This is a genomic window from Microcoleus sp. S1D4 (genome assembly GCF_036700765.1).
Lineage (GTDB): Bacteria > Cyanobacteriota > Cyanobacteriia > Cyanobacteriales > Microcoleaceae > Microcoleus.
In genome coordinates this window covers 1-57,671 of sequence record NZ_JAUBPP010000022.1, presented here as the reverse complement: position 1 = coordinate 57,671, position 57,671 = coordinate 1, and the positions used below count along the sequence as shown (strand labels likewise).

The window sequence follows — 57,671 nt, the reverse complement described above, 5'->3', positions numbered from 1 at the left end:
GGTAAATCAAATGATTCAGCGCACCAGCACGCCGACAGCTCCCTGGACGCTAATTGCGGCCGATAACAAGTATTATGCTCGTGTTAAAGTAATTCAAACGGTAACGCAGGCAATTCGGAATCAACTGAAACGCCTATAAATTGGGATTGGTAAATGGGTAACAGATAATGGGAAAATAGCAGGCAGCAGAAAGCAGGCTGGAATTACCAATTTTACAGGCTGCTGGCTCGCTCCATTAGCAATTACCAATCAACCATTACCAATTATCAATTACCAATTAACTCTCAGCAATCTGTAACCCGCCCCAAAACGGGTACCGTGTCCCGACTATCTTGTTTGGAGATTCTAACATTTTAGAGCGAAGTGCCAGCTCCCAGATTTATCTGTGGAGTCAATCTAAAATCTAAAATTATTCAATTCTTCAATCGATTGACTGGAAGTAGCGGGCTTGCAGCCTGCAACCCATAGTTGAGAGCTGAGGGGAATCGAACCTTTCTGAGAAATGCGATCGGACTGGGTTATTGGCAAAAATTAAAAACCACCGATACCAGTATTTCCTCGCGCAGCTAAATGCGCGATCGTTTCCAGACTTCCGTACTAATTTATGAAGACACAGAATATTGCAAGATGCCAGAACTTTTAGCTCGCATTCTATTTCTATTCCTCCTCTTCTCACTGATCAAATCGTGGTGGGATCAATCAGGAGGCAAAGACAATCCGTTAATAGACAGGCTGCGCGTTTTGCTGCTGATCAGCCTTTTGTTCCTGGCTTTTTTCGCGCCAGACACGCCAGTCGGAGCAGCGATTTTCGGCCTCATAGCCTTCTTCTTTAAGCCGCTTGGTTTTTCGATCACCCTGCTGGTGATTGCATCGGCGCTGATTACTAACGGGGGCATCCGCAACCCGGCACCGAGAATGATCCTGGCAGCACTGCTAGTTTTGATCCTTTCGAGTATGCCAGTTGTCGCTTACTGGTTCGCCGATCAAGCTGAACGGGATGCGGCTGCTCGCACAGTTTGCTGCGACGAAACAGCAGCGGCGATCGTCCTCCTCGGTAAGGGAACGACTAACGGCCACACCGCCAACCAAGAAGCGATTCAAATGGCAGAGACAGGCAATCGCCTGCCCTACGCTGCCGTTTTGTACAAAAAACAATTAGCACCTTTGGTGATTGTTACCGCCGCGCCCAGAGCAGATTTACAGAATTCTACTGGCGAAGCTAAGGATATCAAGACTTTGCTGGCCACCAACATGGGCGTGCCGCGCACCAGTATCGTTCTTGACGATAACGGCCGCAACATACGCACCAGCGCCGAGGAAGTGAGAAAAATCCTCGATAGCCGCGGCGTTGGGCGTAAAGTAATCCTGGTAACATCTGCGATTCAGATGCGCCGTGCCAGCCTAGCTTTTGCAAATATGGGTATCCAGGTGATTCCCAGGGCTACCGACTTCTACACTTACCAGCCCGTGTCAGGAGGGAAATCGAGACTGCGCTTAGACGCGGCAGATTTTCTGCCTAATGCAGAAGCTTTGGTAACTACGACGCGAGTATTCGATGAATATTTCGGGTCTTTTTATTACTATATGCGCGGCTGGCAGGCTCCCAGAGCCTAAATTGGCAAGTTGCTGGTGTTTTTCTTAGGCAACAGCGACTGCTCCCCAGATTGGTTTAACATCTCGTGAGAATGAGGCCTTTGTGGGGAGCTGTAATTTCTGAGTCCTGCGGGGTCGCCGACGGCAAAGTTGGCAGTTAATAAGAACACCGCCCAAAATATAGGTGCCTCCCACTCGGATTTTTTTGGGGGTGGCGCTTCTTTAGCTTTGGCGGAGGTGACGATGACTTTGAGGTCTAGTTTGCCTTCAATTTCTTTGCCTTTGAGAATTCCTTCGCTGCATACACCCTTAAAAGCTAGCGGATCTGGTTTTGGTGCTTCTGCTGTGGCTTCATCTGGCATTGTTTTGTCCTGATTTTGGTAGATATGGTTGGATACTAAGTTCTCAGAAGTTCGGGGGTTTTCCGGGCCGGATTCCGCGAACTCTTTCAGAGTTAAGTTGAATATGCACCCCGCCCCTGGCTGGGGATTAAACAGAAGAACCTGAACGCCTTTCAAGTTACTGCTGGTGGGTTGTGGGTCGCAGCGCTGTCAGCCAAGCTGCTATTTATATATCTGGTCGAAACAGAGGTTTTTATGCAAAGACAGATTTTTTCTCAAAAATTGTCAATAAACTTATTATCTCCGCGCCGATGAAAATGTCAATGGGTTTAAAGCAGAGTTTGCTTAGGATCGCGTAAGTAACCGTGTTTCTGGCAATACCTCAAGTGGCGTAATTATTTTAAGAAACTGATTTCTGGCTGAGATAATTTTTATTTTTATAGTTTCAATATAAGATTGGAAATGACAAACTGCATAAGGGTTTAAAGTTGGCCTGCTGTTGCATTGTTTTTTTGAAAATAGTATCGAAAGCGCGATCGGACTGTTAATATAAAATCTCAAACGATCCAAATGTATGCGATCAAGTTTGACAATACATAGGTCTTTCCCGATCGAGCGCAACGGATTTTTGGCTGGCTGCTGTGATAGCTTTACACTCTGTGACACCGCATCGGTATCGGTTGATTTGCGCCTACGGACTAATCGACAGTGAAAAAATCCACTAGCAAACTATCTTCCCTGCAACCAGAACAACTGGCAGCTTGGGCAAAAGAGGCAATTAATCGCAGTAAATCCGGTCAAGTCCCCGCATACGTACCTCTGCTTGCGGAAGCCGAAAAAGAATGGTTGGCCGTGCAAATTCGGGCAATTGACGGTAACATTTTGAGCTGGGGCAGCATTGCTCAAACATTCCCGCTGATGAGCGCAGTCAAGCCCTTGGTGCTGCTTTATTTGCTGTGCGAATTGGGCGAAAAAACGGTTTTTGACTGCGTGGGGTGCGATCCTTCGGAAATGCCTTTCAATTCGCTGACTCAACTGGAAATAGATGGAGGAAAGCCGAGAAATCCGATGATTAATAGCGGGGCGATCGCCCTAGCGTCTCTGATTCCCGGTAACAATGCTGTGGCGCGCTGTCAAAACTTGCAAACTTGGCTGAACCAACAAGCAAACAGTCAGTTATTTGTTGACGAGTTAATGCTGGATTCAGTCAATCAAAAGCGGAATCAAAATAATCGGGATCTCGCCTTAGCAATGCTCAAATTTGGTTATCTACAAAACGCCGAAATTGCCTTAGAAACCTACAATCGAGTTTGTTGTTTGTCGGGAAATGTGGAGGATTTGGCTAAGCTGGGAATGGTGCTGGTAAAGAGTGACGAAGCACTTTGGGAAAACTGCCGCACTGTCAAAGCACTGATGGCTACTTGCGGTTTGTATGAAGCATCCGGTCGTTTTGCGCTGCGGGTGGGACTGCCGGCCAAGTCGGGAGTTAGCGGGGCAATGCTTTCGGTAATTCCGGGCGAGGGTGCGATCGGCTGTTACAGTCCGCCCCTAGATCGAGAGGGAAATTCTGTCGGTGGCTTATTTCTATTGGAACAAATAGCTAAAGCTTTGCGACTGAGCGTATTTGATTAAATAAGATTGCTGTTGAATTGCTCTTAATTTCCTTGAGTTATGGCGGGGAAATGTTTGGCTGTCTGGATTTGGGATTTGCAAGGTCGATCGACCTTTTCATATCATATCCGATCGATTACCATCACAAAAACAGTTCGCAGTGCGGCGGGCAAATTACCCGCCCCACAACAAGATTGAGCTTAATATTGAGGAACAGACGAATCTACTTCTTGACTCCAAGCATTAATCCCGCCCTTAACATTAATCCCCTCAATTCCGGCTTCCTTCAAAATGCCCAAGGCCTTCGCAGAACGCCCGCCCATTTTGCAATGTGCAATCAAGCGATGCCCGTTCAACAATTCCTTGACTTTTGCAACACCTTCGCCGTGTTCGATATCCGGTAAAGGCACCAAAACTGACCCAGGAATTTGACCAATTTGATACTCGTTAGGATTGCGAACATCTAACAGTACAAAATCCTTCGCACCGCTATCGATTAACTTTTTAAGTTCGGTGACAGTCATCTCAGGAATTTGCTGTTGTTCTTGCGCTTCCTGGTCTTTAGCTTGAGGAATGCCGCAGAATTGTTCGTAATCGATTAACTTTTCAATTACGGGGCGCACTGGATTCGGCCGCAGTTTCAATTCGCGGAATGTCATTTCTAGGGCATTGTAAAGCAACAATCTGCCGCTCAAGGTTGTGCCTTGACCCAAGATAATTTTGATAGCTTCCGTTGCTTGGATAGAACCGATAATGCCGCACAAAACGCCTAAAACGCCACCTTCGGCACAGGAAGGAACCATCCCTGGAGGGGGGGGTTCAGGGTACAAATCGCGGTAATTCGGGCCACCTTGGTAGTTAAAAACTGTGGCTTGTCCTTCAAATCGGAAGATGGAACCGTAGATGTTGGGTTTGTTTAACAGGACTGCAACGTCGTTCATCAAATAGCGAGTCGGGAAGTTGTCCGTGCCGTCGATGATGATATCGTAGGGAGTGGCAATGCCGATCGCATTTTCGGAACTAACGTGAGTATTGTACAAATCAACTTGACAAAAAGGATTAATTTCTAAAATCCGATTTTTTGCCGAATCAATCTTCGGCTTCCCAACCCAAGAAGTGCCGTGGATTACTTGGCGCTGCAAGTTGGAATGGTCTACAACATCAAAGTCTACAATCCCAATGCGGCCAACACCGGCTGCTGCTAAATACAGCAACAGCGGCGAACCGAGTCCTCCCGTACCGATGCAGAGTACGCTGGCTGCTTTGAGGCGCTTCTGCCCTTCCAATCCAACTTCTGGGAGGATGAGGTGGCGAGAGTAGCGTTCGTATTCTTGTTTGTTGAGCTGGATCTCGTCCAGATTAGGATTTAGCATGATATTCTGTTATAGGCCGATTTTGAATTATATCCTATCTAAATTTTTCGCATTTTTGCGTGTTTGTTATTTTTACTAACTATTTCTTAATCTGAGTCGGTTCGACTGCGACAATTTCCTCTGCTTGAAAGTAGCCCTCGGAGTCGAGAACCCAACTGCGGAGGTCTTGTGAACTGCCTTGTCGGACGGACACTATGATGTATGAGTATTGGGCCCATGCCAATGTGCGATCGCACTCCGAGGGCACTGCCGGACAATCTGTGTGAGAATGGTATATGCCGATGATGTCTAAATTGCGATCGCGCGCGTGTTTCATAGCCCGCAACATATCTTCAGGTCTAATAGCATATCTGCGTTGTTCTGTCAATTCTTTTTGTTCTGGCCGATTCTCTTCAGCTTCGGCACTCCAAGCGTTGTCAGTCGGCACAACTTCTACTACAGTTTTCACACTTTCTGCGATCGTACCTAACAATAAACCGCAGCATTCTTCTGGATAAGCGCTTTTGCCGTGGGTGCGGATTGATAACAGGTGTGCGGGGGTAAGTGCGATTTTTTGCATTTTATTTTAGGCTTTTTTTAAATGAACCGCGAAGACGCTAAGGACGCGAAGGAAGAGAGGAGAAGGGAAGAGAAGAAGTTGATGTAAGTGTGTGTATAATTCGTGAATCTATGGTGGACCGCGCACACCCTACTGGTTGATCTATGTGTACAATGTACGCATAATTTGTAACTGTAGGGTGTGCAATCCACGCCTTATATCAAATCCGGTAGCATCGGAATTATTCATATCTCTATTCTCTCTCTCTCTGTCCTCTGTGTTCTAGCGCCGGTTAAATCATTCCGATGCAACCGGAAACGACATTACGGGTGATTGGTATCAAGTTGGTGTTTGCTGCAATTCGGGCCGTTCGTCTGGGACGATCGCATTTTCGACTGGACAGACTTGCAGACAAATGCCGCAGTCTATGCAGGTATCAAAATCAATCCAATACCAATCGGTGCCTTTGACGTTTTTGCCAGGGCCTGGGTGAATGCAAGCCACCGGACAAGCGCCGACACAATCAGCAACTCCTTCGCAGATATTTGTAACGATAGTGTGCGCCATGTTTCTATTTTAGTTTTTAGTTTTTAGTTTTTAGATTTGACATTATATCATGTCTGTCTAATTACAACAATACAATTGGTTCGTTGTGATGACTTTGGTCAAGATGGTTTTTGGCTGACTAAAGTCCTCACTACGAACCAATTTTTTGCGGATTTAATTCCGCACTATGAACCTGTTTTTTGCGGACTTAATTCCGCCCTACGAACCGTCTTTGTTATAACTAATTGGGGGGACGTGATGTTAGGAGTTAGCTTGACAATCGAGCTTAATTTACTGTTTCAATTGTTGCAGCGCCTTCGGCATTTACCCAGGCAATTTGACCAATTCTACGATCGCGCGCATATTCCCGCGCCGCCTCTTCGTTTTCCCTATTCTCTAAATCTATCTCTACCCGGACTGGGGGACTGGACTCTCTGAGTTTGCGGGCATAATCAAAGGCTGCTGCGGCTGCTTCAGGAGTTTGAGGCACAACCAACCATTCGCTGGCTGCCGTCTCTGCGGGCAATTGACCTTCTGTCAACAAAACTTGGTGCAAATCTTCGATATTTAGACAAAACCCGATGCCGGGGGAGTTTTGGCCTTGGGGGTCGAACAGTCCCAACAGTCGATCGTACCGCCCGCCTTGTCCTAAAACTCGCTGTCCGCTTTTGCTGCTGCTGACAACTTCAAACACTATTCCAGTGTAGTAGTCAAAGGTTTGAATTAAACTCAAATCGAGGTGGATGTGAGATTTTAAATTGGGGATTTTTGCTTGACATTTTTCCAGCAGTTCGATCGCACTTTTGAGTTCATTTAATGCGGCTTGCTGTGGTACATCCAAATCCAGCTTCGCCACAATCTCTAATACATCTTCTGGGCGGCCGCGCAAGTCAAATAACAGCAGAGCTCTTTCTCGCAATTCGTCAGAAAGCGGCAAGGTTTCCAAGGCTATTCGATCGAGATTGGCGATCGCGTGGCGCACTTTTTGCCGCACGTTTGGCGCAAACGGTTCTAGCAATGTTGCTGTCAAGCCCGCTTCTCCCAGCACCAAATGCCAGTCATCAATTTCTAGGTTTTGCAAGCACTCAGACAGCAGCAGCAGCACTTCTGCATCCGCAACGCTTCCCCCCGCGCCGAGGAGTTCTACCCCGGCTTGATAGAACTCCTGTTGCCCGCCGGAACCCGTATCTGTTCCTTTGCGGAAGACGTTGGCGTTGTAGTAGAGGCGCTGGGGCTGCCAGCGCGTCCCGGACATCCGCATCGCAGCCGCCCTGGCGATGGATGCTGTCAATTCTGGCCGCAAGCCGAGTTCTCCATCTTCGGCATCTTGGAGTTGAATTAAGGTCGATCGGTCGATCGCGCCCCCAGCCATCAATGTCTCCAGCCTTTCTAGAGTAGAGGTAATAATCCGGTGATAGCCCCAGCGGTGAAACACCTGCTGCAAGCGCCGTTCGATCGAAATTTTTTGAGCAACGTCAAGGGGCAATAAATCTCTTGCACCCGATGGGGGTTGGTGAACCATATCAATTTTAGAGTTTAGACTTTAGATTTTAGATTGGGCTTAGAAGCTTAGCTTGAGGGACGGTGTTAAAGTCGAACGTGGCAAGCCTAACATTCGACTTTAACAAATTAAGGTGTCATATCGATTTTAGATTTTAGATTTTAGATTGGGCTTAGAAGCTTAGCTTGAGGGACGGTGTTAAAGTCGAAGCAGGCAAGCTTAACCTTCGACTTTAACAAATTAAGGCGTGATCGCGTTTTGGTTTGCATGGGAATAATCATTTTCCCCGTCAGTGCGATCGGATGTGATATCACCAACTCTTGATGCTTTTGAGCAAGATCGCTTCACTGCTGAGCAGTTTACCAATTTCTAAATATTCCTGACTCACAACTCACAACTTCTCACTTCTTCTTCCCGCTAAACAAACTTGCAAAAAATCCTGGTTTCTCTTCACCTTTTTTGGCTTTTGAGGCAGCTTGTTCGAGCTTTTTCTTAACCTCCAAAGCCGTCGGTTCTTCAGGATTTGATGCCAAAGCTTTGTTCATCTCAAGTTTCGCCATTGTCGCTTGATTTTGCTCAAAGTAACACATTGCTAACATAGCGTGAGCCTTGCTGTGTTTTGGAGCGCGCTTCAGGGCTTCCCTCAACTCCAAACTTGCTTTAGCGTAATTTTTGCTGTCCATAAATCCTTGAGCTCGGCGGCAATAGGGCTCGATATGCGTGTCTATTACTGGAGTTGGGGTTGGAGTTGGGGTTGGGGTTGGAGTTGGGGTTGGGGTTGGGGTTGGGGTTGGGGTTGGGGTTGGGGTTGTGACTTTTTCAGATGAACCGGTTCCAACCGCACCGCCCAAGCGCTCTTTTCGCAGCAAATAAACCATGTTTAGTTCGCTAATTTGAGCGATCGCATCTTGCGTTTCCTCAACAGATTCGTACTGCTTGAGAGCGAGTTTGCTAACTGCTGTTTTGTAAGCTTCTTCCAAATTTTTAGCGGTAGTTAACTCTTTAGCTGCTGCACTTTCGATGTGCATTTTTCCTTGTTCTTTAAGGACACGCTTACTAATGGCTGCTAACAGCAAGCTGTATTCTTTGCGATCGCTTTCTTTGGAGAATTTATTGTAGGCCGGATTGACCACTTTTGACAAAAATTGGTTGGCCCAATCTTTATCGGCTTGGCTTTCAAAAGAGCAAGTATCCGAATGCAAGCGTCGGGCAATTTTCATGTAGCGCTTGCGGATGTCGTTAAACTCGGCGTCTAAAGGAACTCCCAAAATTGCGTGCTGATCCGTAAAATCGTACTTGAACAACCCTTTTGTCATTTCAAAAGACATAACTTTTACTCTCGCTTTCCTGGCTTTTCACTATCCTTTAATGTAGCTTGACTTAAGGGGTTGTGACCCCCGTATTACCCCCGATCCCTTGCTGTCGAAACGCTACTTCCATGAAGATAAGGGAGGAACTGACAGCAGTGCACCGCTTAGTTCGGCGTGTATTTTGCCGTTGGTGGCCAAAACTCGACCAGAGTTCATCTCAAAGGCACCGCCATCATAGGCTGTAACTTGACCTCCGGCTTCGGAGACGATGAGTACGCCGGCTGCTACGTCCCAAGGGGAGAGTCCCCGTTCCCAGTATCCGTCCAATCGCCCGCAGGCTGTATGTGCTAGGTCTAGGGCTGCGGAACCGCTGCGCCGCACGCCTTGGGTGAGGTGGGTGAGGTGACAGAATTCGGCATAGTTATTATCTGCTGTGGAGCGCCGATCGTAGGCAAAGCCGGTCACTAGCAAGCTATTTCTCAATTCTGAGCTTTGCGAAACTGCGATCGCCGAACGGTTACAGGTTGCGCCCAATCCTTTAGCTGCGCGAAACAATTCGTTATGAGAAGGGTCGTAAATTACGCCAATTTGTGGTATACCGTCGATTAAAAGTCCGATCGACACGGCGTAAAAAGGATATTGGTGAGCATAATTGGTTGTACCGTCCAAAGGGTCGATCGCCCACAGGTATTTGCTAGCTGCATTCCCTAATGAACCCGATTCTTCCGCGAGGATGGCGTGTTCGGGTACGTGGCGGCCGAGAATTTCTAAGATGACGGCTTCTGAGGCTTTGTCGGCTTCTGTGACTAAATCGCCCGATCGACCTTTTTCTTGAATATTTTCTAATTTACCGCAGAAAGATTGCAGGACGGCACCGGCGGCCAGGGCTGCTTCGGTTGCTATTTCTAAGTAGTTTTGCAGTTGATTGTCTGTCATTGGGAAGAAGGAAGAAGGAAGAGGGAAGAAGGAAGAGGAAAGAAGGAAGAGGAAAGAAGGAAGAGGGAAGAACGAACCGCGAAGACGCGAAGGACGCTAAGAAAGAGGGAAGAATAATCCTAATGCCAACTGTCAACTGTCAACTGTCAACTGTCAACTGTCAACTGACTATTTCTGCTGATTTTGTTGGCGAAATTCTGCGGGTGTTTGGCGCAAAGCTCGTTCTGGATTCCACAGGCCTTTACCCATGAGTCTCGCCCATTCTTGAGCGTTTAGGAGTCGCTGTTGATATTTCGTGTTGCGCGATCGCCCTGATGCCAAAACATAACCTTCTTTGACTAGCTGTTCGTTGAGCAAAATTCCATCTTGCCACAAATAAGCTAATTTGCGATCGAACTGGTCTTTTTCTGCGATGTCGGATTCTAACAATACTTGTTTCCCCCCAATTAGTTGTTCTAATCTTTGTTTGGCTGCTTCTCCCCAAGGTTGCTGTTGAAAATCTGGTGCATCAATACCAATCAGTCTGATTTGTTCTAATAAGGCGATTTTGTCGGCTGTGCTGATAACTTCGATTGTTTGCCCGCTGAGGATTCTTTCTACTTTGGCGATCGTACCTTGGGGCATTTCTGGTTTTTGGCAGCTAGCTAACAACACGCAAAGGGCGATCGCAAATAACCGATAAAGCAGCATTATTAATTGGGAATGGGGAATTGGCAATTGGCAATTGAGGGAAGCTATACTTTGGCAGGGAAAATAAAAGTTTTCTGTTTCGTAATAAATTTTCCCTTGTAGTGATGTCTCGCCCGCGATCGGCTCGCTCTGGTATAATTCCGCTACCGGATTTGAGATCATTCTTCATCCAAGGGCAAACCAACTCTAACCTTACCTTTACCGAAATAGCGACCAAATTGCAATTCATAAACTTCGTCTTCGTCTTGCGTCTCTACCTCAATGTTAGAACGGGGATAGCAGACGCACAGCAAAGCATAACCTTCTTTTTGCAGTTCCACAGAAAGCCCCATTGCTTCAGGCTGGTGCAGTTCCCCCGACTTGACGCGCACCGCACAGGCGGTACAAGCGCCGTTGCGACAGGAAAAAGGCAATTCTACTCCTTGGTTTTCCGCGCTTTGGAGGATGTAGCGGTCTTCGGGTACTCGCACTGTGTGGCGATCGCCTGTCTGTCTGTTATGAATTTTAATGGTGTAAGAACGAGTCATGGAATTTTAGATTTTAGATTTTAGATTTTAGATTCGGGTTTGGCAGGCAAAATCCTTGATATCAATGGGTTTGCGCTACGGCGAGGAGAATTCTATCCGCCCCGCGTGACACCCTACCCACATTAAACAACAAATTTATGCCCTTACCCCTTCCCAAATCTGATTTGTTCTGCTAATATAGTTTAGCTGTGGCTAAATGAATAAATTTAGTCCTGGAGAGGTGGCCGAGCGGTTGAAGGCGCACGCCTGGAAAGTGTGTTTAGGGCAACTTAACGAGGGTTCGAATCCCTCCCTCTCCGTTTATAGCCTTTGTCAAAAAGGTAAGTTACAAGTTGAAATTACAGATTGGGGGATTGATGGATTGAGCGATCGATCGGTCAATCCCTTATCTTTTGCCAGAAATGTTATAAACCCGCCCCTCGAAAAAGCTTAAAAGTTAAGCCAGAGACCTAAAATCCCTGGCTTAACTCAACCTGAAATATCAACCATTCTACTGCTTCATATCGGCCGGAAAAGCACCAGCTTTCACCGCCACAGTCACCGGTTGCCCGCCGCGACTCAACTCAAGCTGCATATCAGTGCCTACTTTACTTTTTTCGACAATTTGCTGTACGCTGCCAGCATCAGTTACTTCTGAACCGTTAATTTTCTTAATCACGTCGGCAACGCGAACTCCCGCTTGTGAGGCCGGAGAATCTTTCGCAACTCCCAGAACTAACACGCCTTTATCGTCAGTCAGCTTCAATTTAGGGTTGGGATTTTTATTGAATTCTGCCTTGATTTGGGGGGTAATGCTCAACATCCGAACGCCGAGATAAGGATGTTCGGCTTTTCCGGTGCTTACTAATTGGTCGGCAATTTGTTGCGCCCGATCGATCGGAATCGCAAAACCCAATCCTTGGGCACCTTGAATAATCGCCGTATTCATGCCAATAACTTGACCGCGCTGGTTCAGCAACGGGCCACCCGAGTTACCGGGATTGATGGCGGCATCGGTTTGAATAAAGCTGACGCGCTTGTCGGGAACGCCGACATCGGCGCTAGAACGGCCTGTAGCGCTAATAATCCCCACAGTCACGGTATTGTCCAAACCGAGGGGATTGCCGATCGCGATCGCCCATTCTCCCGGCAGTAACTCTTCAGATTTGCCCAAACTCACCACAGGCAAATTGTTAGCTTCAATTTTCACAACAGCCACATCAGTAACTGTATCTACCCCTAAAACTTTGCCCACAAATTCGCGACCGTCCTTCAGTTTTACCGTCACCGTATCGGCACCGTCAACAACGTGAGCATTAGTCAAAATGCGACCGTCGGAACCAAAAACAAAACCCGAACCGGAGCCTCGTTCTACCCGATTTCCCTGCGGTACCTGAGAGTCCGGCCCGAAAAAGCGGCGGAAAAACGGATCGTTCAAAACATCAGGCTGTTGGGTTTTCACCGTGCGAGAAGAATCGATTCGCACCACTGCAGGCCCGACCTCCTGCACCACTTTACTCACAAAATTTGAGTCTTGAGAAGGCAGTATATTTGCCGGGAATCCTGAGATTGGCGATGCAGCATTTGCAGGTTCAGCTTTGATGGCGTTAGAAGAGCCGGGAAGTGAAGAAGTTAGGGCATTGCAGCCGACAGTTGCGGTGGAGCCGATCAAAATTAGAGATAAAAAAGCAAGTTTTTTGGGCATAGAAAACTTGCGAGAAAGCTGAGTTTGATTAGGCATATTTTTGCTTGACATAGTATTGATATGGTTGGAAAATGGGCGAGACTTATAATTATCGTTTTGCATTTTTAGCACTACCGTGTAACTAACTTACAACTCAATGCTCTATAATTTTAATTCAAGCATTTGTTAGATCTACTTGCCTGGTAGGGTTTACCCTACAGGGTGGGGTAGAAACCGGACTGTACCCGGCTAATGGCTGATTGCTGTTTGCAAGGGCGATCTTTTGTCAGCACTGGCCAATTGCCACCTAAATGCGATAATACATACTACGGTAGCCGACCCGCATATTCCGTATTTTCTCGGAAGAAATCTTCATCGAATCAGTTTTGTCAACTTAGCGGTCGCGACTGCAATTAAATTAGTTTGCAGTCAAAACCTGAGTCTTGACTGCAAAGGCGATCGGGGTTATTTTACGGGCTGCGAGATCGTTCCCAATTTTAAAATCTCAAATCTAAAATAGTATTATTGCTCCATAGGTTCAATAGCATTAACCTCATCAATTTCCATCGATTTGTGCCTAGAAATTTCCCAAGCATCAACAGCATTCTTAATAAAACCGGCCATCGGCACCGCAACTATCAAACCTGCTAATCCCGCAACTTTCACCCCTATTAGCAGCGACACTAAAATCCACACGGGATTCAAGCCGATAAAACCGCCTAATAACCGAGGAGCTACCCCGCTTTCAATGACTTGATCGATTATGGTAGCAACAGCTAAAACTGTGACACCAAGCCAAAAGTTGTTTAATGTAATCAGCAAACTGACAACGCAAATACTAAAAGGTGCCCCGAAGGGAATCATCGTCATTACACCCACACCCAAACCGAACAGCAAGCCGAAGGGAACTCGTAAAATTAAAAAAGCCACAGTCATCGATAGTCCCATCAAACCCGCCAAAGTTGCTTGGCCGACGAAGTAGTTGTGGAAACTTCGCGCCAGCAACAGTCGCAATTGCAAGCTCAGTTTGGAAGGTAGCCACTTAAATAATCCTTCCCACAGGCGATCGCCGTGCAAGAGCAAGTAAAATGTCAGGACTATTGTCAGGAGAAAATTCACGGCACTGTCTGCCGCACCCAAACCAAATTTGAGGATTTCGCCCGTGAGAAACTGCAATTGAGCTGAAAGTCGATCGTTCAATTGAGCAGTTAAACTGGTAATATCAATGCGGAGATTTCGATTTTCCACCCACTTGTTAAATGCTTCAATCTGTTGCGTCCCAGAAACTATCCAAGTTGGCAGCCTCGTGGCGAGTTCAGTGACTTGATTGAGCAAAATAGGAGCCAGAGTGATAGTTAAAACCACTAATATCAGTAAAGTCAAAAACAATACCGACAAAACTGCCCGATCGCGCTTCAAACCATATCTGCGGAGAAAGCGCACCGGATAATCTAGCAAAAAAGAGAACACTGTAGCGACTACCAAAACGGTAATCAGGGCCCGAAAATATTCAAAAACCAGCAGCGCTAACCAGCAGTTGAGTACCGTTAGCGGAAAGAACAATCCGTAAGTCCACCAATGCGACAGTTGAGTGAAACGTCTCATCTAAGTTAACCCAGTTAAAATTGGAGATGCCTGATGCGAGATTGACACTGCTATTCGCGGTTCTGGGTCAACCATTTTATGTTGAATTTATTTATACCAGCCTGCAGAAAATCATCAGTTGCTCGACCAGCCGCAGAAATTGAGCTGCTGGCAGGCATTGCCTGCCAGAACCATCTTATATCGTTTCCGCCAGTATAAATATATTACCTGCGGAATAACTTACTTTTTGCTGTTGCTACCAAAACAGGATAGCGACTCGCGATTCAACCTTTTTTCCCGTGCCGTTCGAGAGCTAATTGAATTAAACAATCTACTAATTCTGGAAAAGGAATGCCGTCCGCCGCCCACATTTGAGGATACATACTGGTAGCTGTAAAACCTGGGAAAGTATTAATTTCATTAATCAAAACTTCTCCCGTCGATTCAATGTAGAAAAAATCTACTCGCGCTAAACCGGCTGCGTCTACAGCCAAAAACGCTTGAACTGCCATTTCTTGAATTTGCGAGGCGATCGCATCGCTAACTTTTGCCGGGATTGAGCAATCGGATTGTCCCTCAGCATATTTAGTTTCATAGTCGTAGAAATCGCTTTTAAAAGTAATTTCTCCCACCGTAGAAGCTTTTGGGTTGTCATTGCCCAAAACCGCACATTCTAACTCTCTAGCCACCACACCCGCTTCCACAATTATCCGCCTGTCGTAGCTAGCAGCGCTGTCGAGGGCCGCTTCTAATTCAGCGCGCGATCGAGCCTTAGAAATTCCCACAGACGAACCCAAATTCGCGGGTTTTACAAAGCAAGGATAACCCAAACTTTCCTCAATTTTGTCGCACAGTTTGGGGAAAACGCAAGGATTAGACCAAATATCGGAACGGTTGACAGCGACATATTTTACCTGCGGCAAACCAACTTGAGCAAAAGCCATTTTCATCGCAATTTTATCCATTCCCAGCGCCGATCCCAAAACCCCGGAACCGACAAAAGGAATTTGCAATAATTTAAGCAACCCTTGCACCGTACCGTCTTCGCCGTTGGGCCCGTGCAAAACCGGGAACCAAACATCTACGGAATTAAAATTAGGAAATTGCGGCAGTGGAGAAGACAAAGTAGAGTTTTCGGGTTCTCCTTGTGCTGTTTGCGACTCTATTTCCAGAGATTTTCCTGTTTCTAAAACTTGTTGTGGTGTCGCGCCCGACAGCCAGCGGCCGTCTTTTTGGATGTAAAAGGGCAGAACTTCGTATTTAGAGGCATTTGCATCAGCAGCGAGGGCACGGGCGATCGCCCGCGCCGAACTAATCGAAACTTCATGTTCGCCCGATCGCCCGCCGAAGAGTAACCCGATCCGCATCTTCGTCATTTTTCAATACTCCCGGTACTTTTTGACAAATATACACGCACTTAGCGCAGCTAGGCCAGGAAGTACGAGACAGCAAGTGAGAATCGAGGGTAAGGAAACTTGGGCTATTATCAGCTATAGCTACTCCGGCTGTATAGGTTTCACAAAACTGCTGCGAGCCCGAACAAAACAATTACTCGGCCCGCCGACGCCCTCACTTTTTGCCACAAAAAACCAAGGTTTATGTCGATCGTCATACAAAACCCCCAATCCGCTAGGGCCGAGATAGATTTCAAAATTCTGCCCTTGTTTCAAAGTACCAACAACAGGCCAACTGCCAATATTTAAATCTATCTTGCTCCCCGGATCTTCAATTTCCCGAATCGAATGAGTTCCCATGCGACAGTTGAGACCGTTCGGGTCAGAATCTACCACTTCCCAATATTGGTGCGAAGTTCTTGTATATTCTCCGTCTTCGTTTGGCTGCGGCAAATCAGCTTGGGAAGCAGACTGTTGTTCGTCAAATTCTGAACTTTGTGTCATGAACTTAAACCCTCTTTTCTTAATATAAATTAACTCAATTTAACCCTCCGCCACCAAACAAGGTTCGTAGTGAGGACTTTAGTCTGCATCCATAACAAGGACTCGCATTCCGAGCGATCGAACTAATCTTTCTGTAAGGTGCTTGCGGGCGCACCCTACAACATAATAGAGGTTTTTGGGAAGTTTTGTCAAAGCCCTTATAACATTTCCCCAGTCAAACTAAAAGCGCGAATATCTGTAATTTTAACCCCCACAATTTTACCAGCCAACTGTGCAATATCGCCTTTAAAAAAAGTGAGGCGATTGCCGCGAGTGCGTCCCATCACCTGACTTGAATCCTTAAGATTCTGAACTTCCACCAAAACCTCCTCAGTGCGTCCGAAATAGCGCTGCGATCGTTCCATCGCCGTTGTTGTGACTACATGATTGATCCGTTGCAGGCGATCGGCCTTCACCTCCTCACTCAACTGATTTTCCCACAAAGCAGCAGGCGTTCCCGGGCGAGGCGAATAAGCCGCCGTATTCACCAAATCAAAACCAACATCTTCGATCAACTTCAGAGTCTTCTCAAACTGCGCCTCCGTCTCCCCCGGAAAACCCACAATCGCATCAGCAGTAATCGAAGCATCCGGCATATAACCGCGAATCATATCAACAATCCGGCGGTACTTCTCCTGAGTATAACCCCGCGACATCGCCTTCAAAATATCATTATCTCCCGACTGAAAAGGCACATGAAAATGTTCGCAAACCTGCGGCAACTCCGCACAAGCCTTAATCAATCTTTCATTAAAATAGCGCGGGTGGCTAGTAGCAAATCTGAGGCGATCGACCCCAGGAACATCCTGCACAAAATAAAGCAAATCCGTCAAAGTATGCTGGTTGCTACCGTCCGGTTTCGTCCCAGGCAAATCGCGCCCGTAAGCATCAATATTCTGCCCCAATAAAGTCACCTCCTTGTAACCTTGACGGCCCAACTCCTCCATTTCTGCCCGAATAGCCTCCGGCATTCGCGACTGTTCAACCCCGCGAACATTCGGCACAACACAATAAGTGCAGCGTTCATTACAGCCATAAATTACATTCACCCAAGCAGTCACCTTACTATCGCGGCGAGGCTTAGTAATATCCTCCATAATCTCAACAGCTTCAGTCGCCACAACTTGATTTCCCTGAAAAACTTCTTCCAGCAAATCTTCGAGTCGGTTAGCGTGTTGCGGCCCCATTACTAAATCCAATTCCGGCACTCTGCGAAGCAGCGCTTCACCTTCCTGCTGCGCCACGCATCCAGCCACAACTAAAGTCAAACCAGGTTCTTTGCGCTTGCGATGAGCCTGCCTTCCCAGGTTAGAATAAACTCTTTGTTCGGCATTGTCGCGAATCGTGCAAGTATTGTAGAGAATCAAGCTAGCTTCGTTCGGGTCTTCCGAGAACTCAAAGCCCATATTTTCCAGAATGCCGGCCATCCGTTCCGAGTCGGCTTTATTCATCTGGCATCCGAAAGTAGTGATGTGATAGCGGCGGGGTTTAACAGTCATGGCGAATTGCAGGCAAATAAAAAATCTAGGTTTTCAAGCTTAACCAACTATTATATAACAAGTCTCGACGCTTTGTGAAATTTGATTTTTTTTAATTCATTAAAAAACAACTTTCACAAACCTGTAGGGTGTGTGAGACGCGGCGATTAACTTGCGCCACCAATCAATAAATCTTAAACCGCGCCTCACGCACCAAAATCTAGTTATCGCGGTGCGTGAGGGTGAAAAATCTCACAATTTGAATTAAAAAATTACTCGCCCTCACACACCCTACAGCTAAAATATCTATTTAATTTAAAAACTGATAAATTGTTTGAGCAATTCCCCGCGCCGCCAAATAAGGAACTCCATTTCCCACAGTTTTAAACATATTAGTTAATGTCATATTTTCTGGTAGCGCGAACTCTTTTGGTAGCGACTGAATCGCCAGTGTTTCTGCAACAGAAAGCCTGCGAACTTTGTAAGGGTGCAAGTGAACTTCGTTATTGCCGTAACAAGCAGTCGGGGAATAACGCCACCGGTGCAAACGCTTGTAAGATTTTTTAGAATCATCTCCCTCATCGACAGTAGCAAATCTTTTAATTCCCGCTCTTGGTTGAAAATAATGTTGGGCATTAGGATGGTTGGCAACATCATTTTTTTGGAACCAGAACTGTACTGTTAACTCTTTCGGAACGCTATCAGGACAAGGCAAAAAACTATCGCTGACAAAGGCATTTATTTCAGGCCAAAGACAAGCAAAAACTTCAGATTTTGGATATAATATCTGATTCGACCAAGGAAATAAATTTTCAGGCAACATCGGGCTATTTTTATCTAAATAAATACCCATATTTTTAACAATATCTTTTTGGAAACCGATTAAAATAATCCTGTCTCTATCTTGCGGGACACCGTATTCGATCGCATTTATTAACCTTTCCACAAAAACATATCCCGAATCAGCCAACTTAAGCTTGAGTTCATCGTAAAAAGCTTTATGCTTTTTAGTTCTCCACAACCCTTTGACATTTTCAAACAAAAAGAAATCCGGCTGCTGCTGACAAATCAATTCAATGTACGAAGCTGAAAGTTGACCTTTATCTCCTTCCCCACCTCGGTTTTTGCCACCAATAGAAAAATCAGGACAAGGTGGCCCAGCAATAAATCCAATAATATCGTGATGCTTGCGGGCATCCTGCATCAATTCCCGCAAATGAAGTGCTGGTTTTCCCTCTACAAGTCGAGTCACATCTGCTTCCTCTCCTTCGCAGTGTCCGTATTCTGGCTGCGGCAAATTTAGACACTGGCGAGAGTAGCGGTATGCTTGCATAAAAGGTGGGAAAATTTCATTGACATACACTACATTAAAGCCGCTTAATTCAAAACCGAGGTCAAGGAATCCCGAACCGGAAAAAAAAGAAAATACACAAGGAAGAGAGTGCATTAAATCATCCCATTTATTTAATAAAAAGCTTACTATAAATTCGGGTTTGTTATCCCTTTTATCGCTCGGCGGTTGAAACCGCTACTACACACACAAAGTCGGCCTGCGCCGACTCAAAAATAAACAGTGTCTCAAACCCTGATTTCGGATTACTATAAATTCAGTTGAGCGTGTACCTTCGGCTGGCCCAAAATAGACTTTTCCTTGCCGGTATGCGCTACCAAATTCTGCCTGATATGGAAAAGTTAATCTGCCTGATATCTGCGGTTTTACTTCAAATCAAAAAAATACGCAACTCAAATCTATGCTTAAAACCACTGGCCGCCTCGAAAACGCCAGGAGGGAAAAAAAATCCGCATCAGTGTTTGCGATGCCAGATAAATAGCCAGCCACACTAAACTATAATGCAGTGCAAAAGCTCGCAAGTCAAAATCTTGGGCAGGTATTCCCGGCAAACCAATAATCTTGATTAAAAATAACACAAAAAGCGCTTCCCAAATCCCGGCAAGCAATTGAAATACACCGGGCCAATCTCGATCCCAGCGAAACTGCTGGATATAGATATATAAGGCATCCCAGCCGAGGCCAAAAATTGCTAGATAGCCTAAAATCAAGAAAAAGATTGAGCCGGATTTGGTTGTCATTAACCCCATAAAAAAGGGCAGTGTTACTAAAACGCCTACGGTTGCAAATAGCAGTAAGCGAGTTTGCCAGCGGCCGAATAAGGTGGGAGTCATGCGATTTTAGATTTTAGATTGGGAATTGGGCATAGGGCATAGGGCATAGGGCATTGGGAATTGGGAATTGGGAATTGGGAATGGGGAATTGGGAATTGGGCATTGGAGCTAACAAATAACAAATAACAAATAACAAATAACAAACAACAAACAACAAACAACAAATAACAAATAACAAACAACAAACAACAAACAACAAACAACAAATAACAAATAACCAATAACCAATAACCAATGACTTCTTCAAATTAGTCTGGAGATTTATTTAAAATCCATTTTAACCATTGCATGAACGATCGCCAAACGTTCAATTTGCCGACACCCGGAACTCTGTCAACCGCGAGACTTTCAACAGAACGCAGGGCGGCGTATTGCAAGCCCAAAAAGCTGTCCACAGGCGCGTAAGCCCCGCCCAAAGTAATCGCGCCCGCTGCGTACACTCGCCCTTCTCCGTGGGTGGGGGAAGTGTTACGCAATTCGGGGACTTCAAAATTTTTGTGCACACTCAGCCGCCCCAAATTGTTGAGGGGAAGATTGTATTGAACTACCAAATCGTTTAACAGGGGACTGGTTTTTACTTTAGCGTCCAAACCCGTAGCATCAATTATAAAATCAGCTTCTAACTTAATTTGCCCCTTGAGTTCTTTTTCCTGAATGTACGTCACGGTGCGGTTTTGACTGTCGCGCTCGACTCGCTCGACTTCGCCGAAGGTAATTTGATACCATCCTTGACTTAAACCTTCTTTGACTATCCGCCGCCAGTCGCTGCGGTTGGCTGTAGTGGTGCCGCCCCAGTCTGCAAGCAACTGCGGGCGCAATTCTGGTTGAGCTTTTTCTAAAAGTACGCGGAGTTCCCCGCCCCAGGAGGCTTTGGGCCAGTTGAAAGGTTGAAATTCGTAGTGATTTTCGACTTGTCGCACGGCGAGGTTAAATTTGTTGCCTTGGGGTTTGGCCGATCGCATCAAATGCAATACTTGAATGTTGCGGTTGCGCTGTCTGGCTTCGTAAATTCGCTGCACAACGCGAGAAGCTACAATCCCTCGGCCTCTAATTAAGACGCTGCCGCCCTTAGCCTCCAATTTTTGGTAAACGCTGTCGTGGTTTTCATAGGCGTTGACAACAGAGTTAAAATCCTGGGTTTTTTCGCGGTATTCCTGCAAGTCTGGCAAAAATTGAATCGCGGGATAGCCGGTGGCTAAGTGTACGTATTTGGCGATTAAAAAAGCACGATCGCGACGATCGGCATTCGATCGAGAATAAGCGATCGCGTACCTGCCGTCATCTGTTTTGCGAATGGCCCGCACTCTCCCGTAGCGAAACATCTGACTCCACCCAATTCGCAGAGTTTCCCTGTCAATCGCATCAAACACATTTCCGGCGCGAGGCGTATAAGTTTCGGCAAAAGTCGGTTCGGCAAACACCCGCCACATCAACTTCAGCGATACAATCAACCGCCCTTTGAGCAATTCCTGCCAAGCTTCCCGCAAAGCATAGGGAGGCCAGCCCCAAATGTTGTCTGGGCAAGCGTCAGAATTCGATCGCAGCCTTTCCTGCAGCGGAATTTGAGAATTTAGGCATAACCGGCGGTAGCGAGCGTAAGGCTGCTCTTCCATGCCCAAAACCGCAATTCGATCAACTTTCACGCCGCAAATTCTCAGCAAATCCACCCAAATAAAGCTGCCCAAGCCGCCCCCAACGGCGGCCCAATCAACTTCGACTAGAGGGAGTCCCATCGATTGGAGCGATCGCACGGTTATTTGATTCGCCTGCAAAAATGCGATCGGCGGAAATTCTCCGCTACTAGCTGTTTGAGGATGTGGCGAAACCATTGGCGGCGCGATCGACGGGTCTGGCCGATTGGTCTGCGGGTTAAAGAAAATGTGAGAATTGACAGAGTGGATTTCTGCGGAATTCACAGCAAAGGAAATGCCGATCGCGTAGGGCCCGATTTGCAACATATCCCCGTTGGCCAGCACGCACCGGTTTTGGCGGGTACCGTTGACAAAAGTACCGTTGCGGCTGCCGGTGTCAGTAATTACGATACTGTCGCCTTCGGTAGCAATGACTCCGTGAAAGCGAGAAATTTGACTGCTGCTGAGGGCAATTCGAGAAACTCGTTTCCCGTTGATTGTGGCGGGCATAGCTTCAAAAATTCGTCCCAAGGCGATCGGCAAGTCGAGTATCGGAGAGTGACAATCCCCGGTAGTTGTGTCTTTCCAAGTCAGTCGCAGGCGCAAGGGTTGAGGATTCATTATGATGATTTTTTAAACATTAGCCGTCGGCTTTGAGCTTTCTTTGACCAAATATTTTTGAATTTGAGGGTTATGGTTTGATATCAAATCCTCTCTTCATCGGAATAGTAAATTCACTCTTGACTGTTGACTGTTGACTGTTAACCGTTAACAGTTAACATCATGTATGAGTGCAACCGGAATTGATTTGAGATGAGAGCTGATATCACAAACTTTAGTATTTTTAGGCGCACGGGGAGTTAGAAACTACGCAGTTCGGTAGACTTATGCAGGAATTACGCATTAAAACCAAAGAAACCTGGTTTTTTGCCCTTACTCTGGGTGAAAACGCGCTTTTTGGTAAAAAAAACCTGGTTTATGACCCCCCGTCCGTCTAGAAATATTCTGGTTGCTGGGCCCGACATTTCCCTAGAAACCGGGTTTATACCATTTATAAAAAATGTTGCAACAATAAAATTGTTGGACGCAGTGAAACGGAGGGTTGTTTAGTTCACCCAATGTATTAAGGTGCGTCGCTATTAGATTGTCACTTTTTTTTAGAGATTGTCGATGTATCCATACCCTACATATACTGTTGCATTAATTTGGAAAATTGGTATGAGTAAGGTAAATGCGCGGATATATTTAAGTGTGGGCGGCTTCGGTTCACTTTACCCGCGAGATTTTGAAGGGAAAATGAGCTGGGGGAAACGCTAGGATTTTAGCGAGAGCATCTGGGACATGGCAAAAAGGATGTTTTTTTGAGAGCGATCGCACCTCAAATGCAAAGCACAGATGTACCAGATCCTAGCATCGGCGATCGCCCTAGCCTCTGTCTCAAATCAAAAATTAAAAATCTAGCTACAATCAAAAATCAAAAATCATCAAGGAGAAAGCACCACACTCATCGCCGCAGCCAGAGAAGTACCGCACCACGGACACCCCGCACTCAACTGCGCGTAAGGCGAAACGCGGCTGCACTTGGGACACTGCAAACCATATTTTGAAGGCCCTGTCGGCGGGGAAGAACTTGGAACCGCCGGGCCGAGTAAAACTGTCTGCGGCGCGGCTACTTGTACCGCAGGCGCAGACACCACATCGATTTGCACTTGGCCTAAATGGATCCGGCTGTCGGATCTCAATGTTGCTTCGCCGGAGGCGAGAATTTTTCCGTCTACCAGCGGGGGATTGGTGGGGCGCAAATTCCGCACTGCATATTCTTGCAATTCTCGATCAAAAAATATTTCGATGTGGAGTCCCGATACGCTGCGATCGTCCAATACTAGATCGCATTTTGCCCGATCGCGCCCCAGTCTTACGGTTCCCGGATTTTTGCTCGGCTGTCCGTGTTGAATCGTGTGAGTTTGACGCACCCCAGCCTCTATCCATGTTAAAGTTAGCTGGTTTATCATAATTTTATTGTTCCCTGAACATATAAAATATTTTACCTATTTATATCAAGACTTCGGCTTGTTTTTGGGCTTGCGCGATCGGGCATAAAAGCCAGGTTTCTACGACGAGTTTTGGGTTTTGTAATCAGAATGTCTGCAAAGAAACCGGGTTTCTGACGTCACAAGGGTGATCGCCCAAGCTATACCTCTGATATCATTTTCGGCAGATTAACCGCAATTAGTAAGGTTCGTAGTACGGTTTTTGTTATGGTAATAGATCGGACTTGATGTGAAAAAATATTTTGTTAACTTCAACAAAAAAGCCCCTACTTTGGGGCTTTTCGTATTCCTATCGGCTTTGTTTGAGAAATCGAATCGCGCAGTTTGCAAGCTTTTTTTTCCTGAAAAATTCTGCACCCGACTTGCGCTTTGTTATTGATTTGCCGGCGATTGCTTGCTAATCACTAATGGCTGCGGGGTTTTTGCAGTTGTCAAGCGGGGCGCTGTTTGCGATTTTTTGATGTGGCGATCAAACTCGCTGATTGCGGGAATTCGATCGCCCTACTTCCTCAAACGCGAGCGTTTGCTCGTTTCGTTGCAGCCAAAGGTTTAAGAGAATTAACTTTCGCTCTTGCGGCTTTTCTTACCACCTTCTCGACCAATTTGAGCCATGTGTTCCCGATTTCTACTGACAGCTTCACCACCTTTTTGACCAGCTTGTCTGGCTTCTTCCGAAGTAAATTCGTGGGCTGTTCCTTTCGCGTGTGCAGCTTTTCCACCTTTGCTAGCAATTGCGCGCTGTTTTTCGGCATCCATAGAAGCGAATCCGCGTTTGCTTTTCTCAGCCATGACTGTCTCCTTGTGTTTTTTCTGATTTTTTAGCTCGATCGCGCCTTCGCCTCCCACTGTAATTGGTATTTCCAGTCAGTGGTGAGATATCAGACGGTAAATTATCAAACACCATCGCGCGAATTTAAACTGTTGGTTTAAGTCGCAGAATGACTGTTTTGTAATTTACAAATGTGAACTAAAAATAGTTCACGCCCGGGCACTGTAATTAGAGCCGCCCATGTTTAAGCAGTTTACCGTCTTTCAATCATTCTATAAATTCCTCAACTTTTATACCTCTTTCTCAGGTATAGTCATTCTTTAGTTCGCTAGAAGGATGGAACCGAAAGCCTATTGGCGGTAAACTCAGAGGATTTTTCGACAAGGGGGCGACACTTCAAAAATTTCAAGTCTAAAGACGGATACTTTTTTGGTCTTTTTACTTTTCTTTTTTTGTGTTCCCACCCAAAAATCGATACTTGCTTTCCGACTTCACCCCGGTCGAGATCGAAATTTTAGACAAGAGTTCAATCTCCGGTGATTCACGGCGCTGCAAGTCAAATCCCCAATCGAAAATGCTAGAAATGCGAAAATTCACCTAGTCCTTCCGGGCTTGTCAGTTATTCCGCTGTTAGTCGATCGGCCGATCGAGTTGTTTCAGGCAAGCGATATCTTGGGGTGCAGCGCAGGACGTACTCGATCGCACTTATCAAGTTTATTCTGTGACCGATCGATACATAAATCGGTTTTACCCCTGTTTGCGTCCTCAGCGCTGCCCCTACGATCGATCCATCCTCCAGCAAGGGCTGCCAACTGCCCCGTTCGAGTCCTACTTCTGAATGTTCTCCAATAAATCGAGTTTTGGCAACTCCGATCGTCGCAATTCCCGTCAAAACTCCCAAATGGCAGGCAAGACCGAACCTGCGGGGGTGAGCGAGTCCTTGACCATCGCACAATATCAAATCTGGTTTCAAACTGATATTTTCTAAAGCGTCCAGGACTGCAGGCACTTCTCGAAAAGACAGGAAACCGGGAATGTAAGGAAAAGCTGTAGGACTGCGAACCACAGACTGCTGCTGCAATTGCAAGTCGGGAAAGCTCAGAACTGTGACAGCGGCTAGCGATACGCTGTCTGCACTGTTGTAGCCGACATCTACGCCTGCGACATACCGAACTGTCTCAAGTTGATTTTCGGTAATTACCAATGGCCGGAGGTGTTCTTGAATGGCGATCGCCTCTTCAATTGTTTCGGGCCAAGGGTGTCGCTGCCACATTAGATATCTTGATTCAACCGTTCTCATCTAAGTTTAACTTATTTTCTGCCATTTTTCATCTCGGATTTTGATCCTTGGTCGCTATAAATTCACTACTGATATACGGAGTCTTTTTTATACCCGTAAGGCTTGAGTAAGGCGGGCCCAGACCCATTCTACAAATAGAGTCCGATATTCACAAAAATTACCTGTTCGAGCCGGATTTTTGAGCTTTCTCAAAAGCTTTTGAGCTTCCAGCGCCCTTTGATAGCTTGCTAAAGAGCGATCGAGCTATCTATTCAATTCTGGATCTAAAATCATCACCATTGTCAAGATATTGAAACATTTATTTATCAATAAATTCAACCTGGCACAAGTCCCATAATTAATATCACAACATTAAGCTAACGGAAATATTATGCTTTTGCATTTTAGAGGCTCTCCGATCGGAAAATTCCTATGACTTTTATGAATCAAATAAATTAATTTATGAGTTGTTGCATCATTAATATAAAGTTATCATCTTAGATAGCGAAGAGAAAACTAACATCCAGTAAAACAACCTAGCTGAATTAACCTATGAAAACCGTGCCAAGTGTTAAGTACAACCTAGCTCTCTACATCGTCGGTGGCATCGTCTTCATCATCGCCGCCTTAATTTTAAAACCTTTTACCATCGTCGGCCCAGGGGAACGGGGCGTAATGATGCGCTTCGGCAAAGTTCAAGACGCGATTTTAGATGAAGGCATCCACCCGATTTTACCGATATTCACCTCTGTAAAAACTCTCAGCGTACGGGTACAAAAAACTGATTTGAAAGCAGATGCAGCCTCCAAAGATTTGCAAAGCATTACTACAGATTTGGCAGTTAACTGGAATGTTGACCCTGCCAAAGTTAATCAAGTTTTCCAACAAGTGGGAGACGAAGAAAAAATTGTTACCAGCATTCTGAGTCCGGCAATTTCGGAAGTTCTCAAAGCAGCAACTTCTAAAAAAACAGCCGAAGAAATTATCACTAAACGGACGGAACTAAAAACAGAAATCGACAACAGCCTCAAAAAGCGTTTGGAACCTTACGGTGTCATCGTCAGAGATGTTTCGTTAATAAATTTTGGCTTTTCGCCAGAATTTAGCAAGGCCATCGAAGCCAAACAGATAGCAGAACAAGAAGCCAAACAAGCAGAATTTACAGTTAAAAAAGCAACCCAAGATGCTCAAGCCCAAATTAACCGCGCTAAGGGGCAAGCCGAAGCTCAACGCTTGCAGCGGCAAACTTTAACTTCAGAAATTTTGCAGCAGCAAGCGATTGAAAAGTGGAACGGCCAGTTTCCGACAGTAATGGGAGGAGGCGGAACTTTGCCGTTAATTAATATTGCGCCGCCGAGTTCTCAAGCTGCAACTAATGTTAAATAAACTGCTGCAGATTGTGATAGCCGGGGCGCGGGGAGAAGGAGAGAAGAGAAAAGGGGGAGAAGGAGTGAGGGTCTGAGGGCATGAGGGGGGAGGAATTCAGGGTTATTTGCTGCGTTCGCGAAAATGTGCTTTTTTTTAAAGGCGCAACACCAATAGTAGAAAATACAGCGAACAACGCTGGGTGAAATCCTGCGTATTTTAACGCCAAGATACAATTTACGTGGCGGACACCCAGAAAAACGCTAAAGTAAGAAACAACTCGGAAATTGTAAAGGTTTGCTTGAAAGTTCGGCTGATGGGAGATCGGGAGAACCAGTCAATTTCTAATTTAGATGAAGTCGGGGATGTCGGCGATCGCCATACGGCCTCAGATCCTCTGTGGCTGCGCGATCGAGCTTTGGCAGTTACTAGCAACGCTATTATCATTGCTGATGCCATTGCACCAGACTGTCCCATACTTTATTGCAATCCTGCCTTTGAGCGGATCACGGGTTACTGCGCCGATGAAGTGTTGGGGCGCAACTGCCGATTTTTGCAAGGTTCCGATACGGATCGCACTACGGTAGCTAAGATCCGCGAAGCCTTGCGCCAAGGTCGAGAAATCCAGACAACAATCAAAAATTATCGCAAAGACGGCACTCCTTTTTGGAGCAAATTGTCTCTATATCCCCTGCGAGACGACAGCGGTAAATTGACTCACTTCGTAGGCGTTCAGTCGGACTTGTCGGAACGCATAGAAGTACAGGAAGCTTTGCAGCAAGCTAACGACCAACTGCAAACGATTTTGGAAGCAGTTCCGGGAACAGTGTCTTGGATTAGCTCGGATTTTCGCTATTTGGGGGTTAACCAGCACTTAGCCAAACTGCACGGTTTGCCGCCGTCGGCTTTTGTCGGTCAAGATATCGGTTTTCTGGGCGCGAGCGAGGATTTTCATTCTTTTGTGGTGGAGTTTTTTGCCGGCGACGCTACGGAAGCGATTAAAGAACTCAGTGCTAAGGTGAAAAATGAGGGCGGACAGTCGGCGGGACATTATTTGATTGTGGCTCAAAAGTACGATCGGGGGAACGCCGCTTGTCTGGTAGGGATTGACATTACCGAACGCAAGCGGGCAGAAGAAGCTTTGGTGCTGACTCGCAAGGCGGTGGAAAGTTCGAGCGACGCGATCGGCATGAGTGATGCCAACGGCACTCACATTTATCAAAATCAAGCGTTTTCTCAGCTATTTGAATGGGACACCGCAGAGGAATTGAAACTCGCTGGAGGTATACCGACAGTTTTTGCAGACTCCGCCGTCGCTACGGAGGTACTGGACACGATCGCCCTAGGCTATTCTTGGTCTGGTGAAGTTACCAACCGCACAAAAAGTGGCGAAATTGTGCAAGTGCTGCTGCGGGCCGATGCTATTAAAGACCCCACCGGGAAAATTGTCGGTCTGATTTACATGAATACCGACATTACCGATCGCAAGCGCACGGAACAAGAACTGCGACAAAGCGAGAAGCGTTTTCGATCGCTGATTGAAAATGCTAGAGACATTATTGTAATTCTGGATGAGAAAGGCTTTTGCCGCTATGTCTCTCCTTCCGCCGAGCGGATTTTGGGCTACCCGACGGCGGAAGTGCTCGGCCGCTCTGTATTTGATTTGATTCACCCTGACGAATTGCCGATGGTGGCTCAAGTTTTCCAAGGTGTCATGGAAATGCCGAAAGTTGGCATAGGATTGGCGGAATACCGAGTGCGGCACAAGGACGGTTTCTGGTGCGTTTTGGAAGCGGTGGCGACGAATTTGCTCGCGGAACCTTCGGTGCGGGGAATTGTCGTCAACTGTCACGACGTGACTGAGCGCAAGGTGGCTGAAGACCAATTGTTGCACGATGCTTTTCACGACGCGCTGACAGAGTTGCCGAACCGCGCTTTGTTGACTGACAGGTTGGGGCAAGCTTTTGCCCGCGTCAAACGGCATCCGAGCTATCAGTTTGCGGTGCTGTTTCTGGATTTGGACAGGTTTAAGGTGATTAATGACAGCCAGGGGCACGGGACTGGCGATCGGCTGTTGGTGGCTGTGGCCCGCCGTCTCTTGACTTGTTTGCGGCCTGGGGATACGGCGGCTCGTCTGGGGGGAGATGAGTTTGTGATTTTGCTGGAAGAAATTCAAGGTGTTGATGAAGCCATCACCCAAGCAAAGGGAATTCTTAAGGCGATCGAACGACCGCTCTATTTGGAAGGTCATAAAGTTTTAATTACTGCTAGTATCGGCATTGCTTTGAGTACCGACAAATATCAGTTACCTGGAGATATTTTGCGCGATGCTGATATTGCGATGTACCGGGCAAAAGCTCTCGGTAAAGCTCGCTACGAAGTGTTTACCAGTGCGATGCACGCTCAGGCTGTGGCTTTGATGCACTTGGAACACGATTTGCGGGAGTCGGTTGAAGAACTGAATTTGACATATTCAATTGTGAATTTCGGAGGTGGGCTGGTGGGGGAAAACTCTCCTTTATCCGAAATAGATCGCCTGCGGGAGCGTCTGAAATCACAATTGGCTACTCCTCTTAAATTGGAATGTCCTTTTACTGTTTATTATCAGCCGATCGTTTGTTTAAAAAGCGGTTCAGTTATTGGATTTGAGGCGCTGGTGCGCTGGCTGCACCCGGAAAGGGGTTTGGTTTCCCCGATGGAATTTATTGCGATGGCTGAGGAAACAGGCTTAATTATGCCTTTGGGTTTGTGGGTTTTGAATGAAAGCTGCCACCAAATTATTCAGTGGCAAAGTTTGAATTTACCTGTGGGAAATTCGCGTCTGACAGTAGCAGTAAATCTTTCCGGGAGACAGTTTTCGGCAACTGATTCGATCGAGCAAATTAAGCAAGTTTTGCTGAAAACGGGTGTTGATGCTCGCTGTTTGAAGTTGGAGATTACTGAGAGTGTGGTGATGGAAGATGGGGAAGCGGCGGCGGCGATGCTTTCGCAGTTGAGAGACTTGGGGATCGGGCTGTGTATTGATGATTTCGGTACTGGTTATTCATCTCTGAGTTATTTGCACAAGTTCCCGATTAATATTTTGAAGGTCGATCGCTCTTTTGTCAGTCGCATTGGGGAAATGGGCGAAAATTTGGAAATCGTGCGGGCGATCGTCATGTTGGCGCGCAGTTTGGGGATGGAGGTAGTGGCAGAAGGTGTCGAAACCGCCGTCCAATTGGCTCAAATGCGGGCGATCGGCTGCGAGTACGGTCAAGGGTACTTTTTCTCTAAACCTCTCGATAGTGAGGCAGCTACAGCCTTGTTGAGGCGATCGCCCAAATGGTGAACTGAACTAAATATTTAACCGGATCAAATTGCTTGATTGTCAATAAGGGCGATCGAGCTTTTCGTACTCAATGCCTTGAGTGTTCAAATCAAAATTGAGTATAATAGAAAACTATCGAGATCGGTAAAAATATATGTCTCAATCTATTGTGCCAGTAGCAGAAGAAAAACAGCTCGATACTTCGCCGACCTTAACTTTTGAAGAATACCGATTTTATCAAGGAGAATCTGATGTAAAATATGAACTGTACAAAGGCAAATTAATCCCGATGCCAACAGCAACAGTTTTACACATCAAAATTTGCGAATATTTAGTTTACCAATTGCAGCGTTACCTAGCTGAACACAATCTCGACTTAGTAGTAAAAACTGGTTTGGGAGTGAGAACAGATGAAGATAAATCTCGGATTCCCGATGTAGTTGTCTGCACTCAAAGTCTTTTGGAACAAGCTGCTGCTAGACCCGGTGCAGGTATCCTCGAATTTGATGAAAAGCCGCTGTTAGTGGTAGAAGTAGTCAGCGAAAATCGCCGCGAAGATTACGTAATCAAACGCGGAGAGTACGAATTAGCGAATGTGCCAGAATATTGCATTGTTGACCCTAAAACTGGCAAGCAAAAAATCCGGCTTTTTGCATTGATTGAAGGTGAAGATGGTTACACGTATACAGATTTCTTGCCGGGTGATGAAATGGAATCTGTAGTATTTCCCAATCTGAGATTATCAGTCAATGAAATTTTAGATCCGCCATTGGTGGAAGGGTTAATTAAGGCAGAACAAGCTCAATTGCAGAAAGCTGAAAGGTTGGCGGCGAGGTTGCGGGAGTTGGGGGTAGATCCTGATGCTGTGTAGGAAATTGGATGAAGTACGTGAAGCGAATTTATCCCGAAGGGAATCGCCCTTGAGGTATCTCAATCATCTAGCGGCAAGTCGCGCAGGAAATAAAAGCGATCGCTTTGCCAATTTTCTCCTTTAATTCGCCCCACATAATTTGTCAAAGGAGAGGAAAGCTCAACTAGAATTTCGTGCAAGTCTTTGGGTGATAACGGTCTAAGTGCATTAGACATTGAATAAGCACCACTAACAGCCTCGACACTTGCTCGTTCAAAACCACTCTTTTCCTGATACTTTTTCAAACTATGCAGAACATCTGATCGCACTTTAATTTCTTGTTCAACTTGCTCAATATATTTAGCAACTTCATCATCAGATTGTCCCGGTTTTAAGTATTCTTTCAGTTTAAATAAATCCACCGAGTTAGGATAGTTGCTTTGAAGTTTAACCAGTTTTTCCAGCGTTTCAGGGTTCATAATTGCCATACCGTGTTTTTTTGCTGCATCCATAAGTTGAGTAGTTGGAACGCCAGGGCCAATAATCAACTTAGTTGCTTTTGCGAGGGTTTCTTTATCTGGGAGGCGTAGCGTTCCTAAATTCAGCAATTGAACTGCTGTATCGTTAGGGATTTTTTTACCGGCTTTGCACTCGCCAACTAAGGGGTAAGGTTTTGAGCATAATAAATCTAAGCCACCAGCACCACCTTTGTGAGCATAATCTATGGTAAATCCCAAAAACTCAAGGCTATCGCGCACTACAATTTCAAAGTCTGTTCCTGCTTGATAGTTGCTTTTGTTTGTATCTAGTTCTTTGGTGCGATTTCCCAAAGCTGCTATGGTATTTATCCAAGCTAAATCCGGTTTGATTGGTTTTACAGGCTTATCGCTACTCCAACCTAGAAACATTTTGATTTCTGCCTCTAGTTGTTTGGCTTTTGGGTTGGTGGTGGATAAATGCACTAATGCACTTTGCAAATCTTCCCATTCTGGATGTTCAGGAGGCTCTAATTTTTCCAGCTTTTGACGGCGTTTGGCAAAGATAGACTCACTCAACACTGGCGTTGCATCAGTAACGTTTAGAGACTTTGGCAAAGATACAAAATTGCCGCTGGGATGCACTGGCATTTCCAGCGGCTGAGGTAGCAGATAAACGCGAAGATGAGTTAGAAAAATATTACGTCGTTGCAGGAGAGTTTGCTGTAATGCCTCTGTTGTCCAGACTGTTAACTGCGACAAAGCCTCTAATGATTCGGAATCGTTTAGTATTTGACACCATTCGCATTTAGCCCAAGCTTTTATCAAAATCGTCTCAGAAGTTAACTGAGAAAATGAGGTTTTAGCAACTGGTAAAAAACTCGATCGGTAGTATTGCTCATGGGGGAGCAAATTAATCGAGATATTGGCTGGATATAGGGCAAATGACCTACCAGGCTCGATGAAAATTCGAGGCATGGCTGCAATCACTCGCCCTTCGATTAAAGCTTCCACATCTGGCGCAGGTAACTGCAAAGCCGTATCAAGAAAAACAGAATAACTCATCCACTTATTGACCTAATAATTTATCAAGTGCTTCGTCGAGGTTGTTAATTTCCGTTGTATCAGGTATGAAGGTACTTTCAACTATCTCATTTTCATCAACCAACCCATCAGGAATTTGACCTGACGGATCGCTAAGAATTTCACAAATTAGATAATTTTCAGTTGCGAGCTTTTTCTGAACAATAAACTGCTGTATTTGGTCTTCGGTTAGCTCGTAATCTGTGTGAGCCTTGTTGACCAAATAAATGGCTAATAGAGGCTTGATATCTTCACTTGCAAGCTTGACAAATTCTCCACCTAGTTCTTGAGAAAGAAGTTTGTCTAAACACTGTTTCCCTACAGTATTCGGTTTAACATCTTTAGAACGAACTAAACAACCGCGAGTCATATCAAACTTTTGATAATCAATTAATCGCTTTAATGCGGCACTTACAAATCTTGCCCCAGATTCTTGAACAACTGCTACTACTATCTTAACAGATTTTCCATTTTCTTTGCCTCGAATTCTAAAGTGGAGATAACCTCTGTCTGCTGCTTTAGTTTGTACCTTTTCAATCTCCTCAACTTGCACTTTTTCCACACTCTTGCCTTTTAGTGCCAGCAAGCCAAAATATAGAGCTTCCGCTAAAATACTGCTATCCTCAAAATATTTCTCGATTGTTTCCTCAAGTGCATTCAGTTCATTGTTAAAAGCAAGTTCAACTTGATGGAGTGGATCTGGTGCGGTTTGCGGTGGAGGATCACCAGGCACTTTCCAATTCTTAGCACACTCCTCTAAAACCTTTCTGACAATTAACTTTTCTTTTCCCAGTTCTCTCAGTTCACCTTCATCAAAAGGATAAACAGGATCAGGTGGAATTAAATCTTTACTGTCATAAAATTGTTCGAGCCATTGAGAAACTAGAGTCACTACATCATCAGCATTGAGATACTTTAAATCAAAAATCTTTTCACCCATTCTAGCTGTGACTGACTCTGCCTGCGGTAATGATCTAATGTTAAACCAAGTTTCATCAAACATAGCTGTCATTAAGACACCTCGTTTAATTTTACTGTACAAGTCTTTTACTAAGAGTGCGACGACCTGCGCCCTGTTGAAACCAGCTTCATTCCGATCTACACTCTCTAACTCATCAAAGCCAATTACTAGAGTTCTATAATCACCGATTAAGTCTAAAATTTGGCAAACAGTCTGCAATGCTTCGCCTTCTTTATCCTCTTCTGTAGAATTTGGCAAACCCATTGCATCAGCTTGTGCCTGTGCCAAGGCTCTTCCAGATAGCCAGTTGGTTGCAAAACTCACTTTATCTAAAGAAAGTGTCCACAGAATAGCCTGGATCAAATATGGATTTTCGATGTTTGGCTTAAGTCGAAGCACTTTGGCAGTTAAGGCATCAACTAATTTAGGCTTTTCAGCTAATTCCCCAGAAAATTGCTTGACTAGCTGCTGAGGTATGTAAGTTTCCCCTAATGCCTCATTGATCAAAGCAGTTGCTAATTCTTGCCACTGCATTACGCCTTCGTTACCCATCTGTTTCAGGCTTGAGGACAAAGTATTTAGAAAGTTAGCGTTGACTCGGTTTAAGTTTCCATAGTCTACGTCGCTCATATAAACAAAGAAAGAGCCACCTTCATCTAGAAGCCGGCCGCGAATCCGACTGATTAGGTGGCTTTTTCCTAGACCTTTTTCAGCTCTGATCGTGATGCCACTAACTGTGCGATACCCGGCACGAATTTGCTCAATTGCCTGAAAAATACCATCAGAGGCGTGAGCATTGATAGAGGGAACGTCAGGAAAACTTGGCTTCCAAATATCATTGCTCCTGACTATTAACGATCTGTCAAAAGGGTTTTGACTTGCAATAGCTTTACTGAGATATGCGATTGAGGAGTGAAAGTCATTCATCGTTTTGTGTGCGTGTGAAGATAAAGGAGCGAATGCACTACGAACTCAAGTTAATTAGGTTAAACGCTTGACATAGCAGCGCAAACCGTTCACTTTTGTGGTGATAGAATCTTCGATTTTGTCGGGGGCGCTGTCTTCTACACTGCCACCTATTAGCTGCAAAATATCTTGAGCCTGCATTTCCAACAGCCACTGATTGAACTCCGATCGCCCTACCCTTTCTCCGATCGCCCGACGCATCCGATAAATCGGCACTAAATCGTCTAAGTTATAATCCCGGTTCAAGCTGTCATACACATCCAGCGCCACAGCCTTAAAATCCTCATAGGATGCGATCGCCCCTGCATCCCCTTTCCCCGCCTCAACCCCAACACCCGCCGCACCATCCTGATGCCGAATCCACTTCAACAAAGCATTTCCCAGCCGAGTACCAATTTGAGAACCATCAAACTCAAACAGAGAATCAGCACTTTTCAAGCCATCCGCCAAAACTTCTTTCCCCTTGGCGCTCAACTCCACCAGCGTCACCCGATTTACCAGCGAATACTCGATCGCCCCAGTCGCCTGCAACTCGCCGAGCACTTCCACATATCTCTGACTCGTCTCATTAGTCCGCACAATCCGCTTAGTCAACTCCCCCTTTTTCACCTTCATCTTCCCGCCGCTCAAATCCCACAAATTCAGCAGTACCCGAACTTTCGCCTTCGCATCCCACACCGCTTGCTCTTCGGGTGTCAAAGTTTTAGACACTGCAATTTCACTGTTTTCAGACATATCCATACCTTTAAATACCTATTGTTAGTATCAAATCTTACCAGAAATTTTGCAGAAAAACCTCTCAATTTTTCAGCAAAATAGCGCACCATACCGCCCACAGCATCCAGCAATTTTCATTTTAAAATAATTAGGATTGACCAAAGTGTCATCATTTGATACAATGCTCAACCGAACGAGCGATCGCACTTCAAAACATCCGCTGCAAACAATACCAATTTTCAAAATTCATACCAGAGAATTCCCAGGCTGCAGATACCGCAATAAATCCCCACAGTCGATCGACTTTTCGAGTACATCCGCACCTCAACAACAAAGTAAAAAAAAACAAAATTTCTTTTTTGGCATTGTTTTAAACAACTGGTATAAAATCGCACTTTTCAATCAAAACAATCCGCAGCCGGGGCATGAACAGGTTAACAAGCTCAACAAATATAGCGTTCCCAACAGCAGTCAACCACCAGCAATTCAACTCAACTGCGACTTTAGTTAAATACCCGATTATGCCTTTAGAAAGACGCATTCAACTTACACATCTCGTTACATTGCTATCAAAGCATTCAATACAAATGTAGCCATGAAAACTATTCCCGACCAAATTTCCGACATCAAAGAAAAACTTCCCGACCTTACTTCCACCCCTCCCGCTTTAAGAGCCCAAGTATCCAGCCACGACCTCAAAGCCCGTTTAGATTGGGGCGAACCAGGACTTACAATCATTGACGTGCGCGATTTTGAAAGCTTCAACAAAAGTCGCATTACCGGCGCAGTACCGATGCCAATGGACGAATTAGTAGAGCGCGCAAAATCTAGTCTAGAAACCGTTCGCGACATCTACATCTACGGCGAAAGCGACGCACAAACAGCAGAAGCCGCCAATCTTCTCCGCGCCGCCGGCTTTAGAAAAGTAGCCGAACTAAAAGGCGGAATTCCAGCTTGGAAAGCCATCGACGGCCCCATCGACGGCGCAGTCGAACACGGCAATCCAGGCCCCGATGCCTACAACGTTTTCGCTCGCCTAGAACATCACGCCAAAATCCAGAAAACCCACAAATAATCTCACATAATACCTAGATACCCGACTTCTTCAAGAAGTCGGGTATCTAACAGAACAATTTGTTTGCAGTCAGGACTTCAGTCCTTAGCGAATTAAAGTTTTAATAGAGAACTAAAGTCCTGACTGTAAACTTAATTATGATTAGATAAGCGGATTTGATATTAACTATTTTTTTTATCGTCCAAAAATGCTTTAACTTCCCTCAAAATCTGCCGATTTCCATCAAAAGTAATCAGCTTAACTGCATCCTCAAAGGAACTCCAGGCAGAATTTTGAACTTCCTCCACTTGCAACTGAACTTCCATTGAATTTACAAAAGCCAAAAAGTAAGTAACAGTCTTTTCAATTGATTCTCCTTCCTTCGCAGAGGAATAATGTTGCACAGAACTAGGCTTCCCTTCCTTAACAAAGGAATAACGTTCCACAAAACTAGGCTCCTCAAGCACTTCACAATCGCGGATGCCAGTTTCCTCCTCAAACTCCCGCTTCGCCGTTTCTAGCGCTGATTCCCCCGGATTTGCGTGACCTTTAGGAAAAGCCCAATGTCCGGCTTGATGTTGAATCAACAAAAACAAACTATCAGTTTCTGTCGCAAAAACTGGCACAATGCCAAAAGCTTCATCTTTCATATTTCTTCTCTTTGCTATTAATAACTAATCGGAATCTTCTCTTAGTCCACGCAGGTAGACTTCGTTTGTGTAGACGCGATTTCCAATCGCCGGGAATTTGTGGTTTAAACTACAATTCCCACCCCAACCGAGTTGGCTGCTGATAAACCCGCTTCAAAGTATTAACATCCCTCGCAGAAATAGGGGGAGGATTGCGTACCTGAGAAAAATAAAGCACATCAGTCTCCATCGAACTGTGGCCCCAAATTCCCAAGGCGTGGCCTAACTCGTGCCGCGCCGTCGCCGCAACATACTTACCCACTTGATTGGGATTCAAATAAACCGAAAACCGATGAGATAAAACAGTTTTATCGTCATCTCGACGGGCGTACAATTTATAGGTAGATTCCCCAGAGCGCGATCGCAAAACCCCTTGACGCAAAGGCGGAGCCCGACGTAAAATTCTAATATCAGCCACCTCCGAACTATTCACCACTTCCAAAGGCAAATAAACCCCCCATTCCCGCACAACATCCAACACAGCCGCCATCCATTCTTCAGACTTATTAGCATCAGCGGGACGCTCAACATAAACCTGAATCGGGAACTTCGACCACAGCAAATGACCAACATTCGGTGGCTTAACCCGATCGAAATAATCACCGCTATTTGTTGAATCCTGCCAATTTTCCAACATTGGCGGCAAAGGGTGAACCTGTGGAGGCGGCCAACTATTCTCCAGAACAGAAACACTAGCAGCAGGAGTATTAACCTGACTAAAAATTATCAGGATAAAACAACATAAAGCCAATCCCCAACCAGCCAGCAATCGATTTTTGATCCTAACTTTCCCCAACCGCATTGTTCCGCCCGCAAGTCAACACAAATAAACGCAGATTAATGCAAACTATCTCAAATTTATATCTGCGTCAATCTGCGTTTATTTGCGGTTAAAAATCCTCATCTTACGACGCAGGAGTCAACCAACCAGCACTCAAAATTACAGTCAAACCCATAAAAACAATACACAAACCCCAAGTAATGCGATTCAGAGTCGTTTCCGCACTCTTAGCGCTAGTAAACAATTGAGCTTGTCCGCCAATCCCTCCAATACCATCGCCTTTAGGGCTGTGCAGCAACACCAAAACCACAAGTCCTAGAGCCGACAAAGACCAGATCATTTGTAACAGAGAAACAATATTCATAATCGGGGGGTAATTGGTAATTAGTAATCAGTAATTTATTATGATATCAAATTCGGTCGATCGCGCACAACCTCGGTTAGACACGGCACTGCCTTTCATCGTGCCAATTTAACCCTGAAAACCTTGAGAAATCTCGCTTTTACCCGAAGCCCGATCTCCCCTTAGCTTGCCCCCTACTCCCCCTTAATAAGGGGGGGACAGGATTCTTCTCAAAGTCCCCCTTCTTAAGGAGGATTTAGAGGGATCTCCGAGGATTTTGGTTCTACACAGAGATGTGTGTACACCGTAGCTTAAGAAGGGGGGGGGACAGGATTCTTCTCAAAGTCCCCCTTCTTAAGGGGGATTTAGGGGGATCGGGCTTCGGGTAAAAGCGAGACTTATCAAGGGTTTTCAGCCTTAACCTGACACTTGCTACAGTCGCACCCGCACCGGAGTGCGATTGGCGCGAACTTCAAAATCAGCCGGTTCAATCATAGAACGTCCCGTCATTTCCGGCGGCTGAGGCAACCTCAACAGATCCAGAATAGTCGGCGCAATATCAGCCAAACAACCGTCCTCCCTCAGAGGAACATCAGTGCCGTGAGCCGGAATTTGCACACCTTCGCCTTCTACCAGAATAAACGGCACCGGGTTAGTAGTGTGAGCCGTCCAAGGATTGCCATTCTCATCGAACATCAACTCAGCATTGCCGTGGTCAGCAATAATAATTGCCGTACCCCCAGCCTTATTAATGCCAGTCAACAGCCGCCCCAAACATTTATCCACAGTTTCGATCGCAATTATCGTCGCATCCATCATCCCCGTATGACCAACCATATCCGGGTTAGCATAGTTAAGCACCACAAACGAATAAATCCGCTTAGCCAAAGCAGCCAGCGCCACATCAGTCACCAGGGCCGCCGACATCTCCGGTGCCGTATCGTAAGTCGCCACCATCGGGCTCTGCACCAACTCGCGGTCTTCCCCCGGAAAAGGGTCTTCCAGACCCCCATTAAAAAAATAAGTTACGTGAGCGTACTTTTCAGTTTCCGCCGTCCGCAACTGCCGCAAACCGTGTCGAGAAATCACCTCGCCCAGAATATTGTCCAAATTCTGCGGTTCAAAAGCCACCAACACCGACAACTTCGGGTCGTACTGAGTAAAAGTTGCAAAACTGAGCGGCTCAATTAAATGCCGTTCAAACCCCTTAAAATCCGGCGCTACAAAGGCCTGAGTCAATTCTCTAGCCCTGTCCGGGCGAAAATTGAAAAAAATCATCCCATCGCCGGATGCCACCGCGCCCGGAGCAATCCGAGTCGGAAGTGCAAACTCGTCGGTGACTCCTTCAGCATAGGATGCTTGCAACACATCAACTGCCGATCGACCATCAGGCGCGCCCTCAATCGTCATCACCTCATAGGCACGCTGCACCCGATCCCAGCGTTTGTCCCTGTCCATCGCGTAATAGCGGCCGCTGATGGTAGCAATCCGACCAATTCCCACCTGTTCGATATAACCTTGAATCTTGCGGAGAGCTGCCACGCCCTCTTTTGGAGTAGTATCGCGGCCGTCAGTAATGGCGTGAATGCAAACTTCAGAAATTCCCTGGGCCTTTGCTAGCTTTAGTAAACCCAAAATGTGACTCAGGTGCGAGTGAACCCCGCCCTCGGAACAAAGACCAGTCAGGTGCAATTTGCCGCCCCGACTGCGGACTTCGGAGCAGAGTTTAAGTAGGGCGCGGTTTTCTAGCAAAGAACCATCTTCGACAGCATCCGAGATCCGCACCAACTCTTGAGGAACCACGCGGCCCGCGCCCAGATTCAAGTGACCGACTTCGGAGTTGCCCATTTGCCCGTCAGGAAGCCCTACTGCGCGGCCCGATGTTCTAATCAGGGTTCTGGGATAAGCGGCCCAGAGACTGTCCATTACGGGCGTGTTCGCGGAGGCGATCGCATTTCCGTCTTTTTGTTCGCGATAACCCCAGCCATCTAGAATAATCAGCACTACAGGAGATACAGACGTTTGTGCCATGCGAATACCTTATTTACAATAACTAATTTCTCGATCGTCATGAGTTCCGAGTTTGGGGAACATCTTCCGCAAATCAGTTTACATACTTTCTACGCTTTGGCCCAACAAAGCCAACCTAAATTCCCTCAGATGCAGCATTTTGGGAACTGATTTCGACCTGATTGGCGAATTGTCTAATTGATTGCCTTGCCTTCAACAATTTTGAATCCAAAGTCTGAGACTGTTACGGATCTCACCAACAGCCGCCGTCCTTTTGCGGCCGGATTTTCAGAAATAGTTCAACGGTCTACGGCTCTGCAAACAGTCAATAAAGTACCACACTTGGCGGCGTTTGACTACTACCTCAAGAAATAAATAGAGCTTTTATAGGGTTCTAGCGATGAGGTACTATCGGCCAAACAGGCCAAACAGGGCAAACAGGCCAAACAGGGCATCGGCCAAACAGGGCAATCCTCACCACGCGATCGAACCGCTATATCAACAAAATGAGAAGCCCGTCTATTTTAGATTTTAGATTGATGGATTGGGGAATTGATCGATCGATACCTCAATCTAATTGCTATAAAACAGCTTTGAGGGGGCTGCGAATAATTTTACAGGAGTCGATCGACTATCGGTTTCCGCATCGGCTCGCTCTCAGCGGACATAAAATTCTACAACATCTTTTTTAATTTTCACATCGTAATTGCCAAAGAAATCGTGACCGAGTAGACCAATTGGCATTTGTTTGGCGATCGCCACTTCGACATTTTGGATCGCAGCACCTCCAACCCGAATCGATCGCACTAAGCCGATCGGAAACTCGACAACGCTACCGTCAGCGATCCCCGCCCTCACGGTGCGTACCGGCCTCACTCCCAGTACAGCAGCCATCCGCTGAGTAATCAAGGTGCCGCTCGCCCCCGTATCGACAATCATCTCAAAAGTCTTGTCACCGTTAAATACCACGTCAATCACCGGCGTTCCACCAGCGCGGCGCTTGATTTTAGCTTGAAATACCTTTGAATTGCCAGATGGAGAGGCCGGCGGTTGGACGCGATTTGACGGGCCTCGGCGAAACTGAGTGTACACATTGCCAGTTGTGGCGATCGAGCTTGCTGTGAAACCAATGCGATCGATCTGCTGGAAACTCCGATCCGACACCAATGCGATCGCATTGGTTTCACGCTGCGGGAGCGCCCGATATTCTAGGTTTTTCATCAATAAACCCGGTTTCTCAAGTTTTGTTGAAAATGCCGCCCGATGTGAAGGAGAATGTAGTTCGCCACCTCCTACTAAGCCAACTGTGGCCAAAACAGCAGCAGAAACAATGCCCGATCGCCAAATCCCCTTGGAAAAAACTTTTGCCACCATAAAATGCCTTTAGTAATTTCAGTATGTCGAAAGAAGACCGCCATTGATATCCTAACCCGCTCCCGAAAACCTAGCGCCCGCTGCAACATCAGATCGTCGGGAAAACTTGGCAATTTAAAAGCGATCGCATACCATCAAACACAGGTAAACTTAAAACCGCAAATGGCAGCAACTTCGCTAGTCATTTGGATCACTTAAAAGTCAGGCGTTTAGGGCGATCGGCAATGCGTAAACTTTTATATTTTGCAACTATAGGAATGTTGGCTTTCTGGACTGCAGGATGCGGCGGCGACGGCGGTGGCAACACTCCCAGTCCAACTCCCACTCCCGGTGCAGCATCTCCGTCACCAGCCACCAACGCTCCCGGAACTCCCGGCGCCTCCGCCAGTCCCAGTCCTGGAGCTCAGACATTTCCTTCTCCCGTAGTCGCGGCCCAGCCCCCCGGCTTGATCCGATCTACAAACCCCGACGAACGGGCCAGACAAGCTCAAGCAGACATCAAAGGCAAAAAGACAGCATCTGGAGCTATTGTAAACGGGACGGGAATTCCACAGACCACAATCCCCGGCTTAGGAAACGACCCCTTCTCAGTCCTTCCCCCTCAACCGCTCAAAATAGACGGTGGCGTGGGCGGCAACGAACTTCCAACCCTGCCAGCCAGACAAGTGCCAAGTCTGCCCAAGCTGCCAGACGAGAGAAATCCGCCTCAGTGGACACCAGCACAGCGCAATAGCACACCGGGCGGCGGTGAAATTGCCCAACTTCCCCAATCTCAAACCCCCGTACAGGTGTCGAGTGTTCCCAACCTGCCGTTAACCTCCTTACCCCAATGGAGACCGCCAATTTCAGCGCGTCCCCAAGCAGCCCCCGCACGCCCCGGAGCCAGACCGGGACGCCCTGGAGCCAGACCGGCAGGCTCCCCAGGCATAGCAGGAGATCCGGCATCTATACCCGGACTGCCATCTATACCGGGCTTCCCAACAGGTAGCACCGGACGGCAGCCAGCGGGCCCCGGACGCCCCGGAACTAGACCGGCAGGCTCCCCAGACATAGCAGGAGTTCCCGCCTCATCTATACCCGGACTGCCATCTATACCGGGCTTCCCAACAGGCACTACCGGACGACCGGGAACCTCACCTGGACGACCGGGAGCCTCACCGGGACGACCGGGAACCTCACCTGGACGACCGGGAACATCACCGGGACGATCGCCAGCGATCGCGGCTCGCCCGCCCAGCCCTCCCACAATTCCTAACATCGCTACCAGAGAACTGCCCGGTCTGCCCCAGTTGCCAGGATTAACGCCGCCGCCCTCTTGGCAAGACCCAAACCCACCACCGCCCCCACCGACTCCAGCACCCCCACCGCCTCCGCCTTCGACAGACAATGCCAGAGGAGTTGAAGTTAGTGGCGTAGTCAGAGTTGGTAATGACATACTGGTAATTGTGAAAGCACCTAACGAGCCAACCAGTCGATATATCAAAGTAGGACAGCGGATTGCCAGCGGGCAGGTGCTGATCAAACGAGTTGATTTCAAATCTGGAATCGAGCCTGTTGTGGTTTTAGAAGAAAACGGTGTAGAGGTGTCCAAAATTGTGGGAGAAAAATCTCCCCAAGTTGCCCAGAACTCTGTGAAATGAAAAATTTACCTCAATCCTTGGAACGAAAATTGAGAACATTGATGCTTCGCTCAATTCAAAAACTTGGAATCCTGATGTTGGTTAGTTCGGGGGTAGGATACCTCTCGTTTGTAGCCAGCACTCAGCCCTCATTGGCGGAGCCAGCATCAGACCAAACCCGCCCTCCCGTTTGCGAAGGCTCTCCCCCGAACGGTCAAGTCAAGTGCAACTACTCGAATGGTGATAATTATCAAGGAAATTTCGTCAGCGGCAGACCCCAGGGACAAGGAATATACGTCTACTCGAATGGCGATCGCTATGAAGGACAGTTTCGTAACGGCGTGCCCAACGGTCAAGGCGTGTTTCTGTTCGCCAGCGATGCCCGCATGGTGGGAGAGTTCCGCAACGGTCTAATCGTTAGGGGAGAAGCTATTTTTGCCAATGGCGATCGCTACCGGGGAACATTTCAAATTGTCGAACAAATTGGCGGGGGGACTGCTAGCAGTCAGCCACACGGCCAAGGGCAATTTATCTTTGCTAACGGCGATCGCTACGCCGGACAGTTTTTCGCAGGAAACCCGTTTGGTCGGGGAGTCTTCACCCGCACTGACGGCACCCGCTGCGACGGTCAGTTTTTTAACGAACAGCTAGACGGCAAAGGTAGTTGCAGTTTCCCAAACGGCATTCGCTACCAAGGCGAACTGCGTAAGGGACTCCCTCACGGTAGAGGAGTAATTACAGATGCTAAAGGCAGACGGTTTTCAGGAGAGTTTCGCGCAGGCAAGCGCGTTCAACCCTAAAATTGAATCTCTGATATTAGTGGAGCTGTTTTGAAATGACGACAAATACTGCTTCTGCTTCCGATCGCGCTAACGAGTTTCCTTTCGACTTTGCCCCGCAGCCGACTCAAGATGCTGACTTGTTGCGGCAACTCGATTTCGTGCCCGGTTTGAAGCAAATCTTGACTGTGCGTCAGGTTCATGCTTTAGAACACGCTACCGTTTGGGTACTCAGTCAATCTGGCCCTGCAGCGACAGCAAAAGCCGACAATCAGTTATTGGGCGGGATGTCCACAGACGAAGGATTTTATCTTTACGGTCACGTTGACATCGCACAGTTGCGCCGCGCAGTGGACGAAGCTTTGCACCGAATTGCTGGCGGAGAGTGGGATTTAGCCGTACATCCCCGCTGTGGCACAAATTTGTCCGTGGCAATGCTACTGACTGCTGGACTTGCTGTCAGCATCAATTTAGCCCTGCCGAAAGGGCCCATCCTGCAACTTTTAGGTTTGGGTGCTGCAGCTGCGGCTGCGGCTCAGTTAGCTCCTGACGCGGGTTCTCTGGCTCAGCGCTACGTGACAACTGCTATTCCGTTTAATTTGAGTGTAGTTGATATTTCTGTAAGTCAGGACTTCTGGGGACGCGAAGCTCATTTTGTGCGAGTGCATTGGGTAGAATAGCTGCACAGTATTAAGCCCGATCGATCGCAGTCACGGACACAAAAAAGTGTCAACAATCACGGACTGTGCAACCGGAATATATCTAACTCATCTGCGTTAATCTGTGTTAATCTGCCTGTATCTGCGGTCAAAAAAAATAATTTCTTCACCCCAGATGACAAACGATTGACGCGGATTCACGCAGATGAATAGAATAGATATCTGAATAATTCTGTCCAGCGCGGATTTGATATAACTAATAACAATTAACTCATGATTTAGGGGTCATCGAAGCTCCTAAATGCGATCGGGATCTACTCCTAATTCTCGCAACTTCGCCGCCAATCTTTCAGCCCGTTGGCGCTCAACCGCAGCTTGCTGCTCAAGTTCCTGGAACCGAGCTTGTTCTGCTTTAATCAACCCTTCAACTAAAGGCGGAGACAGTATTTCATTCACTGATAATGTCAGATTGGGAAATACTACAGATACCATTTGTTGCTCCGCCCTAAAATCAGTCTGGGTATAGATGTCTTCCCCTTCAGGAAAGGCTAAGACTCGCACCAATTCTTTGTTAGGTGTAGGGTCAACAATGATATATTCGGGCACGTTAGCTAGTTCGTACTCAGCTCGTTTAATCACGTAATCGGCGCGCCGATTTTGACTCACTACCTCTATCACTAACAGGGGCTTTTCCTCAAAACCGAGGATACCAGAACCTGGTCTAGCAGCAGCTTGTTCCAAAAGACTTTGAGTGCAAACAACTACATCAGGAATCCCAGAAGTATCTTCTTCTGTTCTTACTCCTAAACCTGTTTTTGCTACTAAATCAAGATTGTGTTCAGCTAGGTAACGCTGCAATTTGTAAACTAAATATTCGCAAATTTTGATATGTAAAACTGTTGCGGTTGGCATCTGAATTAATTTGCCTTTGTACAGTTCATATTGTAGATCGGAATCAGTTTGATAAAATCGGTATTCTTCAAAGGTAAAGGTGGGTGAAGTATCAATTTGCTTTGATTCAACAACTGGCACTACAGATTGAGACATATCTTTTCACCGATGTCGATATAATTCTATTATATTCAATCTGCCTCGATCTGCGTGCATTTACGGTTAAAAATTCCCAATTATCGATCGCACTCGCCACCAGAATTGTCAGAGAATAGTTGAATAGTGTAAAATCAATTTTGCGATCGCCCCGATAACTCGATTTCACGCTTCAATACACCATCCGAGTTCTTATGTCAATCAAAAAAATTCTTTCCATAGCCCTGTTAGTTTTCATCCCCATTTCCATCGCCGCTGAGTATTTACACTGGGGTTCCCTCACAGTTTTCATCACATCCGCTTTAGGTATTATACCTTTGGCGATTTGGTTGAGCACAGCAACAGAAGAAGTGGCGATCGTCACAGGGCCATCCATAGGCGGCTTATTAAATGCAGTTTTCGGCAATGCTACGGAATTAATTATTGCCATAGTTGCCCTCAAAGCAGGCTTGATTGACATTGTAAAAGCCAGCATCACCGGCACAATTATCAGCAACTTGCTATTAGTTATGGGATTGTCCATGCTGCTAGGAGGACTCAAGTACAAAGAACAAGAATTTAAGCCAGTCATCGCGCGGGTGAACGGTTCCACAATGACTCTAGCGGTGATTGCAATTCTGCTGCCGGCGATGGTGATTTACACCTCAAACGGAGTGGAACCAGCAGCCATTCAGAATCTTTCGTTAATAACGGCGATCGTCCTAATTGCAGTTTACGGTCTAACTCTGCTATTTTCCTTAAAAACTCACAGCTATCTTTACGATGTTGGGTTAGTCGAACTAGAGTCAGAAAATCCTCAAAATACCGATGAAACTACAGCGCACAAACCGAATTTGTGGCTGTGGGTAGGGGTGTTAGTTGCCTCAACTGTTGCCGTTGCTTTTGAATCAGAAATTTTCGTGGGCGTTGTCGAAGAAACTACCAAAGGATTGGGATTAACACCGCTGTTTACAGGAGTTATCCTGTTGCCGATTGTGGGCGGCGCGGCCGAATATGTAACTGCGGTGGGAGTTGCGATGAAAAACAATATGGATTTGTCAGTTTCTGTCGCGATGGGTTCGAGTTTGCTAGTGGCTTTGCTGGTGGCGCCGATATTGGTGATTATTGGATTAGTGATTCATCAGCCGATGGATTTAAACTTTAGTCCGTTTGAAGTAGTCGCAGTTGCGATCGCGGTGACAATAGCTAATCTAATCAGTCTCGACGGGCGCTCTAATTGGCTGGAAGGAGTGCTGCTTTTAGCAACGTATATTGTGTTAGCATCGGCATTTTACTTTCACCCCATTACTTGAATCAATCATTGTCGGTAGATCTTGAAGATGCGACTAAATCGTTTTAAAATGTGACTAAATCGCGCCATTTGTCTGCAGTCTTTCTTCCGACTCCTTGCAACCTTTCGACATCCTCCCAAGACTGAAAAGGCTGCCTTTCTCGCGCTGCAATAATTTTTTCCGCTAACTTCGAGCCTACTCCCGGTAAGGTTTCTAATTCTTGCTTAGTGGCTGCATTCAAATTAACTAATTTTTTCCCTGCAATTTGAGGTTTAGCATTCGCAGATTTTGAGGCTGCTTGTAGTGAATCGCATTCTTGTTTCTTAGCGTCGATTTTCTTTTTGATACGGTGGGGAATTCCCAAGATTGCACCTTTGTAAAGCCGATCGAACTCCCGCTCAAAATGGGCCGCAACTGTCAGACTCTCGATCGCCAGCAACATCTCATCATTCCCGTGATTTGCAGCCTCACTCCAGTTGTGAGAACCTGTAAGCACCGTATTTCCGTCGATAACGCCGAACTTGTGGTGCAGGCGATCGCCCATTGGTAACAGCGGCACCCCCACCGTAGTCAGCGGCTTTCTCCACGGGCGATTGTCAGCTTCCCAGCGGCAATCTTGCATCAAAGTCGCCCCCATCATGTCTAAACCTTCGCTGTAAGGGCGATAAATGAAATTTGAGTCAATCAAACCTCGCACCGCAACACCCCGCCTAGCGGTAATTTCCAGAGTATTTGACAACCGTTGAGCCGAAAATACAAACAGTGCCAAATCCACTGACTTTTTCGCACTGCCCAAGTTTTTGTTAATCAAACTGTTGACGCTATTTTCCCAAGGCAAAGTCGTAGTTGTCGGCGAGAATTGTACCGCAACAGTGGCATTTCCTACTATTACTTTTTGGACAGAGCGAAACGGTTTTTTGATGCCAAATTTGCTGTCCGGTTTACCTCCCGGCCCGTCGCCCCACATGATGTTAAATTCTTGAGTAAATATTTTTGCTAATTCAGGGCTGGCAATTTTTAATAAATTGTTGGCATTGCCGCGACTTGCTGCTGTTTTGAAATCGCCGTGGATATCGCTGGTTGTAAAATTAGCAGAAGTTACGATTACTGTTTTGTTATCAATGACTACAAATTTGTGGTGCATCAAACCGCTGCCTTTACTGCCGTCAGCAGTATCGTCAATGACAGGAATTCCCGCATTTTTGACAATTACTAAAGCATCGTTTTGTTTGATTTCTTCGGGGCTTAATTTGCCGTCTTTATTGGTATCCGCAAGTTGGACGAATTCGTTGTAACGATCGCGATCTCGTTCGGGTAATTTCGCTAATTCTAGGGTTGTATAATCGCTCCAAGGGCGTGTATACAGATGTTCGACTATTAATCTGACTTTAATGCCCGATCGCGCGCGATCGGCCATTTGTCGCGCAACACCGGGCAAGCGAAACTCTTGAACCGCTACATCTACCGTCGATCCAGCACTAGCTACTGCCTCGGCGACCAACTTTTCTAAATCATCCCCAGGTCTAGTTTGCGCGCGATAAGGCTCTGTATAATTAGAAGTGAGGGACTGATTGAAGTATACTTGCAACAAGGTGTCTTGAGGCAGCGGAGGCAGACTCGGAGGCAAATTCTGCACCTCTTGCTTTGGTTGTCCGCAACCCGCCAGAGCGATCGCCAGCAGTCCAGCACAACACAAACCGAGCAAATTATCATAAAATACAGTCACAAAATTTAAAATTTTATTGAGGTTATAGGCTTACCCACAATTCAAACATATTCGATAAAGTCAACTTAGAACCTATAAATTTTATGAAAGGGAATAGATTTTACGTCTTGTAGAACTGCCTCGATGCCGGAAGCATCACTGGTAGGGTAGCAGCATTCAGGGGCGTGGGTCAAACCCGATACTGCTGCTTTATGGCTAAAAGAAAAACAATTTTTGATTGCGGTCACAAAGGATATGGTAAAGCGTGCCATCGCTGCACGCAAGAGTTGGCAGCGCAGCAGCAATATGTTGAAATGCTGGCAGAAAAACAAACCAAAAAACAAGAGAGGGAAGCATCATTTGCTAAAGATGCGATCGATCTCAGAGGTCTACCCGACCATGTAGTTACTAAAGCTCGCGCAATTATAGCAGCTTTGGGGGAAAATAAGAATTACAGAGATTTCGGCGGCAAACGCCTGCGTCACAACCGATGGATTGTGAGCATTCCTGTAACACGCAACTACAGAATGCTTTGTGAAGATTGCGGGACTTTCTTAATCCCCCAAAAAGTTTTGTCCCACGAAGACTACAACGTCTGCAAACCAGGAAGTTAGTTGTTAGTTGTTGTTATTGGTTATTGGTTATTGGTTAATTCTTATTGGTTGGTTGTTAGTTGTTATTAGTTAGTTATTAGTTATGCTTTTTTTTGGTAGATGTTATAATTGTTCAATGTTCAACTTGTAAATATATGGCTAGGTTTCAAGAGTTGCAGGTTTATCAATTAGCAGAGCAAATTTCTAATAAAGTTTGGCTGATTGTTCAATCCTGGGATTTATTTGCTAAAAATACAGTGGGGCAACAATTGGTTAGGTCAGTCGATAGTATTGGTGCTAATATTGCCGAGGGGAATGGGCGGTATAACTACAATGATAATCAACGTTTTATCAAAATAGCCAGGGGTCACTGCATGAAACAAGGCACTGGTTAAGATGAGCTTGGGCCCGACACCTGTTAACCACCGAGCAAATAGAGCGCATAAAACCTTTAATAGACGAACTATCTCCCAAACTCAACGCTTACCTAAACTCAATTCAAAGCAAAGCAAATACTCAAGCGTTGAAAATCAAAAAAATACCCAAAAGCAAACTACCCACAGACTGTTGACAAATAACAAGTAACAAATAACAACTAACAACCAACAACTAACAACTAACAACCAACAACTAACAACCAACAACTAACTCCTTAAAACCATGCAAATTTACCTCGACTATAGCGCCACAACCCCGACACGCCCAGAAGCAATTGAAGCCATGCAAAAAGCTCTCACTCAGCAGTGGGGAAATCCTTCCAGCTTGCACGAATGGGGACAAAGAGCGGCCACTACTTTAGAATTAGCTAGAATGCAGGTTGCTAGCTTAATTAACGCACTACCAGAATCGATAATTTTTACCAGCGGGGGAACTGAAGCGGACAATTTGGCAATTATGGGAATTGCCCGTCTTTATACAAAGCCGCAGCATATCATTATTTCCAGCGTAGAACATTCCGCAGTCGCAGAACCGGCGCGACAACTCGAACAGTGGGGATGGGAAGTAACGCGATTACCGGTGGATAAATTGGGGCGAATTTACCCCTTGGATTTGCAAGAAGCATTGCGATCAAATACAGTGTTAATTTCGATTGTTTACGGGCAAAGTGAAGTTGGCACGCTGCAACCAATTGAAGCATTATCACAAATTGCCCGATCGCGCAATATCATATTTCATACCGATGCAGTTCAAGTAGCCGGGAAACTGCCAATAGACGTGCAGAAATTCCCCGTAGACTTGCTTTCGCTTTCGAGTCACAAACTTTACGGGCCGCAAGGTGCAGGCGCGCTTTACGTGCGTCCGGGACTGGAATTAGCGCCCATGTTGGGGGGGGGCGGACAAGAGTTGAAACTGCGTTCAGGGACGCAAGCGCTGCCCGCAATCGTGGGTTTTGGAGTGGCGGCGGAGTTGGCTTTGCAGGAAATAGATACAGAAACAGCGAGATTGATTGAATTGCGCGATCGCCTTTTTGAGAAATTAGCCCACATACCCAGTTTAGTACCAACGGGCGATCGATATAACCGACTGCCGCACCACACCAGTTTTTGCATTGTCTCCCCCCAATGTAGCCCTTACCAAGGAATAGATACAGGGCGACTCACAGGAAAAACTCTCGTGAGACAGCTAAACTTAGCAGGAATTGGCATAAGTTCCGGTTCCGCTTGCAACAGCGGTAAACTAACAGCAAGCCCAGTTTTGTTAGCAATGGGATATAGCGAAAATGATGCTGTTTGTGGAATTCGCTTGACACTGGGACACCAAACAACCGAAGCTGATATTGATTGGACAGTAATTGCGATCGGGCAAATATTAGATAGATTAATGCCCAAAGTAGCATTGTGCAGGCATTAGAAACAATCTCAGAAACTGGGTTTTTTCCAATATCTTCGCCACTAATCAAATATCTTCGCAAAAACCCGGTTTCTCGCTACGACGCACAATCTCAGAAACTGGGTTTTTTCCAATATCTTCGCATCAAATCGAAATCCCAGAAATCATTTTCGGCTCCCCTCTCGTATTTTTGCCCGTATCATACCCTGATTCAGCAACGCCACAGAGCCAATCTCCGAAGGCTGGTGCTACGAAGCAGAAACCCGATCAGTGATGATTGGGAATCGCCACTCCTTCAGGACGAGGTGGATGTCAAGGCTGCTGTTGCGGGCGAAGCGGAGGCGATAGATCTATTTCTACTGTAGCCTGGGATGGGGTTGTGGGGGCGATCCAACTTTGGGCGATGGAAATTTTTTAGAAATATGTTGAAATAATCAGGATTTGGTGTATTATCGTATAACGTCAATTTTCAGACGTAACGGCGGCATAGCCAAGTGGTAAGGCAGAGGTCTGCAAAACCTCCACCCCCAGTTCAAATCTGGGTGCCGCCTTTATTTTTATGGGTTTTTGAAGGGTTAAAACAACCGATTTCCAAGGTTTCCGGGATTGTAACAAAGTGTGTATCGCGTTTAATGGTACATAATTGACTGTAAAAAGTAATGCGGATTTAATGCTGTGCAAATTTCAGCAAAATTGAATCAAGCTAACGGTTGGTTAAAGGCGATCAAGATTGGTATCACCATTTTACAGCGAGGCGATCGCCTATATCTTCAAGCCGTGCTGCCCCCGCGACCAGGCTCCAGCAACTCATCTCCTTGTCAGGAGCAGATTGCGTTGAGAATTCGGGGTAGTAATAAATATGTAGTGATTAGATATTTATTGGCTCAAATGATATAAAAGTTCATAATCGCTCTGTTTGGATTGATAGCTGACACCAAATTCTCCCTCTAAATAAGTAGCTAGCTCATCGAAATCCCAATATTTTTTATTCTTTAGCCATCCGATTACTTCAGTTCTTTGTAGAGATGTTAAATATCCTTTTGACCCTTTATGCCCTAGTTTGATCCCTGCGATGCCTTTGGTTTTAAATTATTTTTTCCAACAAGACTCATATATTTTGTTCACTTCAAGCTTTTGTTAGATTAGAGTTTATGCGCTCTGAAAAAACAATTAGTAACTGGTATAAAGTCCAAATGAATCTATTCACTTCAGTTATACGTGAGCATATTTTGGCAAACCGATTCAGTGATGGCATTGTCTAAAATATATAGATGATATTTTTGGTCAATGCGTAAGTCCGATTTTTGTAAAGCCGTTCTAAAAGGACGGGGTTTATACCCATTTTTTTTTGATGACAACAGTTTCTCCTATCCGAGTCGCCCAAATCACCGACACTCACTTGTTTGCAGAGCTCGATCGACAATGGAAAGGGATTTCAACAGCCCGCACCCTCGAAACAGTTCTCGATCGCCTGCAACAGATAAAGCCGCCGCCAGACTTACTTTTGCTGACAGGAGATTTATCCCAAGACGAAACAGCCGAATCTTACGAACTCCTGGCCTCCTTGATTTCCCCCCTCAACATCCCCGCTTACTGGATACCTGGGAATCACGACAACATCCCAGTTATGCAGCAAATATTAGATAAGCCGCCCATTTCGCCAGAAAAATCATTTCACTTGGGAAACTGGCAGTTTCTGCTGCTTTCGAGTGTCGAAGCCGGATGCGACGGCGGGCGGCTTTCCCCGGAGAGTTTGGATTGGCTGGACTCTCAACTGCAACAAACGGGCGATCGATTTGTTACGATTGCTTTACACCATCATCCGCTGGCGATCGACTCTGAAATAATGGATGGAATGATGCTGCACAATGCCGATGAATTTTTGGCAATTGTCGATCGATACCCTCAAATCAAAATAGTCCTTTGCGGCCATATTCACCAAGAATTTCACCAACAGCGAGGCGGAGTTTCCTACTTGGGCACACCGAGTACCTGCATCCAACTGTTACCCAAAACCTCTCCGATTGTCCTCGACACCATCGGGCCCGGATTTAGATTGCTCGAATTGGCGATCGGCGGTACTTGGGATACTAAGATTGAGCGAGTAGCCGGAGAACCTGCAAAATCTTGATATTTGACAGTTTAGAGGTCGTTGTGCGATCGACCCCATCGAAGAATCATCTTATTTCCAGTAAAATAACCGTTACCAAGTTCGATCGTTCGGACTTGTGTGCGCCTCAAAACTCAGAACACAGAAGTCCTCACTACCAACGATGGATCCTCACTGCAAACCGATTTAATAGTCTGCGTTCAAGCTGACATCATATCTAGCAGGTTTGCGATCGTACAATCACAAGTCCTAGAACATATTTTTTGCGCTGTTACATATGCTAAAAAATATTTCTATACAACATACAAAATTGTCAATCTGTCAAAAGATATATTTTATTATTCATTCATATATTTTATCATTTGTATTGACCCTAGATTGCAGAAATAGCGAGAGCGATCGGCAACTAACAACAATAGATCGGGCAACTTTTAAAAACAGGAAAAACTTAATATGTCTGAAGTCAATGGCGTCATGATGCAGTATTTCCACTGGTACAGCCCCGACGACGGCAGCCTGTGGAATCAGCTAGCGAAATCTGCAAAAGATTTAGCGAAAATCGGCGTTACATCTCTGTGGTTGCCACCCGCCTATAAAGGAACCGGCGGCGGTATGGATGTAGGTTACGGTGTCTACGACTTATTCGATTTAGGCGAGTTCGACCAAAAAGGGTCAGTACGGACGAAATACGGGACAAAAGATGAGTATTTGGCCGCGATAAAAGCTGCCCAAGATGCAGGAATTCGGATTTATGCCGATGTTGTCTTCAACCACAAATTAGGTGCCGACGCAGAAGAAGAAGCCGAAGCCACACCCTTCAATCCCGACAACCGCAATGCCACAGTAGGCGAATATCAAAACATCAAAGCTTGGACGCATTTTACTTTTCCCGGTCGCGATAAAAAATATTCCAGCATGGAGTGGCATTGGTGGCATTTTGACGCCATTGATTACAACGTTTACAACACAGAAACCCATGCTGTTTACCTGCTAAAAGGTAAAGAATTTGATCAAGGAGTAGACTTAGAAAAAGGTAATTATGACTACCTGATGGGTTGCGATTTAGATATGGACAACCCAGAAGTCAGCGGGGAATTAAAATACTGGGGTGAGTGGTATGTCGATACAACAAACGTTGACGGCTTTCGCTTCGATGCCGTCAAACACGTTAAAGCAGAATTTTTCCAAGAATGGTTGGAACACGTCCGCCACTATGCCCAACGCGACCTATTTGCCGTCGGCGAATATTGGTCTTACGAAGTGGAAGCTTTGCACTACTTCCTAGAAGCAACCAACGGTAAAGTAGCCTTATTTGACGCACCCCTCCACTACAACTTCCACGCTGCTAGCAAAGCCGGTAATAGCTACGATTTGCGAACAATTTTTGATAACACTCTCGTCCAACAGCAACCCGCCCTCGCCGTTACCTTGGTTGACAACCACGATTCTCAACCATTACAATCCCTAGAATCTGTTGTCGAGGCTTGGTTTAAACCTCTTGCCTACGCTTTAATCCTGCTGCGAAGCGAAGGATATCCGTGTATTTTTTACCCGGATTATTACGGCGCTAACTATAAGGATACAGCAAACGATGGTAACGAATACGAGATTTGGTTAGACAAACATCAGTTTATTCTCGATCAATTCTTGTTAGCGCGTCAAACTTATTCCTACGGCAATCAGTACGATTACTTCGACCACGCCAATACCATTGGCTGGACGCGACTCGGAGATGAAGAACATCCGGGCGGCATGGCTGTGGTACTCAGCAACGGAGGCGATGGCACTAAGTTTATGGAAGTCGGACAGCCGAATCGAACTTATATTGACATCACCGAACACATCCAAGAAGCGATCACAACTAATGACGAGGGTTGGGCTGATTTTAGGTGTAACGCCGGTTCAGTTTCTGTCTGGGTCCCGCAGCCGTAAGGACTGTGTTAAAAGTAAAAAGTAAAAAGCAAGATATCTTTTTACTTTTTGCTTTCATATTTTTGATAACTAACATCTATCTATAGTTAGGACTAAAGCTCTCTCTCTAGTCCTATTTTTAGGCTATGCGATCGCGTATAATATTTAATATTATTTTATCTTACATAAAAACTTATGAAACTTTCACAAAAAGTTGCAGTTATTACCGGCGGTGGGTCGGGAATTGGTCGTTCAGCAGCAATTTTAATGGCTAAGGAAGGAGCAAAAGTTGCTATTATCGATCACATTTTAGAAACGGGGCAAGAAACCGTCCGCCAGTTGGTCAATGAAGGAGGTTGCGGGCTGGCTATTGCCGCAGATGTGGGAGATTCTCAGCAAATGAAAAAAGCGTTTCAAACAATTTTTGATGAATATCAAAGAATTGATATTTTGTTTGCAAATGCGGGTATTAACGGTGTATGGTCGCCGATAGAGGAGATAGAACCCGATGAGTGGGATCGGACAATTAACACCAACCTCAGAGGAACCTTTTTGGCTGTTAAGTATGCTGTTCCTCATCTGAAAAAACAAGGAGGTTCAATTGTAATTACATCATCGATTAATGGCACCAGAAGTTTCAGGAAAGTTGGTGCCACGGCCTACGCTTGTTCAAAAGCTGCCCAGGTAGCCTTTGCAAAAATGCTGGCGCTAGAACTCGCAGCCTGCCAAATCAGAGTCAATGTGATATGTCCGGGCGGGGTGCTAACTGCAATTGAAGAAAGCACCGTTAAGCGCCATCTCGATCGCATTCCAGTCGCGCCTGATTCCATTGAAGACATGATTCCTTTGACGGATAATACGGCAGGTTCTAGCGAAGAAGTCGCCGAATTAGTGTTATTTCTGGTATCACATTCCTCCAGCTTCATTACAGGTACTGAAGTCTGGATTGATGGCGGCGGTTCTTTGATTTAAAATCTGAATAGTTTATTTTTATCACTCGGCGGTTTCAACCGCTTCTACAAAAACGAAGTCGCAGCCGAGGGGCACTAAGTAATAAGAATTTCTAATGACTAACTCTCCTTTGTTTAACAGCAGTTTGCAATGTCTGGGGCAGCCACTTATCGTACTGAGGATAAACAGGCAAACGCTTTACGAGTTGCCATCCCGATGTTGCTAAAATTTCTGTTAAAGTTTGGTGTTGCAAGTGAGGATAATCGGGATTAACTTCATCCCGCGGCCCAATCCCTCCTAAATCTCTAGCACCTGCTTCTAAACAAGCCAGCAAGATGTCTGGTTGTGCAACTAAATTGGGCGGAATTTGTAGGGCAATTTCATCAGGTAAAATGCTGCGGGCGATCGCAATTACTTGCGGCATTTTTGTAGCATCAAAAACTTCACCGTCCCAACTTTGCTGATTTCCGGGGCTGTGGGGCTGGAGGATAACTTCTTGAATGTGATGGTAACGCGAATGAATCCGGGCGATCGCCTCCAGCGTCTCAATCCAATCGGCCTCACTTTCCCCAATTCCCAACAGCAAACCAGTGGTAAACGGAATCTTTAATTCCCCAGCCCATTCTAACTGTTGCAGTCGCAGCGCCGGCACTTTACTCGGTGCGTGTCGGTGAACAGTTTGTAACAAATCTGGGGCAAGCTGTTCTAGCATCAGCCCCATTGAAACATTCACCTGTTTTAACTGCGCCATCTCCTCAAAGCTGAGCGGCCCCACATTAGTATGCGGCAAAAACCCCAGAGCAAGCGCCAGTTCGCACAAATCGTAAATCCGCTGCAACCAAGCTTTTCGCCGTTGACTCTCGGGATGTACTTCGCCGCTGAGGATCAGAATTTCAATTACACCTTGAGGAAGCAGCAACTCAAGCTGTGTTTCGGCTTCTGGGAGTGTCAGCCAAGGACTTTGCAGCGGTTGGGCCCGAAAATTGCAATAGGTGCAGCGGTTGAAACACTCGTAGGTGGGAACCAGAGTATAAGCGGGGCTGTAGGTGACGGTGCGGGACATTCCTTGGGATTTTGAGCGATCGGACTCGATCGACAGCTATATATATAAGTGCGAGTTTTGCGGTTGGCGATCGCAATACTTCATCTATCTTAACACTCACGCCAGTCCCGAATCACCTTGCCAGCTAGATTATGAAGATTATTTTTTTCGTGCGATCACCTGTAAACTCCGAACTCTGCTTTATAGAATCCCCACACAGCAAGCATTAGAAAACAAAATAAGATTTACTTATATTAAACATAAGAAAAACTGTAGTTAAAAACCCTTTACAAACTGAAATAAAAGGTTTATGTTATATACATGGCGGAACAAAAAGCCGTCACGAACATTGAAAATCAAATAACGCAATCATAAAAACATGACAGCCACATTACAGCAGCGCGAAAGCGCTAACCTGTGGGATCAGTTTTGCAACTGGGTCACCAGCACCGACAACCGCATCTATGTAGGTTGGTTCGGCGTCCTGATGATTCCTACCTTGCTAACTGCCACAATCTGCTACATCACTGCCTTCATCGCAGCCCCTCCCGTAGACATCGACGGCATCCGCGAACCAGTAGCAGGTTCCTTGATGTTCGGTAACAACATCATCACAGGTGCAGTTGTTCCTTCGTC

At 46.1% G+C, this 57,671-nt stretch carries 50 protein-coding genes, 2 tRNA genes and 1 pseudogene (1 of these 53 running past the window's edge); 22 read left to right on the top strand and 31 right to left on the bottom strand.

Features of this window, described 5'->3' with window-relative positions:
* On the top strand, nt 1-139 hold the final stretch of the coding sequence (gene pap, locus QT998_RS20995; protein ID WP_333086866.1) for a polyphosphate:AMP phosphotransferase. The gene continues 1,349 nt to the left of window position 1, outside the view; 139 of the gene's 1,488 nt are visible here — the last part of the coding sequence; its start codon lies off the left edge, out of view; its stop codon occupies nt 137-139.
* Nucleotides 140-627: 488 nt separating this feature from the next.
* Nucleotides 628-1,614 (top strand): YdcF family protein, encoded by a 987-nt coding sequence (locus QT998_RS20990; protein WP_194065811.1) that lies wholly within the window; start codon nt 628-630, stop codon nt 1,612-1,614.
* On the opposite strand, the gene QT998_RS20985 is transcribed toward QT998_RS20990, so the two are convergent.
* Entirely contained in the window at nt 1,611-1,955 is a 345-nt protein-coding gene (locus QT998_RS20985; RefSeq protein WP_333117455.1) for a hypothetical protein, read from the bottom strand. The genes QT998_RS20990 and QT998_RS20985 overlap by 4 nt on opposite strands.
* A gap of 687 nt (nt 1,956-2,642) precedes the next feature.
* Between QT998_RS20985 and glsA the strand changes: the two genes are divergently transcribed.
* A complete protein-coding gene (gene glsA / locus QT998_RS20980; protein ID WP_333117453.1) occupies nt 2,643-3,566 on the top strand; it encodes a glutaminase A in 924 nt (307 codons plus the stop codon).
* Between the two features lie 179 nt (nt 3,567-3,745).
* On the opposite strand, the gene moeB is transcribed toward glsA, so the two are convergent.
* The 8 genes from moeB to QT998_RS20940 form a co-directional block, all read right to left on the bottom strand.
* Entirely contained in the window at nt 3,746-4,918 is a 1,173-nt protein-coding gene (gene moeB, locus QT998_RS20975) for a molybdopterin-synthase adenylyltransferase MoeB (protein WP_333117451.1), read from the bottom strand.
* 79 nt (nt 4,919-4,997) lie between these two features.
* Entirely contained in the window at nt 4,998-5,477 is a 480-nt protein-coding gene (locus tag QT998_RS20970) for a M67 family metallopeptidase (RefSeq protein ID WP_333086862.1), read from the bottom strand.
* Between the two features lie 318 nt (nt 5,478-5,795).
* Nucleotides 5,796-6,023, bottom strand: a complete 228-nt coding sequence (locus tag QT998_RS20965) for an indolepyruvate ferredoxin oxidoreductase subunit alpha (RefSeq protein ID WP_194010874.1) — start codon at nt 6,021-6,023, stop codon at nt 5,796-5,798.
* A 265-nt stretch (nt 6,024-6,288) separates the two neighbouring features.
* Nucleotides 6,289-7,524 (bottom strand): ATP phosphoribosyltransferase regulatory subunit, encoded by a 1,236-nt coding sequence (locus tag QT998_RS20960; RefSeq protein WP_333117450.1) that lies wholly within the window; start codon nt 7,522-7,524, stop codon nt 6,289-6,291.
* Nucleotides 7,525-7,904: 380 nt separating this feature from the next.
* Nucleotides 7,905-8,831 carry a J domain-containing protein gene (locus tag QT998_RS20955; protein WP_333086858.1) on the bottom strand — a complete coding sequence of 309 codons (927 nt, stop codon included), beginning with the start codon at nt 8,829-8,831 and terminating at the stop codon, nt 7,905-7,907.
* 102 nt (nt 8,832-8,933) lie between these two features.
* Nucleotides 8,934-9,749 (bottom strand): inositol monophosphatase family protein, encoded by an 816-nt coding sequence (locus QT998_RS20950; protein ID WP_333086857.1) that lies wholly within the window; start codon nt 9,747-9,749, stop codon nt 8,934-8,936.
* A gap of 168 nt (nt 9,750-9,917) precedes the next feature.
* Nucleotides 9,918-10,601: a thermonuclease family protein gene (locus tag QT998_RS20945; protein ID WP_333117446.1), complete on the bottom strand. Its 684-nt coding sequence runs from the start codon at nt 10,599-10,601 to the stop codon at nt 9,918-9,920.
* A complete protein-coding gene (locus QT998_RS20940; protein ID WP_194012927.1) occupies nt 10,598-10,966 on the bottom strand; it encodes a 2Fe-2S iron-sulfur cluster-binding protein in 369 nt (122 codons plus the stop codon). The genes QT998_RS20945 and QT998_RS20940 overlap by 4 nt, the downstream gene beginning before the upstream one ends.
* Nucleotides 10,967-11,180: 214 nt before the next feature.
* On the opposite strand from QT998_RS20940, the gene QT998_RS20935 reads away from it, so the two are divergent.
* Nucleotides 11,181-11,265, top strand: a tRNA-Ser gene (locus tag QT998_RS20935).
* A gap of 191 nt (nt 11,266-11,456) precedes the next feature.
* On the opposite strand, the gene QT998_RS20930 is transcribed toward QT998_RS20935, so the two are convergent.
* The 11 genes from QT998_RS20930 to nfi all read right to left on the bottom strand — a co-directional run bounded on the left by QT998_RS20930 (nt 11,457) and on the right by nfi (nt 25,536).
* Complete coding sequence (locus QT998_RS20930) at nt 11,457-12,686, bottom strand: HhoA/HhoB/HtrA family serine endopeptidase (protein WP_333086853.1); 1,230 nt, start codon at nt 12,684-12,686, stop codon at nt 11,457-11,459.
* A 465-nt stretch (nt 12,687-13,151) separates the two neighbouring features.
* A complete protein-coding gene (locus QT998_RS20925; RefSeq protein ID WP_194065742.1) occupies nt 13,152-14,234 on the bottom strand; it encodes an AI-2E family transporter in 1,083 nt (360 codons plus the stop codon).
* Nucleotides 14,235-14,497: 263 nt separating this feature from the next.
* A complete protein-coding gene (locus tag QT998_RS20920; RefSeq protein ID WP_333117444.1) occupies nt 14,498-15,589 on the bottom strand; it encodes a D-alanine--D-alanine ligase family protein in 1,092 nt (363 codons plus the stop codon).
* A 120-nt stretch (nt 15,590-15,709) separates the two neighbouring features.
* Nucleotides 15,710-16,111, bottom strand: a complete 402-nt coding sequence (locus tag QT998_RS20915; RefSeq protein ID WP_333117442.1) for a hypothetical protein — start codon at nt 16,109-16,111, stop codon at nt 15,710-15,712.
* A gap of 197 nt (nt 16,112-16,308) precedes the next feature.
* The gene (miaB, locus tag QT998_RS20910; protein WP_333117441.1) at nt 16,309-17,649 is read right to left on the bottom strand and encodes a tRNA (N6-isopentenyl adenosine(37)-C2)-methylthiotransferase MiaB; all 1,341 of its coding nucleotides are present in this window, start codon (nt 17,647-17,649) and stop codon (nt 16,309-16,311) included.
* A 289-nt stretch (nt 17,650-17,938) separates the two neighbouring features.
* Nucleotides 17,939-19,075 (bottom strand): DNA cytosine methyltransferase, encoded by a 1,137-nt coding sequence (locus QT998_RS20905; RefSeq protein ID WP_333117439.1) that lies wholly within the window; start codon nt 19,073-19,075, stop codon nt 17,939-17,941.
* Nucleotides 19,076-19,383: 308 nt separating this feature from the next.
* Nucleotides 19,384-19,812: a hypothetical protein gene (locus QT998_RS20900; RefSeq protein WP_333117438.1), complete on the bottom strand. Its 429-nt coding sequence runs from the start codon at nt 19,810-19,812 to the stop codon at nt 19,384-19,386.
* Nucleotides 19,813-20,060: 248 nt separating this feature from the next.
* Nucleotides 20,061-22,064 carry an FHA domain-containing protein gene (locus QT998_RS20895; protein ID WP_333117437.1) on the bottom strand — a complete coding sequence of 668 codons (2,004 nt, stop codon included), beginning with the start codon at nt 22,062-22,064 and terminating at the stop codon, nt 20,061-20,063.
* 863 nt (nt 22,065-22,927) lie between these two features.
* The gene (locus QT998_RS20890; protein WP_333086847.1) at nt 22,928-23,455 is read right to left on the bottom strand and encodes an FHA domain-containing protein; all 528 of its coding nucleotides are present in this window, start codon (nt 23,453-23,455) and stop codon (nt 22,928-22,930) included.
* 597 nt (nt 23,456-24,052) lie between these two features.
* Nucleotides 24,053-24,340, bottom strand: coding sequence for a KGG domain-containing protein (locus QT998_RS20885; protein WP_333086846.1), 288 nt, complete (start codon nt 24,338-24,340; stop codon nt 24,053-24,055).
* A gap of 542 nt (nt 24,341-24,882) precedes the next feature.
* Nucleotides 24,883-25,536: a deoxyribonuclease V gene (nfi, locus tag QT998_RS20880; RefSeq protein WP_333086845.1), complete on the bottom strand. Its 654-nt coding sequence runs from the start codon at nt 25,534-25,536 to the stop codon at nt 24,883-24,885.
* Between the two features lie 558 nt (nt 25,537-26,094).
* On the opposite strand from nfi, the gene QT998_RS20875 reads away from it, so the two are divergent.
* The 3 genes from QT998_RS20875 to QT998_RS20865 all read left to right on the top strand — a co-directional run bounded on the left by QT998_RS20875 (nt 26,095) and on the right by QT998_RS20865 (nt 31,085).
* Nucleotides 26,095-26,928 (top strand): prohibitin family protein, encoded by an 834-nt coding sequence (locus QT998_RS20875; RefSeq protein WP_333117435.1) that lies wholly within the window; start codon nt 26,095-26,097, stop codon nt 26,926-26,928.
* 295 nt (nt 26,929-27,223) lie between these two features.
* Entirely contained in the window at nt 27,224-30,235 is a 3,012-nt protein-coding gene (locus tag QT998_RS20870; protein WP_333086843.1) for an EAL domain-containing protein, read from the top strand.
* A gap of 133 nt (nt 30,236-30,368) precedes the next feature.
* Nucleotides 30,369-31,085 (top strand): Uma2 family endonuclease, encoded by a 717-nt coding sequence (locus QT998_RS20865; RefSeq protein WP_333086842.1) that lies wholly within the window; start codon nt 30,369-30,371, stop codon nt 31,083-31,085.
* Nucleotides 31,086-31,144: 59 nt separating this feature from the next.
* Here the strand turns inward: QT998_RS20865 and QT998_RS20860 are convergent, their stop codons facing one another.
* From QT998_RS20860 to QT998_RS20850, 3 genes are read right to left on the bottom strand one after another with little or no spacing between them, the layout of a single operon-like run.
* A complete protein-coding gene (locus tag QT998_RS20860) occupies nt 31,145-32,605 on the bottom strand; it encodes a DUF1802 family protein (protein WP_333086840.1) in 1,461 nt (486 codons plus the stop codon).
* Nucleotides 32,606-32,609: 4 nt separating this feature from the next.
* A complete protein-coding gene (locus tag QT998_RS20855; RefSeq protein ID WP_333086839.1) occupies nt 32,610-34,511 on the bottom strand; it encodes a hypothetical protein in 1,902 nt (633 codons plus the stop codon).
* Nucleotides 34,512-34,565: 54 nt separating this feature from the next.
* Complete coding sequence (locus tag QT998_RS20850) at nt 34,566-35,285, bottom strand: hypothetical protein (RefSeq protein WP_333086838.1); 720 nt, start codon at nt 35,283-35,285, stop codon at nt 34,566-34,568.
* Between the two features lie 145 nt (nt 35,286-35,430).
* On the opposite strand from QT998_RS20850, the gene QT998_RS20845 reads away from it, so the two are divergent.
* Together QT998_RS20845 and QT998_RS20840 are read left to right on the top strand one after the other, a co-directional pair.
* On the top strand, nt 35,431-35,778 hold the full coding sequence (locus QT998_RS20845) for a hypothetical protein (RefSeq protein ID WP_333117432.1): 348 nt from the start codon (nt 35,431-35,433) through the stop codon (nt 35,776-35,778).
* 84 nt (nt 35,779-35,862) lie between these two features.
* Nucleotides 35,863-36,342, top strand: a complete 480-nt coding sequence (locus tag QT998_RS20840; protein ID WP_333117431.1) for a rhodanese-like domain-containing protein — start codon at nt 35,863-35,865, stop codon at nt 36,340-36,342.
* A 161-nt stretch (nt 36,343-36,503) separates the two neighbouring features.
* On the opposite strand, the gene QT998_RS20835 is transcribed toward QT998_RS20840, so the two are convergent.
* The 4 genes from QT998_RS20835 to gpmI all read right to left on the bottom strand — a co-directional run bounded on the left by QT998_RS20835 (nt 36,504) and on the right by gpmI (nt 40,165).
* On the bottom strand, nt 36,504-36,971 hold the full coding sequence (locus QT998_RS20835) for a bis(5'-nucleosyl)-tetraphosphatase (RefSeq protein ID WP_333117429.1): 468 nt from the start codon (nt 36,969-36,971) through the stop codon (nt 36,504-36,506).
* Nucleotides 36,972-37,080: 109 nt separating this feature from the next.
* Nucleotides 37,081-37,812, bottom strand: coding sequence for a peptidase (locus tag QT998_RS20830; RefSeq protein WP_333117427.1), 732 nt, complete (start codon nt 37,810-37,812; stop codon nt 37,081-37,083).
* Nucleotides 37,813-37,915: 103 nt separating this feature from the next.
* Nucleotides 37,916-38,155 (bottom strand): preprotein translocase subunit SecG, encoded by a 240-nt coding sequence (gene secG / locus QT998_RS20825; RefSeq protein WP_194065723.1) that lies wholly within the window; start codon nt 38,153-38,155, stop codon nt 37,916-37,918.
* A gap of 411 nt (nt 38,156-38,566) precedes the next feature.
* Entirely contained in the window at nt 38,567-40,165 is a 1,599-nt protein-coding gene (gene gpmI, locus QT998_RS20820) for a 2,3-bisphosphoglycerate-independent phosphoglycerate mutase (protein ID WP_333117426.1), read from the bottom strand.
* 177 nt (nt 40,166-40,342) lie between these two features.
* Here gpmI and QT998_RS20815 point away from each other — a divergent pair, with 177 nt between their 5' ends.
* A complete protein-coding gene (locus QT998_RS20815; RefSeq protein WP_333218138.1) occupies nt 40,343-40,519 on the top strand; it encodes a hypothetical protein in 177 nt (58 codons plus the stop codon).
* Between the two features lie 282 nt (nt 40,520-40,801).
* On the opposite strand, the gene QT998_RS20810 is transcribed toward QT998_RS20815, so the two are convergent.
* Nucleotides 40,802-41,518, bottom strand: coding sequence for a retropepsin-like aspartic protease family protein (locus QT998_RS20810; RefSeq protein WP_333086828.1), 717 nt, complete (start codon nt 41,516-41,518; stop codon nt 40,802-40,804).
* Between the two features lie 224 nt (nt 41,519-41,742).
* Between QT998_RS20810 and QT998_RS20805 the strand changes: the two genes are divergently transcribed.
* The 3 genes from QT998_RS20805 to QT998_RS20795 are packed head-to-tail and all read left to right on the top strand — an operon-like array spanning nt 41,743 to nt 44,596.
* Nucleotides 41,743-43,158 (top strand): hypothetical protein, encoded by a 1,416-nt coding sequence (locus tag QT998_RS20805; protein ID WP_333086826.1) that lies wholly within the window; start codon nt 41,743-41,745, stop codon nt 43,156-43,158.
* A complete protein-coding gene (locus tag QT998_RS20800) occupies nt 43,155-43,937 on the top strand; it encodes an MORN repeat-containing protein (RefSeq protein WP_442921581.1) in 783 nt (260 codons plus the stop codon). The genes QT998_RS20805 and QT998_RS20800 overlap by 4 nt, the downstream gene beginning before the upstream one ends.
* A gap of 35 nt (nt 43,938-43,972) precedes the next feature.
* Nucleotides 43,973-44,596, top strand: a complete 624-nt coding sequence (locus tag QT998_RS20795) for a DUF6391 domain-containing protein (RefSeq protein ID WP_333086825.1) — start codon at nt 43,973-43,975, stop codon at nt 44,594-44,596.
* 276 nt (nt 44,597-44,872) lie between these two features.
* Here QT998_RS20795 and QT998_RS20790 read toward each other — a convergent pair whose 3' ends face one another.
* Nucleotides 44,873-45,622 (bottom strand): Uma2 family endonuclease, encoded by a 750-nt coding sequence (locus tag QT998_RS20790; protein WP_333117423.1) that lies wholly within the window; start codon nt 45,620-45,622, stop codon nt 44,873-44,875.
* Between the two features lie 194 nt (nt 45,623-45,816).
* Between QT998_RS20790 and cax the strand changes: the two genes are divergently transcribed.
* Complete coding sequence (gene cax / locus QT998_RS20785) at nt 45,817-46,914, top strand: calcium/proton exchanger (RefSeq protein ID WP_333086823.1); 1,098 nt, start codon at nt 45,817-45,819, stop codon at nt 46,912-46,914.
* A 43-nt stretch (nt 46,915-46,957) separates the two neighbouring features.
* Here the strand turns inward: cax and QT998_RS20780 are convergent, their stop codons facing one another.
* Nucleotides 46,958-48,619, bottom strand: a complete 1,662-nt coding sequence (locus tag QT998_RS20780) for a DUF655 domain-containing protein (RefSeq protein WP_333117421.1) — start codon at nt 48,617-48,619, stop codon at nt 46,958-46,960.
* A gap of 191 nt (nt 48,620-48,810) precedes the next feature.
* Between QT998_RS20780 and QT998_RS20775 the strand changes: the two genes are divergently transcribed.
* The 7 genes from QT998_RS20775 to QT998_RS20745 all read left to right on the top strand — a co-directional run bounded on the left by QT998_RS20775 (nt 48,811) and on the right by QT998_RS20745 (nt 56,014).
* A complete protein-coding gene (locus QT998_RS20775; protein ID WP_194069079.1) occupies nt 48,811-49,212 on the top strand; it encodes a DUF7682 family zinc-binding protein in 402 nt (133 codons plus the stop codon).
* Between the two features lie 134 nt (nt 49,213-49,346).
* Nucleotides 49,347-49,586, top strand: a complete 240-nt coding sequence (locus QT998_RS20770; protein ID WP_333117420.1) for a four helix bundle protein — start codon at nt 49,347-49,349, stop codon at nt 49,584-49,586.
* 265 nt (nt 49,587-49,851) lie between these two features.
* Complete coding sequence (locus tag QT998_RS20765) at nt 49,852-51,042, top strand: cysteine desulfurase family protein (RefSeq protein WP_333086818.1); 1,191 nt, start codon at nt 49,852-49,854, stop codon at nt 51,040-51,042.
* Nucleotides 51,043-51,501: 459 nt separating this feature from the next.
* Nucleotides 51,502-51,572: transfer RNA gene (locus QT998_RS20760), tRNA-Cys, on the top strand.
* 800 nt (nt 51,573-52,372) lie between these two features.
* Nucleotides 52,373-53,152 carry a 3',5'-cyclic-AMP phosphodiesterase gene (gene cpdA / locus QT998_RS20755; RefSeq protein WP_333086817.1) on the top strand — a complete coding sequence of 260 codons (780 nt, stop codon included), beginning with the start codon at nt 52,373-52,375 and terminating at the stop codon, nt 53,150-53,152.
* Nucleotides 53,153-53,584: 432 nt separating this feature from the next.
* Nucleotides 53,585-55,063 carry an alpha-amylase gene (locus QT998_RS20750; RefSeq protein ID WP_333086815.1) on the top strand — a complete coding sequence of 493 codons (1,479 nt, stop codon included), beginning with the start codon at nt 53,585-53,587 and terminating at the stop codon, nt 55,061-55,063.
* A gap of 174 nt (nt 55,064-55,237) precedes the next feature.
* Nucleotides 55,238-56,014: an SDR family oxidoreductase gene (locus QT998_RS20745; RefSeq protein WP_333086813.1), complete on the top strand. Its 777-nt coding sequence runs from the start codon at nt 55,238-55,240 to the stop codon at nt 56,012-56,014.
* A gap of 91 nt (nt 56,015-56,105) precedes the next feature.
* On the opposite strand, the gene cofG is transcribed toward QT998_RS20745, so the two are convergent.
* On the bottom strand, nt 56,106-57,056 hold the full coding sequence (cofG, locus tag QT998_RS20740; protein ID WP_333086810.1) for a 7,8-didemethyl-8-hydroxy-5-deazariboflavin synthase subunit CofG: 951 nt from the start codon (nt 57,054-57,056) through the stop codon (nt 56,106-56,108).
* A gap of 358 nt (nt 57,057-57,414) precedes the next feature.
* Here cofG and QT998_RS20735 point away from each other — a divergent pair.
* Nucleotides 57,415-57,671: pseudogene (locus QT998_RS20735) on the top strand (photosystem II q(b) protein); the annotation flags it as partial.

Bases quoted from the DNA above. Each gene is read 5' to 3' on its own strand.
- QT998_RS20990 (WP_194065811.1), top strand. From the start codon at position 628: ATGCCAGAACTTTTAGCTCGCATTCTATTTCTATTCCTCCTCTTCTCA.
- QT998_RS20985 (WP_333117455.1), bottom strand. From the start codon at position 1,955: ATGCCAGATGAAGCCACAGCAGAAGCACCAAAACCAGATCCGCTAGCT.
- moeB (WP_333117451.1), bottom strand. From the start codon at position 4,918: ATGCTAAATCCTAATCTGGACGAGATCCAGCTCAACAAACAAGAATAC.
- QT998_RS20970 (WP_333086862.1), bottom strand. From the start codon at position 5,477: ATGCAAAAAATCGCACTTACCCCCGCACACCTGTTATCAATCCGCACC.
- QT998_RS20965 (WP_194010874.1), bottom strand. From the start codon at position 6,023: ATGGCGCACACTATCGTTACAAATATCTGCGAAGGAGTTGCTGATTGT.
- QT998_RS20960 (WP_333117450.1), bottom strand. From the start codon at position 7,524: ATGGTTCACCAACCCCCATCGGGTGCAAGAGATTTATTGCCCCTTGAC.
- QT998_RS20955 (WP_333086858.1), bottom strand. From the start codon at position 8,831: ATGTCTTTTGAAATGACAAAAGGGTTGTTCAAGTACGATTTTACGGAT.
- QT998_RS20950 (WP_333086857.1), bottom strand. From the start codon at position 9,749: ATGACAGACAATCAACTGCAAAACTACTTAGAAATAGCAACCGAAGCA.
- QT998_RS20945 (WP_333117446.1), bottom strand. From the start codon at position 10,601: ATGATCTCAAATCCGGTAGCGGAATTATACCAGAGCGAGCCGATCGCG.
- QT998_RS20940 (WP_194012927.1), bottom strand. From the start codon at position 10,966: ATGACTCGTTCTTACACCATTAAAATTCATAACAGACAGACAGGCGAT.
- QT998_RS20930 (WP_333086853.1), bottom strand. From the start codon at position 12,686: ATGCCTAATCAAACTCAGCTTTCTCGCAAGTTTTCTATGCCCAAAAAA.
- QT998_RS20925 (WP_194065742.1), bottom strand. From the start codon at position 14,234: ATGAGACGTTTCACTCAACTGTCGCATTGGTGGACTTACGGATTGTTC.
- QT998_RS20920 (WP_333117444.1), bottom strand. From the start codon at position 15,589: ATGACGAAGATGCGGATCGGGTTACTCTTCGGCGGGCGATCGGGCGAA.
- QT998_RS20915 (WP_333117442.1), bottom strand. From the start codon at position 16,111: ATGACACAAAGTTCAGAATTTGACGAACAACAGTCTGCTTCCCAAGCT.
- miaB (WP_333117441.1), bottom strand. From the start codon at position 17,649: ATGACTGTTAAACCCCGCCGCTATCACATCACTACTTTCGGATGCCAG.
- QT998_RS20905 (WP_333117439.1), bottom strand. From the start codon at position 19,075: ATGCACTCTCTTCCTTGTGTATTTTCTTTTTTTTCCGGTTCGGGATTC.
- QT998_RS20900 (WP_333117438.1), bottom strand. From the start codon at position 19,812: ATGACTCCCACCTTATTCGGCCGCTGGCAAACTCGCTTACTGCTATTT.
- QT998_RS20895 (WP_333117437.1), bottom strand. From the start codon at position 22,064: ATGAATCCTCAACCCTTGCGCCTGCGACTGACTTGGAAAGACACAACT.
- QT998_RS20890 (WP_333086847.1), bottom strand. From the start codon at position 23,455: ATGATAAACCAGCTAACTTTAACATGGATAGAGGCTGGGGTGCGTCAA.
- nfi (WP_333086845.1), bottom strand. From the start codon at position 25,536: ATGTGGCAGCGACACCCTTGGCCCGAAACAATTGAAGAGGCGATCGCC.
- QT998_RS20875 (WP_333117435.1), top strand. From the start codon at position 26,095: ATGAAAACCGTGCCAAGTGTTAAGTACAACCTAGCTCTCTACATCGTC.
- QT998_RS20870 (WP_333086843.1), top strand. From the start codon at position 27,224: ATGGGAGATCGGGAGAACCAGTCAATTTCTAATTTAGATGAAGTCGGG.
- QT998_RS20865 (WP_333086842.1), top strand. From the start codon at position 30,369: ATGTCTCAATCTATTGTGCCAGTAGCAGAAGAAAAACAGCTCGATACT.
- QT998_RS20860 (WP_333086840.1), bottom strand. From the start codon at position 32,605: ATGAGTTATTCTGTTTTTCTTGATACGGCTTTGCAGTTACCTGCGCCA.
- QT998_RS20855 (WP_333086839.1), bottom strand. From the start codon at position 34,511: ATGAATGACTTTCACTCCTCAATCGCATATCTCAGTAAAGCTATTGCA.
- QT998_RS20850 (WP_333086838.1), bottom strand. From the start codon at position 35,285: ATGTCTGAAAACAGTGAAATTGCAGTGTCTAAAACTTTGACACCCGAA.
- QT998_RS20840 (WP_333117431.1), top strand. From the start codon at position 35,863: ATGAAAACTATTCCCGACCAAATTTCCGACATCAAAGAAAAACTTCCC.
- QT998_RS20835 (WP_333117429.1), bottom strand. From the start codon at position 36,971: ATGAAAGATGAAGCTTTTGGCATTGTGCCAGTTTTTGCGACAGAAACT.
- QT998_RS20830 (WP_333117427.1), bottom strand. From the start codon at position 37,812: ATGCGGTTGGGGAAAGTTAGGATCAAAAATCGATTGCTGGCTGGTTGG.
- secG (WP_194065723.1), bottom strand. From the start codon at position 38,155: ATGAATATTGTTTCTCTGTTACAAATGATCTGGTCTTTGTCGGCTCTA.
- gpmI (WP_333117426.1), bottom strand. From the start codon at position 40,165: ATGGCACAAACGTCTGTATCTCCTGTAGTGCTGATTATTCTAGATGGC.
- QT998_RS20810 (WP_333086828.1), bottom strand. From the start codon at position 41,518: ATGGTGGCAAAAGTTTTTTCCAAGGGGATTTGGCGATCGGGCATTGTT.
- QT998_RS20805 (WP_333086826.1), top strand. From the start codon at position 41,743: ATGCGTAAACTTTTATATTTTGCAACTATAGGAATGTTGGCTTTCTGG.
- QT998_RS20800 (WP_442921581.1), top strand. From the start codon at position 43,155: ATGAAAAATTTACCTCAATCCTTGGAACGAAAATTGAGAACATTGATG.
- QT998_RS20795 (WP_333086825.1), top strand. From the start codon at position 43,973: ATGACGACAAATACTGCTTCTGCTTCCGATCGCGCTAACGAGTTTCCT.
- QT998_RS20790 (WP_333117423.1), bottom strand. From the start codon at position 45,622: ATGTCTCAATCTGTAGTGCCAGTTGTTGAATCAAAGCAAATTGATACT.
- cax (WP_333086823.1), top strand. From the start codon at position 45,817: ATGTCAATCAAAAAAATTCTTTCCATAGCCCTGTTAGTTTTCATCCCC.
- QT998_RS20775 (WP_194069079.1), top strand. From the start codon at position 48,811: ATGGCTAAAAGAAAAACAATTTTTGATTGCGGTCACAAAGGATATGGT.
- QT998_RS20770 (WP_333117420.1), top strand. From the start codon at position 49,347: ATGGCTAGGTTTCAAGAGTTGCAGGTTTATCAATTAGCAGAGCAAATT.
- QT998_RS20765 (WP_333086818.1), top strand. From the start codon at position 49,852: ATGCAAATTTACCTCGACTATAGCGCCACAACCCCGACACGCCCAGAA.
- cpdA (WP_333086817.1), top strand. From the start codon at position 52,373: ATGACAACAGTTTCTCCTATCCGAGTCGCCCAAATCACCGACACTCAC.
- QT998_RS20750 (WP_333086815.1), top strand. From the start codon at position 53,585: ATGTCTGAAGTCAATGGCGTCATGATGCAGTATTTCCACTGGTACAGC.
- QT998_RS20745 (WP_333086813.1), top strand. From the start codon at position 55,238: ATGAAACTTTCACAAAAAGTTGCAGTTATTACCGGCGGTGGGTCGGGA.
- cofG (WP_333086810.1), bottom strand. From the start codon at position 57,056: ATGTCCCGCACCGTCACCTACAGCCCCGCTTATACTCTGGTTCCCACC.